The sequence below is a fragment of the Ruegeria sp. C8 genome (genome assembly GCF_056537565.1).
The window spans coordinates 169,879-227,549 of sequence record NZ_JBQFRV010000004.1; the positions used below are offsets into that span (position 1 = coordinate 169,879).

The 57,671-nt window shown below is 59.2% G+C and carries 54 protein-coding genes (2 of these 54 only partly in view); 18 read left to right on the forward strand and 36 right to left on the reverse strand.

What is annotated here, in order from left to right; genetic code table 11:
- The 10 genes from pal to ruvC all read right to left on the reverse strand — a co-directional run.
- Positions 1-231: the beginning of a peptidoglycan-associated lipoprotein Pal gene (gene pal, locus ACR0KL_RS07730; RefSeq protein WP_170462258.1), read on the reverse strand. Its footprint begins 276 nt before the window's first position; the window shows 231 of its 507 coding nt (coding positions 1-231); it begins with the start codon at positions 229-231; its stop codon lies off the left edge, out of view.
- A gap of 84 nt (positions 232-315) precedes the next feature.
- Positions 316-1,635: a Tol-Pal system beta propeller repeat protein TolB gene (tolB, locus tag ACR0KL_RS07735; protein WP_170677037.1), complete on the reverse strand. Its 1,320-nt coding sequence runs from the start codon at positions 1,633-1,635 to the stop codon at positions 316-318.
- On the reverse strand, positions 1,632-2,735 hold the full coding sequence (locus tag ACR0KL_RS07740; RefSeq protein ID WP_480776843.1) for an energy transducer TonB: 1,104 nt from the start codon (positions 2,733-2,735) through the stop codon (positions 1,632-1,634). Before ACR0KL_RS07740 ends, tolB begins: the two co-directional genes overlap by 4 nt.
- A gap of 15 nt (positions 2,736-2,750) precedes the next feature.
- Positions 2,751-3,221 carry a protein TolR gene (tolR, locus tag ACR0KL_RS07745; protein WP_170472004.1) on the reverse strand — a complete coding sequence of 157 codons (471 nt, stop codon included), beginning with the start codon at positions 3,219-3,221 and terminating at the stop codon, positions 2,751-2,753.
- 2 nt (positions 3,222-3,223) lie between these two features.
- Complete coding sequence (gene tolQ, locus ACR0KL_RS07750; RefSeq protein ID WP_170377803.1) at positions 3,224-3,919, reverse strand: protein TolQ; 696 nt, start codon at positions 3,917-3,919, stop codon at positions 3,224-3,226.
- Between the two features lie 107 nt (positions 3,920-4,026).
- Complete coding sequence (gene ybgC / locus ACR0KL_RS07755) at positions 4,027-4,410, reverse strand: tol-pal system-associated acyl-CoA thioesterase (RefSeq protein WP_170472006.1); 384 nt, start codon at positions 4,408-4,410, stop codon at positions 4,027-4,029.
- Positions 4,407-5,030 carry a hypothetical protein gene (locus ACR0KL_RS07760; RefSeq protein WP_170677033.1) on the reverse strand — a complete coding sequence of 208 codons (624 nt, stop codon included), beginning with the start codon at positions 5,028-5,030 and terminating at the stop codon, positions 4,407-4,409. The genes ybgC and ACR0KL_RS07760 overlap by 4 nt, the downstream gene beginning before the upstream one ends.
- A gap of 63 nt (positions 5,031-5,093) precedes the next feature.
- Complete coding sequence (gene ruvB, locus ACR0KL_RS07765) at positions 5,094-6,113, reverse strand: Holliday junction branch migration DNA helicase RuvB (RefSeq protein ID WP_170677031.1); 1,020 nt, start codon at positions 6,111-6,113, stop codon at positions 5,094-5,096.
- A 4-nt stretch (positions 6,114-6,117) separates the two neighbouring features.
- Entirely contained in the window at positions 6,118-6,795 is a 678-nt protein-coding gene (gene ruvA / locus ACR0KL_RS07770) for a Holliday junction branch migration protein RuvA (protein ID WP_170677029.1), read from the reverse strand.
- Positions 6,792-7,289: a crossover junction endodeoxyribonuclease RuvC gene (gene ruvC, locus ACR0KL_RS07775; RefSeq protein WP_170377793.1), complete on the reverse strand. Its 498-nt coding sequence runs from the start codon at positions 7,287-7,289 to the stop codon at positions 6,792-6,794. The genes ruvA and ruvC overlap by 4 nt, the downstream gene beginning before the upstream one ends.
- 332 nt (positions 7,290-7,621) lie before the next feature.
- Between ruvC and ACR0KL_RS07780 the strand changes: the two genes are divergently transcribed.
- Positions 7,622-7,837: a DUF1127 domain-containing protein gene (locus ACR0KL_RS07780; protein ID WP_170472013.1), complete on the forward strand. Its 216-nt coding sequence runs from the start codon at positions 7,622-7,624 to the stop codon at positions 7,835-7,837.
- Between the two features lie 96 nt (positions 7,838-7,933).
- Here ACR0KL_RS07780 and ACR0KL_RS07785 read toward each other — a convergent pair whose 3' ends face one another.
- The 4 genes from ACR0KL_RS07785 to ACR0KL_RS07800 all read right to left on the reverse strand — a co-directional run bounded on the left by ACR0KL_RS07785 (position 7,934) and on the right by ACR0KL_RS07800 (position 12,834).
- Positions 7,934-8,278 carry a hypothetical protein gene (locus ACR0KL_RS07785; RefSeq protein ID WP_170677023.1) on the reverse strand — a complete coding sequence of 115 codons (345 nt, stop codon included), beginning with the start codon at positions 8,276-8,278 and terminating at the stop codon, positions 7,934-7,936.
- A 108-nt stretch (positions 8,279-8,386) separates the two neighbouring features.
- Complete coding sequence (locus tag ACR0KL_RS07790) at positions 8,387-9,259, reverse strand: 50S ribosomal protein L11 methyltransferase (RefSeq protein WP_170665744.1); 873 nt, start codon at positions 9,257-9,259, stop codon at positions 8,387-8,389.
- A 66-nt stretch (positions 9,260-9,325) separates the two neighbouring features.
- The gene (locus ACR0KL_RS07795) at positions 9,326-10,558 is read right to left on the reverse strand and encodes an MFS transporter (RefSeq protein ID WP_170462282.1); all 1,233 of its coding nucleotides are present in this window, start codon (positions 10,556-10,558) and stop codon (positions 9,326-9,328) included.
- Positions 10,559-10,638: 80 nt separating this feature from the next.
- On the reverse strand, positions 10,639-12,834 hold the full coding sequence (locus ACR0KL_RS07800) for a primosomal protein N' (protein ID WP_480776844.1): 2,196 nt from the start codon (positions 12,832-12,834) through the stop codon (positions 10,639-10,641).
- Between the two features lie 88 nt (positions 12,835-12,922).
- Here ACR0KL_RS07800 and fsa point away from each other — a divergent pair, with 88 nt between their 5' ends.
- The 4 genes from fsa to ACR0KL_RS07820 all read left to right on the forward strand — a co-directional run bounded on the left by fsa (position 12,923) and on the right by ACR0KL_RS07820 (position 16,202).
- The gene (gene fsa / locus ACR0KL_RS07805) at positions 12,923-13,576 is read left to right on the forward strand and encodes a fructose-6-phosphate aldolase (protein ID WP_170677017.1); all 654 of its coding nucleotides are present in this window, start codon (positions 12,923-12,925) and stop codon (positions 13,574-13,576) included.
- A gap of 199 nt (positions 13,577-13,775) precedes the next feature.
- A complete protein-coding gene (locus ACR0KL_RS07810) occupies positions 13,776-14,483 on the forward strand; it encodes a DUF484 family protein (RefSeq protein WP_170677015.1) in 708 nt (235 codons plus the stop codon).
- Positions 14,480-15,400: a tyrosine recombinase XerC gene (locus tag ACR0KL_RS07815; protein WP_170677013.1), complete on the forward strand. Its 921-nt coding sequence runs from the start codon at positions 14,480-14,482 to the stop codon at positions 15,398-15,400. The genes ACR0KL_RS07810 and ACR0KL_RS07815 overlap by 4 nt, the downstream gene beginning before the upstream one ends.
- An 88-nt stretch (positions 15,401-15,488) precedes the next feature.
- Positions 15,489-16,202: a CDP-alcohol phosphatidyltransferase family protein gene (locus ACR0KL_RS07820; RefSeq protein ID WP_170639292.1), complete on the forward strand. Its 714-nt coding sequence runs from the start codon at positions 15,489-15,491 to the stop codon at positions 16,200-16,202.
- On the opposite strand, the gene ACR0KL_RS07825 is transcribed toward ACR0KL_RS07820, so the two are convergent.
- From ACR0KL_RS07825 to ACR0KL_RS07855, 7 genes are all read right to left on the reverse strand, one after another.
- Complete coding sequence (locus tag ACR0KL_RS07825) at positions 16,187-16,654, reverse strand: hypothetical protein (protein WP_170377775.1); 468 nt, start codon at positions 16,652-16,654, stop codon at positions 16,187-16,189. The genes ACR0KL_RS07820 and ACR0KL_RS07825 overlap by 16 nt on opposite strands.
- Positions 16,655-16,730: 76 nt before the next feature.
- A complete protein-coding gene (locus ACR0KL_RS07830) occupies positions 16,731-17,186 on the reverse strand; it encodes a methylated-DNA--[protein]-cysteine S-methyltransferase (RefSeq protein ID WP_170677011.1) in 456 nt (151 codons plus the stop codon).
- Between the two features lie 125 nt (positions 17,187-17,311).
- Positions 17,312-20,236 (reverse strand): isoleucine--tRNA ligase, encoded by a 2,925-nt coding sequence (ileS, locus tag ACR0KL_RS07835; protein ID WP_480776845.1) that lies wholly within the window; start codon positions 20,234-20,236, stop codon positions 17,312-17,314.
- Positions 20,237-20,452: 216 nt separating this feature from the next.
- Entirely contained in the window at positions 20,453-21,163 is a 711-nt protein-coding gene (locus ACR0KL_RS07840; protein WP_170677006.1) for a VIT1/CCC1 transporter family protein, read from the reverse strand.
- 59 nt (positions 21,164-21,222) lie between these two features.
- Positions 21,223-22,212: a YcjF family protein gene (locus ACR0KL_RS07845; protein WP_170677004.1), complete on the reverse strand. Its 990-nt coding sequence runs from the start codon at positions 22,210-22,212 to the stop codon at positions 21,223-21,225.
- Positions 22,205-22,660: a GNAT family N-acetyltransferase gene (locus tag ACR0KL_RS07850; protein WP_170677002.1), complete on the reverse strand. Its 456-nt coding sequence runs from the start codon at positions 22,658-22,660 to the stop codon at positions 22,205-22,207. Before ACR0KL_RS07850 ends, ACR0KL_RS07845 begins: the two co-directional genes overlap by 8 nt.
- On the reverse strand, positions 22,657-24,072 hold the full coding sequence (locus ACR0KL_RS07855; RefSeq protein ID WP_170677000.1) for a YcjX family GTP-binding protein: 1,416 nt from the start codon (positions 24,070-24,072) through the stop codon (positions 22,657-22,659). Before ACR0KL_RS07855 ends, ACR0KL_RS07850 begins: the two co-directional genes overlap by 4 nt.
- Positions 24,073-24,179: 107 nt before the next feature.
- On the opposite strand from ACR0KL_RS07855, the gene truA reads away from it, so the two are divergent.
- Positions 24,180-24,944, forward strand: a complete 765-nt coding sequence (truA, locus tag ACR0KL_RS07860; RefSeq protein WP_170676998.1) for a tRNA pseudouridine(38-40) synthase TruA — start codon at positions 24,180-24,182, stop codon at positions 24,942-24,944.
- A 6-nt stretch (positions 24,945-24,950) separates the two neighbouring features.
- Here the strand turns inward: truA and ACR0KL_RS07865 are convergent, their stop codons facing one another.
- The 4 genes from ACR0KL_RS07865 to ACR0KL_RS07880 form a co-directional block, all read right to left on the reverse strand.
- Complete coding sequence (locus tag ACR0KL_RS07865; RefSeq protein ID WP_170676996.1) at positions 24,951-25,910, reverse strand: HoxN/HupN/NixA family nickel/cobalt transporter; 960 nt, start codon at positions 25,908-25,910, stop codon at positions 24,951-24,953.
- Positions 25,895-26,542: a DUF1007 family protein gene (locus ACR0KL_RS07870; RefSeq protein ID WP_170677298.1), complete on the reverse strand. Its 648-nt coding sequence runs from the start codon at positions 26,540-26,542 to the stop codon at positions 25,895-25,897. The genes ACR0KL_RS07865 and ACR0KL_RS07870 overlap by 16 nt, the downstream gene beginning before the upstream one ends.
- 73 nt (positions 26,543-26,615) lie before the next feature.
- Positions 26,616-27,419 carry a thioesterase family protein gene (locus ACR0KL_RS07875; RefSeq protein ID WP_170676994.1) on the reverse strand — a complete coding sequence of 268 codons (804 nt, stop codon included), beginning with the start codon at positions 27,417-27,419 and terminating at the stop codon, positions 26,616-26,618.
- Positions 27,420-27,427: 8 nt separating this feature from the next.
- On the reverse strand, positions 27,428-28,663 hold the full coding sequence (locus ACR0KL_RS07880) for an acyl-CoA dehydrogenase family protein (protein WP_170676992.1): 1,236 nt from the start codon (positions 28,661-28,663) through the stop codon (positions 27,428-27,430).
- Between the two features lie 126 nt (positions 28,664-28,789).
- On the opposite strand from ACR0KL_RS07880, the gene ACR0KL_RS07885 reads away from it, so the two are divergent.
- Entirely contained in the window at positions 28,790-29,725 is a 936-nt protein-coding gene (locus ACR0KL_RS07885) for a 2-hydroxyacid dehydrogenase (RefSeq protein ID WP_170676990.1), read from the forward strand.
- A gap of 6 nt (positions 29,726-29,731) precedes the next feature.
- Here the strand turns inward: ACR0KL_RS07885 and ACR0KL_RS07890 are convergent, their stop codons facing one another.
- A complete protein-coding gene (locus tag ACR0KL_RS07890) occupies positions 29,732-30,082 on the reverse strand; it encodes a hypothetical protein (RefSeq protein WP_170676988.1) in 351 nt (116 codons plus the stop codon).
- Positions 30,083-30,292: 210 nt separating this feature from the next.
- On the opposite strand from ACR0KL_RS07890, the gene ACR0KL_RS07895 reads away from it, so the two are divergent.
- The 4 genes from ACR0KL_RS07895 to ACR0KL_RS07910 all read left to right on the forward strand — a co-directional run bounded on the left by ACR0KL_RS07895 (position 30,293) and on the right by ACR0KL_RS07910 (position 37,792).
- Positions 30,293-30,616, forward strand: coding sequence for a hypothetical protein (locus ACR0KL_RS07895; RefSeq protein WP_170472050.1), 324 nt, complete (start codon positions 30,293-30,295; stop codon positions 30,614-30,616).
- Between the two features lie 54 nt (positions 30,617-30,670).
- Complete coding sequence (locus tag ACR0KL_RS07900) at positions 30,671-31,657, forward strand: type I glyceraldehyde-3-phosphate dehydrogenase (protein ID WP_480776846.1); 987 nt, start codon at positions 30,671-30,673, stop codon at positions 31,655-31,657.
- Between the two features lie 253 nt (positions 31,658-31,910).
- Entirely contained in the window at positions 31,911-33,716 is a 1,806-nt protein-coding gene (locus tag ACR0KL_RS07905; RefSeq protein WP_170676983.1) for a BamA/TamA family outer membrane protein, read from the forward strand.
- Complete coding sequence (locus ACR0KL_RS07910; protein WP_480776847.1) at positions 33,713-37,792, forward strand: translocation/assembly module TamB domain-containing protein; 4,080 nt, start codon at positions 33,713-33,715, stop codon at positions 37,790-37,792. Before ACR0KL_RS07905 ends, ACR0KL_RS07910 begins: the two co-directional genes overlap by 4 nt.
- Positions 37,793-37,796: 4 nt before the next feature.
- Here the strand turns inward: ACR0KL_RS07910 and ACR0KL_RS07915 are convergent, their stop codons facing one another.
- From ACR0KL_RS07915 to ACR0KL_RS07955, 9 genes are all read right to left on the reverse strand, one after another.
- A complete protein-coding gene (locus ACR0KL_RS07915) occupies positions 37,797-38,318 on the reverse strand; it encodes a thioesterase family protein (RefSeq protein ID WP_480776848.1) in 522 nt (173 codons plus the stop codon).
- Between the two features lie 11 nt (positions 38,319-38,329).
- On the reverse strand, positions 38,330-39,115 hold the full coding sequence (locus ACR0KL_RS07920) for a cyclase family protein (protein WP_170676981.1): 786 nt from the start codon (positions 39,113-39,115) through the stop codon (positions 38,330-38,332).
- A 111-nt stretch (positions 39,116-39,226) separates the two neighbouring features.
- Entirely contained in the window at positions 39,227-42,013 is a 2,787-nt protein-coding gene (gene fdhF / locus ACR0KL_RS07925) for a formate dehydrogenase subunit alpha (RefSeq protein ID WP_170676979.1), read from the reverse strand.
- Positions 42,014-42,027: 14 nt separating this feature from the next.
- Entirely contained in the window at positions 42,028-43,731 is a 1,704-nt protein-coding gene (locus ACR0KL_RS07930) for an NAD(P)H-dependent oxidoreductase subunit E (protein WP_170676977.1), read from the reverse strand.
- An 85-nt stretch (positions 43,732-43,816) separates the two neighbouring features.
- The gene (locus tag ACR0KL_RS07935) at positions 43,817-44,698 is read right to left on the reverse strand and encodes a LysR family transcriptional regulator (protein WP_170676975.1); all 882 of its coding nucleotides are present in this window, start codon (positions 44,696-44,698) and stop codon (positions 43,817-43,819) included.
- 455 nt (positions 44,699-45,153) lie between these two features.
- On the reverse strand, positions 45,154-45,933 hold the full coding sequence (locus ACR0KL_RS07940) for an IclR family transcriptional regulator (RefSeq protein ID WP_170676972.1): 780 nt from the start codon (positions 45,931-45,933) through the stop codon (positions 45,154-45,156).
- Between the two features lie 11 nt (positions 45,934-45,944).
- Complete coding sequence (locus tag ACR0KL_RS07945) at positions 45,945-47,303, reverse strand: TRAP transporter large permease (protein WP_170380872.1); 1,359 nt, start codon at positions 47,301-47,303, stop codon at positions 45,945-45,947.
- Positions 47,303-47,968, reverse strand: coding sequence for a TRAP transporter small permease (locus tag ACR0KL_RS07950; RefSeq protein ID WP_170555588.1), 666 nt, complete (start codon positions 47,966-47,968; stop codon positions 47,303-47,305). The genes ACR0KL_RS07945 and ACR0KL_RS07950 overlap by 1 nt, the downstream gene beginning before the upstream one ends.
- A gap of 70 nt (positions 47,969-48,038) precedes the next feature.
- Entirely contained in the window at positions 48,039-49,277 is a 1,239-nt protein-coding gene (locus ACR0KL_RS07955; protein ID WP_170380876.1) for a TRAP transporter substrate-binding protein, read from the reverse strand.
- A 108-nt stretch (positions 49,278-49,385) separates the two neighbouring features.
- Between ACR0KL_RS07955 and ACR0KL_RS07960 the strand changes: the two genes are divergently transcribed.
- Together ACR0KL_RS07960 and ACR0KL_RS07965 are read left to right on the forward strand one after the other, a co-directional pair.
- Entirely contained in the window at positions 49,386-50,981 is a 1,596-nt protein-coding gene (locus ACR0KL_RS07960) for a GMC family oxidoreductase N-terminal domain-containing protein (RefSeq protein ID WP_170380878.1), read from the forward strand.
- 495 nt (positions 50,982-51,476) lie between these two features.
- Entirely contained in the window at positions 51,477-52,418 is a 942-nt protein-coding gene (locus ACR0KL_RS07965; RefSeq protein WP_480554716.1) for a hypothetical protein, read from the forward strand.
- Between the two features lie 188 nt (positions 52,419-52,606).
- Here the strand turns inward: ACR0KL_RS07965 and ychF are convergent, their stop codons facing one another.
- The gene (gene ychF, locus ACR0KL_RS07970; RefSeq protein ID WP_170676968.1) at positions 52,607-53,704 is read right to left on the reverse strand and encodes a redox-regulated ATPase YchF; all 1,098 of its coding nucleotides are present in this window, start codon (positions 53,702-53,704) and stop codon (positions 52,607-52,609) included.
- Between the two features lie 199 nt (positions 53,705-53,903).
- On the opposite strand from ychF, the gene ACR0KL_RS07975 reads away from it, so the two are divergent.
- The 5 genes from ACR0KL_RS07975 to pth form a co-directional block, all read left to right on the forward strand.
- Positions 53,904-54,392 (forward strand): acyloxyacyl hydrolase, encoded by a 489-nt coding sequence (locus tag ACR0KL_RS07975; RefSeq protein ID WP_170676967.1) that lies wholly within the window; start codon positions 53,904-53,906, stop codon positions 54,390-54,392.
- Positions 54,393-54,471: 79 nt separating this feature from the next.
- Positions 54,472-55,263 (forward strand): tryptophan synthase subunit alpha, encoded by a 792-nt coding sequence (trpA, locus tag ACR0KL_RS07980; RefSeq protein WP_480776849.1) that lies wholly within the window; start codon positions 54,472-54,474, stop codon positions 55,261-55,263.
- A 133-nt stretch (positions 55,264-55,396) separates the two neighbouring features.
- On the forward strand, positions 55,397-56,563 hold the full coding sequence (locus ACR0KL_RS07985; RefSeq protein WP_170676965.1) for an alpha-hydroxy acid oxidase: 1,167 nt from the start codon (positions 55,397-55,399) through the stop codon (positions 56,561-56,563).
- Between the two features lie 236 nt (positions 56,564-56,799).
- The gene (locus ACR0KL_RS07990; RefSeq protein ID WP_170472082.1) at positions 56,800-57,453 is read left to right on the forward strand and encodes a 50S ribosomal protein L25/general stress protein Ctc; all 654 of its coding nucleotides are present in this window, start codon (positions 56,800-56,802) and stop codon (positions 57,451-57,453) included.
- A gap of 137 nt (positions 57,454-57,590) precedes the next feature.
- Positions 57,591-57,671, forward strand: the 5' portion of a protein-coding gene (gene pth, locus ACR0KL_RS07995; RefSeq protein WP_170676963.1) for an aminoacyl-tRNA hydrolase. It continues 603 nt past the right edge of the window; 81 of the gene's 684 nt are visible here — the first part of the coding sequence; it begins with the start codon at positions 57,591-57,593; its stop codon lies beyond the right edge, outside the window.

A 57,671-nucleotide genomic window follows, 5' to 3' on the forward strand; every position in this document is an offset into this window, starting at 1 on the left:
CAGCACCGTCTGTGCCTGCGGCGATAGGGTGGATTGATCGACCGCGAACAGGACACGATCCCCGACCGTCTGCTGGAAATAGGCGGGTGAGCGCGGATCACTAGGAGAGCCCGCGACAATCGAGCCGCTACCACCAGCGCCGCTGCCACCCAAAGCCGAAGGATCATTGTTGGTACAGGCCGCGACCACGCTCAGCGCGCCCAAGGCCAGGATTTTGCCCAATACGTTCATCTCAAGTGCCTCGTTGTTTTGTTTGTTGCCGCCTGTCTATCACAGCGACTGTTTCTTGTGAACTTTGCCGCGCAGTGGCGGCGATCAATTCTGCAATGGCCCCCAGGACGGGTCGCTGCCGCCATCCGGCGTGCGCACGGGGCGCAGGTTTCGACCCGAGATATCCACGGAATAGAGCGTCGCCCGTCCACTTGCGCCCTGCGTCTCGCGCGTGAACATGATGACGCGGCCGTTTGGCGACCACGTCGGGCCTTCGTCGAGGAAGGACGATGTCAGCAGGCGCTCCTCGCTGCCATCGGTGCGCATCACGCCGATATGGAACCGACCTTTGTTCTGCTTGGTGAAGGCAATCAAATCACCGCGTGGCGACCAGACCGGCGTACCATACCGCCCCTGACCAAAGCTGATCCGCGTCGCTTCACCCCCATTTGCCGCCATCACGTAAAGCTGCGGCGTGCCCGAGCGGTCGCTTTCAAACACGATCTGGCTTCCATCCGGCGAATAGCTGGGCGCGGTTTCAATCGCAGGCGTGTTGGTCAGGCGGCTGCTTTGGCCTGAGGCCAGATCCATCCGCCAAAGATCGGTGTTGCCGCCCTGAATCAGCGAATACACAATCGACCGCCCGTCCGGCGAAAAACGCGGAGAAAAGCTCATGGTGCCGTCCTGCGTTTGCAGCTCGCGCCGCTGCACACGACCGACATCCAGAATGTAGATCCGCGGGCTGCCGCTTTCATAGCTGGTATAGAGCAGTTGCTCGCCAGTCGGCGAAAAGCGCGGGGCCAGAACGATGGCCGCGCTATCCGTCATATACTGAACATTGGCCCCATCATAATCCATGATAGCCAACCGTTTGAGGCGCTGGTTCTTCGGGCCGCTTTCTGACACAAACGCAACGCGACTATCGAAATAGGCGCCCTCACCGGTGATCCGGCTGTAAACCTGATCAGCGACTTTATGCGCCATGCGCCGCCAGCCATCTGTGGTGCCCGCCAACTGCAGGCCGTTTCCAAGCTCCTGTCCCGAGAACACATCCCAGACCCGGAACCGAACCGTCAGCCGCTTGCCCGAGACGTTCACCGCCCCTGTCACCAAAGCCTGCGCGTTGATCGCTTTCCAATCGGCAAACTGGACCGGAGCGTCAAAGCTGCTGACCCGGCTGATAAACGCGTCCGAGGAGATTTCGCGGAATAACCCCGTTCCGGTCAGATCCGCTGCGACGACACGCGAGATATCGTTGGCGTACTGCGTCGCTGCCGGGCCATCGGGCACGAAGTTGGGAACCGCAAAGGGCATCGGCTCGATGATGCCTTCGTCGATTTCCAACCGCAGGGGGCTGTTCTGAGCGTAAACCGGAGCCGACACGAGGGTCAGCCCAAGAAAGAGGCTGGTCAGAAATTTCATCATTTGATCCGCATCCTCTCGGGATTGAATGTAATCTCAATATCCTGCCAGTGATTGTATTTGTCAGCAGGCAGATCATATCCACGCGCGCCACAGCGCAAAATTGCGCGTCGGGCCGCCTGATAGGCTTGATTTTCGGCACCCGAAGCGCCGCCAGAGCTATTCAGCAAACGAATACTCTCGCTGATAATCGTGCCATCTCGATTGAGTGAGAACGCAACCGTTACCACCACGTTCAGCGCATCGGTCGACAGCGATCCAACATTCCAGCAACGCGAGACCGCAACGCGCATCGCGTCCTTTTCACCGCTGGTGAGCGGTGGGCCGGAGGGTTCAGTTCCACCCGCCAATGCTTCGGACAACGCGTCATTGATGGCGTCACTATTGTCCGGCGCAGGCGTTGGCGTGGGCGTTTCCGGGGCCGGTTCGGGGGTTTCTGCAACCTCAGGCGCGGGTTCAGGACGGTTGGGCCGCACACGCGGACGCGGCGAGGTCAGAGGCGCTGGCTCGTTGGTCTCTTCGGCCTCAGTCACGATCTCGGGCGCGGCTTCTTCCGGGGCCGTCTGATCTTGTTGCTCTTGCTGCGTCTCAGCGCCTTCATCCAGTGAGACCGGGGGCGTTTCCACCTCGGCCGGTTCAGCCTCGGGCGGAGGCGGCGCGATGGCCTCGGGGGCGACACGCTCAGCCGGGCTGGGTTGCGCTTCAGGTCCCGGCGGCACCGGCAAGGCGGCCGTTTCCGGTTCCGTCAATGTCGGAGGTTCTTCGGGTAGCTCAGGCTCGGGCGGAACCTCGACCGTTTCGGGGACAGTCTCAGGCTCCGGCTCTGCGGGCGTCACCGGTTCAGGACGTGGTTGTTCTTCCGGTGTCACCTCGGGGGTGCTGACCTCAGGTTCCGGCGCGTCGGGTTGTTCCAGAGTACCCGGCGACTCCGGCAACTCAGGCGCATCGCGCTGCGCCGTGAGCGCTGCGAATTGCTCAGCCGAAATCACGGAAACATCCTGCACTTGTGTCGGCAGCGGCTCGGATCGGAAGGTGCCGCCGAACAACGCCCAGCCGATCAGGCTGACATGCGCAATCGCTGAAATCTTGGTGCCGGTATCCACCGCGCGACCCCACCTTTACCCATCGTCCAGCGTCGGCCCGCCGGTATCCGTCACCAGACCCACATTCGAAAACCCGCCCGCATTCAACGCGCCCATCACCTGCATCACCTGCGCGTAGGGGATCGCCCCATCCGCCCGCAGGAAGACACGGTCACTGCTGCGCTCAGCCGCTATGGCGCGCAAACGTCCGATCAGCTCTTCGCGCGCGATATCCGTAGTCTGGATCTGAATACGGCCATCGGCGGTCAGCGTGACGGTCAGCGGTTCCTCACTATCGCCGGGCAAGGCGCTTGCGGCAGTCTTGGGCAGGTCAACCGGCACACCAACGGTCAGCAGAGGCGCTGCGACCATGAAGATGATCAACAGCACCAGCATGACGTCGACAAACGGCGTGACGTTGATCTCAGCCATCGGCTGGGCGCGACCACGCCGCCGTCCGCGCCTACGTCCGTTCCCGCCCGAGCTTTGCTGAACCGCGGCCCCCATGGTTAGCTGTCCAACTGGCGCGACAAGATGGTGGCGAATTCATCGGCAAAGGCCTCATAGCCTCCGACGATTCGGTCACTATCGGCGCTGAGCTTGTTGTAGAAAATCACAGCTGGGATCGCGGCCAGCAGGCCAAGACCAGTTGCCAGCAAAGCTTCGGCAATGCCGGGGGCCACAACGGCGAGGTTGGTATTCTGCTGCTCGGCAATCTCGATAAAGGCGTTCATGATGCCCCAGACCGTACCAAACAGACCAATGAACGGAGCGGTTGAGCCGACAGTCGCCAAGATCGGCAGACCTTTCTGCAGTGTCTCCGCTTCTTTCGCGATTGCCACATCCATGGACCGGTCGATCCGAGCCGTCGCCCCGGCGATCAAACCGCCATCCGTGCGATGCGACCTGCGCCATTCGATCATACCTGCCGCAAAGATCTTCTCAGAACTGCCATCGGGCTGCGAGCCGATCTGCTCAAACAACTCATCGAGCGGGTTGCCAGACCAGAAGCTCTCATCAAATTTCTGCGCCTCACGCCGAGCCGCACGGTAGTTGATGAGCTTCTGGATGATGATGCCCCAAGACCAGATCGACGCCGCGATCAGCATTAGCATCACCAATTTTACGATAAAGGTCGCGCGGGCATACAACCCCCACATGGAGAAATCGATCTCCTGCGCCAGCGCCAGCGTTTCAGCTTCCATGAACCTGCTCTTTTTTGCCTGATGGCCGTTTGTTTGGCCTTGTTTTGCCAAACGCTAACGCAGTTGGGGTTGAAAAGCCAACAGAACCACCCCCGGCTGCGAAAATGTTACATCAATGCGCGAATCTCTGCCGGAAGGCGGATTGGTTTGCCGTCTTTGTTGATGCAAACCGCCGTGACCGAAGCGCGGAAAATATCGGTCTCACCCCGTTTCACAAGCTGCGCCATGGTCAGGCGCACGCCGGAAATCTCGGTCACTTCAGTTTCGACGATCAATTCGTCGTCAAACTTGGCGGGTGACAGGTAGTCCGCCTCGACCCGCCGTACGACCCAGACGATCCCCTCATCCCGCATGGCGTTCTGGTCATTGCCCAAACGGCGCACCCAGTCCGAGCGCGCACGTTCGATGTAGCGCAGGTAGTTCGCGTGATAGACGACCCCGCCCATGTCGGTGTCCTCATAGTAAACGCGAACTGGAAAGATGTGCTTCATTGCGGCAGCTCCAACCGGGCAAACAGGCGAAGCGCGTACGAGGCATCCTGCGCCGACCCCGGCAAAATCGGATCGTAAGCGGCCCGGATCAGGCCCGCAATATCCGGGCGCAGGATCGTCGCCTCACCCGCCACAGCCAGAGGCGATTGCTTTCGAAACGCCGTATCCGACCAGAGCAGAATGGTCTGCACCACTTGACTGAGCGCCAGAGTCTCGGCCGGGACTTTGGACAGCTCTTTATCCACGCGCAGAAACACAAAGGCCGCGCGGATCGCGCCGTCTTCTTCGAACCGGAAGATGCGGTATTGATTGGCATCCGCTGCCACCAGACGCTCAACCAAAGGCGCAAGATCGGGGACAAGACGATCCAGATCCGGAACCTCCAGCAACTCCTGCCAGTCGCGGAAGAAAAAGACCATGCAATTGGCGCCCAGCTCTGGGTCCGTTTCGGCCATCTTGTGACCGGCCAGCGTCACCACGGCCTCGAACGCGCCTTTGACGGTTGCCAGCGTCTCATCCTCGACACCGAAAACGATCGGTACAATGGGACGACCCCACCGCGCAAACAGGAACTCTCCGCTTTCGCGCGTAAACAGCGCCTCGATCTCGTCCGGTGTCACGCCCAGCCTTTCATCATTTTAACAATGCTCTCACCGAAGACTTAAAATTTCTGGGTGATGCCTTCAACCAAACAGATCGCTCTGACCCTTTGGTGCAGCCATGCCCAAATGCGTCCACGCCTTCTGCGCCAACATCCGCCCGCGCGGCGTGCGTTGGATCAGTCCCTGCTGCAGCAAATATGGTTCGATCACTTCCTCAAGCGAGTCTCGGCTTTCCGACAAGGCCGCCGACATCGTCTCAATCCCAACCGGACCACCGCCATAGTTCTCGGCGACCAGTTTCAGATACCGGCGGTCTGCGCCATCCAACCCGAGATGATCGACGCCCAATCGGGTCAGCGCCCCATCGGCCAATTCACGCGTAATCCGCCCGTCGCCTTCGACGATCGCGAAATCCACCACACGCCGCAGCAGCCGCCCTGCGATCCGGGGCGTGCCGCGCGACCGCCGCGCTATCTCTCGCGCGCCGTCGTCGTCTGATGGCGCGCCCAGCTTGCGGGCGTTGCGGGTGACGATCTCGTGCAATTCATCGACCGTGTAGAACTGCAACCGGGTCGGGATACCAAAACGGTCGCGCAGCGGCGTGGTCAGCAGACCCATCCGCGTGGTGGCTCCAACCAGCGTAAACGGCTGCAACTCGATCCGAACGGTACGGGCAGCTGGACCTTCGCCTATTACCAGATCGAGTTCAAAATCCTCCATCGCGGGATAGAGAACTTCCTCGACCGCCGGGTTCAAGCGATGGATTTCATCGATAAACAACACATCCCGCGCTTCCAGATTGGTCAGGATCGCCGCTAGGTCGCCCGCCTTGGCCAGAACCGGACCAGAGGTCATACGGAAATTCACCCCCAACTCGCGCGCCATGATTTGCGCCAGCGTGGTTTTCCCCAAACCCGGAGGACCATGGAACAGGGTATGATCCATCGCCTCGCCGCGCTGCTTGGCGGATTGGATGAAGATGCGCAGGTTTGCACGCGCCTCGGCCTGACCAATGAACTCATCCAGCCCTTGCGGACGAAGGGCGCGGTCATTGTCCTCGGGCAGAGGGTCAGGCCGCAGCGTGGGATTGGCATCTACCATTCAATCACCCTTTCGGAGCCAGCAGCTTGAGCGCCGCGCGGATCAATTCAGCCTCACCCGCGTCGGGCAGATTGGCCGCCGCCTCCGCCACGGCTGAGGCCGCCTCGGATGGGCCATATCCCAAATTCGACAAAGCCGACAACGCCCCCGCAGAGGCCGCCGCCGATCCCGAGGCCGGTTTCGCGGTCCGCTTCGGCGCTGATTGCGGCTCGACGGTCTCAACAACCTCCAACGCTGGGCCGTCCATCGCCTCGGTCACGGTGCCGCCCATCGCCATTACTCCCGGCGCCTTGTCCTTAAGGTCCAGCACGATGCGCTGAGCGGTCTTCGGACCGACCCCCTTGGCAGCCTTCACCGCGCCCCAATCGCCCAGAGCAATCGCGCGGCTTACCCCATCCGACCCCAACGCGCTGAGAATAGCCAGCGAGACCTTGGCCCCGACGCCCTGAACCGAACACAGCAGTCGATGCCATTCCTTCTCGATCAGGGAGAGAAAACCATAAAGCTGCATCAGATCTTCACGCACGACCATGTCAGTATAGATCGAGACAGCCTCACCCACGCCTGGCAACGCAGCCATGGTCCTGTCCGAGCAATAGACGATATAACCCACGCCCCGCACGTCGATCAGGATGTGATCTGCGGCGCGATAATCTAGACGCCCTGTCAGTTTACCGATCATGCCCTCACCTCTTTCACACGCGGCTGCTGTGTCTTGCCGTAATACGCATGACAGATCGCGATCGCCAATGCATCCGCCGCGTCCGCACCCTTGGGCAAACACCCTGGCAGCTGCAGCTTGACCATGTGCAGGACCTGCTCTTTCTCGGCATGCCCAACGCCAACGACGGTTTTTTTGACCCGGTTCGGAGCATATTCCCCCACCGGCAGCCCGGCCTGCGCCAGCGTCAGCAATGCAACACCTCGCGCCTGACCCAGTTTGAGCGTCCCGGCACCATCCTTGTTCACGAAAGTCTGCTCGATCGCAGCTTGGTCGGGCCTGTATTCGGCGATGACCTCGACAATCTGATTGTGCAGAGACAGCAGCCGCTCGCCCAGATCATCCCCGTCAGATTTGCACAAACCGTTCGAAACGTGGCTCAACCGGCTGCCATTTGATTCGATGACGCCCCATCCCAGGGTCCTAAGCCCCGGATCAATGCCCAGAATTCGCATGCTTCGCCTCAGCCCGCTCGGGTTTTGTGATCTTTTTTCAACGGATAGCACGAAGCGTGAACATTTTCCAAGCGAATTGACCCTAAGTCTGAAAACGACACCGCCATCCCGTGCGCGACACAAAGGACGGTTTGCGACTTCGAAAAGTCTGAAATCGACACTTATATGAACCCAATTTAACCATGTTTTTAAGGTGCTTACAGATTTGGCAAGCGTTGCAAAAACTGCATAGGACACATGCAAAAAATGCTATTGCGCGGGCAAATCTTCGACACTAGATGCCGCTCAGATCGCAAGATCAAATGTTCACACAAACCAGAAGGAAACAGGATATGGCTGCACTGGACTCGACCCGCATCGCCACCACTGGCTCATTCGGCCTCGTTGGCCGTATCGGCGCATTTTTCACATCGGTTGCACATGCCGCCGTCGATTGGAATGACGCCCGCGTAACACGCAACGTGCTGACCGGTCTGAGCGACCGCGAACTGGATGATATCGGCCTGTGCCGCGGCGACATCGACGTCATCGCCGAAGGCCGCCGGTAAGACGACCCCCTCGCTATACGCCCTTTCTCCTCCCTGTGGGGCGCAAAGAAACACCGCGAGCCGAAAGGCCGCGGTGTTTTCTGTTTCAGCTTGTGCTTAATAGAGAACTTTGTTGAGCTGAACCGAGAGGAACTGTGAAACCGGGTCGATCTGCATGATCCAAGCGCCTGCCTGTTCGACTTGGGTGCCTTCTTTCAAGCTGTCGATGCGGTATTGATATCCTGAGGGACCGAGGCTGGACAAAAGAAACGCCTTGAAGCCGAAAACCGCAAGAATTGTAAACACCAATACTTTAGCCGGAACCGCTGAGCGGACCCTTTGCGGCTTCATCACCACCAGACCATCTTTGCGCATCGTTGCGCGATAGCCTTTGCTGAGTTTCGAGTGCTTCTTGTTCAGACGCTGAACGCGCTGATCAAATTCCAGTTGTTTTCCCGCCATGGCAGCCTCCACAAAACCGCCCCCCATCAAAATGATTAAAAAAGGGTAAGCATAGATTGCGACAAAAACGTGGCGCGACTCTAGAAAACTCCTGTAAATGGCCCCGATTTAGCCCTGTTTACTTAAGATTAGCGTCGTCCATTCACCAATCTCACCTCGATGATGCAGATTGAAGCCATTCTGGGAATAAACATTCACAACATCATCGGCCTGTTCGTTCAGGATTCCCGACAGGATCGCAAAGCCATCAGCCCGCAGATTCGCCGAGATTTCCGGCGACAGAGCGACCAGCGGACCCTTCAGGATGTTGGCGAAAATCAAGTCATAGGGCGCGTGCGCGTTCAGGTCCGGGTGATCGAAGCCAGCGGCCTCGACACAGTGAACCTGACCGGACATGCCATTGGCCTTCAGGTTCGCTTCGGCCACATCAACGGCAACTTGATCAATATCACTGGCGATGATGTCGCCTTCCCAGACACGCGCAGCCGCCATGGCCAGCACGGCAGTCCCACACCCGATATCGGCGACTTTGCTGGCCGAGAACCCTTCGTCCAGTAACTGATCCAGCGCCTTCAGACAGCCCAGAGTGGTTCCGTGGTGGCCGGTACCAAAGGCCATCGCGGCCTCGATCAACAGGGGGATGCGGTCTTCGGGCAGTTTGTCGGCATCGTGGCTGCCATAGACAAAGAACCGACCCGCTTCGACCGGGGCCAGTTCGCGGCGCACATGGGCGACCCAGTCGGTTTCGGGCAGTTCAGACACCACAAAGGGCTTGGCCTCAAACGCCGCAGCCAGCACGGCCAGCGCCGTCTCATCAGGGGCTTCGGTGAAATACCCGCCAACCTCCCACAGGCCTGAGCCATCTTCGACCTCAAAAACGCCAACGCCAGTGGGTTCGGGATCCAGACGCTCCATCGCTTCGCCAAGACCTTCGGCGGGTTTTTTGCCGGTCAGCGTGGTAAGAGCGGTGAATGTGGGCATGGGGGCCTCCTGTCTGGGTCACGACAGCGCCTAGGGCGTGGGCCCGCCAAGGTCAAGCTCTTGCGCCTATTCGGCGGGGGCCGGCGCGTACTTGGTCAGGATCGTCTCATTGCCCCGTTCAGGATGGCGCGGGATCAGCAGAGACAGGGCGAGCGAGATCATTGCCATCGCCGCCGCCAGTGCAAACACTGCACCCGGTGAGGCCACCCAAAGCAACCCAAGCAGCGCAGGCAGGAACACGGCCGCGATATGGTTGATGGTAAACGCCACGGCGGCCGTCGGTGCGATATCGGCGGGATCGGCGATTTTCTGGAAATAGGTCTTCAGGGCCAAAGCCAGCGCGAACAGTACATGGTCGATCACATAGAGTGTCGCGGCTAAAACCACGCCCCACCCAAACCAGTAGATGCCACCATAGGCTGCGAAAACGATGGCCAGCCCGGCATATTCGAAGATCAGCGTCCGACGTTCACCAAATTTGGAAACCGCTTTGCCCAGCATCGGAGCCGCGGCCATATTGATCACGAGGTTGATCAGATACAGGCTGGTGAGTTCGTGCACCTCGAACCCGAATTTCTCGACCATCATGAAGCCAGCAAACACCACAAAGATCTGACGGCGCGCGCCCGCCATGAATTGGAGCGCGTAATACAGCCAGTAGCGTTTGCGCAGGATCAGCTTTTTGGTCTGCGGCGTCGGCGCGTCGAATTGCGGATAGGCCAGCAGGCAAAACAGAGCCAAAAGCGCCGTCGCACCGCCCGCCATCATGAAGACGAAGTTGTAGGACAGGTCGAACCGATCCCATGTCAGGACGATCAGCCCATAGACCACTGCCGTCGCAGCCGAGCCCATCGCCACAAGCCATCCCAGAATCTGCGGCGCGCGGTCCTTTGGAAGCCATTGCAACTGCAGCGACTGGTTGACCGTCTCGTAGTAGTGAAAGCCGATCGAGCTAAAGAGCGTTACGAATAGCAGCCCACCAAGGCTTGGGAACCATGCAGTCACCGCCGTCGCCACGCCCAGCATCATCAGCGAGATCATGGCCAGCACCTGCTCCCGCACAAAGATGATCACAGCGATCACACCGACGGCCAGAAAACCCGGTATTTCCCGCACAGTGTGCAACAAGCCAATATCTGCGCCATCGAAATTCGCCACTTCGATGACAAAGTTGTTCAAAAGCGCGCTCCACCCATTGAACGCAATGGGCATAGTCAGCGCCATCATGAACAGCAGCGTGATCGGGCGCCGCCAAAACGGCAGGCTTTGCGCCTCGGAAAGTGGCATTGGTTTCAACATGCGACTCCCTCTACGCCGATTTTTGCGCTTTGGCGAGAGGAGAGATCCCGGCGCACATCCGCTCTGCGCCTATGCAGAGGTTAGTAGAAGTTCTGCGGGTCGATATCGACGGTCAGGCGGATATCCCCTTTCAGGCGCAGAGGCGCGATCCAGCGGGCGATGGCGTCCTGAATGGGCGCACCCTTGGGGGCCTTGACCAAAAGGCGTACTCGATGCCTGCCCCGGATGCGGGCAATCGGCGCAGGGGCCGGACCAAAGACCTGAGCGCCAATCTCGCGCAACGGCGCATCATTACGCGCCATCGCGTTGCCGATATCAAAGACCGGAGCGACCTCGGGGCCAGACAGCACGATCCCCGCCATGCGCCCGTAGGGCGGCACACCAGCGGCTTGGCGACCGGCTGCTTCGGCTTTCCAGAAGCCTTCCTCATCACCCGACAGAATGGCGCGGATGACCGGATGCTCGGGCTGAAACGTTTGCAACAGCGCCTGCCCCGGCTTGTCTGCGCGCCCCGCACGTCCGGCCACCTGCCGCATCAATTGAAACGTCCGCTCTGCCGCGCGCAAATCCGCTCCATGCAGGCTGAGATCGGCATCAATCACCCCCACCAGCGTCAGTTTGGGAAAATTATGCCCCTTGGCCACCAGTTGCGTGCCGATGACGATATCTGCATCCCCTTCGGCGATCTCTTCAATCTTGGCCTTCAGCGCACGGGCCGAGCCGAACAGGTCGGAGCTGAGCATCGCGATCTTGGCCTCGGGGAAGGTCGCCTCGGCCTCTTCCGCCAGCCGTTCGATCCCCGGCCCGACCGGGGCCAGTTTCCCTTCGACCCCGCAAGAGGGGCATGCCTCGGGCATCGGCTTGGTCTCGCCGCATTGATGGCACATCAGGCGCTTGAGGAACCGGTGCTCCACCATCCGCGCGTCGCAGTGATCGCAGGCGATCTGCTCCCCACAGGCTCGGCACAAAGTAACCGGTGCATAGCCCCGGCGGTTGATGAACAGTAGTGATTGTTCACCCTTTTCGATCCGTTGCTGCACCGCCTGCCGCAAGGACGGGGAAATCCACGTCCCTGGCTGCATCTGCTCGGCGCGCATGTCGATCGGTTTCATCTCGGGCAGCACCGCCGCCCCGAAGCGTGAGGTCAGATCCAGCCGCTCATACTTGCCCGCCTCGGCATTGGCCCAGCTTTCCAACGAGGGCGTCGCGCTAGCCAGAATCACTCGCCCGCCGCAAATGGCCGAGCGCAGAACCGCCATGTCTCGCGCGCTATAGTGCACGCCGTCTTCCTGTTTATATGAGGTGTCGTGTTCCTCATCGACCACAACCAAGCCCAAATCACGGAATGGCAGGAACAGGGCCGAGCGCGCGCCCACCACCAGTTGCGCATCACCCTGCCCGACCATCCGCCAAACCCGGCGACGCTCGGTCATCGTAGCCCCTGAGTGCCACTCGGCTGGGCGGGCACCAAACCGGGCCTCGACGCGGGTCAGGAATTCGGCCGTCAGCGCAATCTCGGGCAGCAGAACCAGCGCTTGGCGTCCCATGCGCAGCGCTTCGGCGACGGCCTCCAGGTAGACCTCGGTCTTGCCCGAACCGGTCACACCTTTCAGCAGCGTTGTGCCGTAGGTGCCGGTCCGCTGGCCAGCCTGCAGTCGCGCCACGGCTGCCGCCTGATCCTCGGTCAGGTATTTGCCGGGCAACTCGGGATCGAGATGAGGATAGGGTAGATCGCGTGGACTGTCCTCTTCCCGAACAGCGGCCAGTTTGACCAACCCTTTGACGACAGAGGTGGTTACCCCGGCCTGCTCGGCCAATTCCTTTAAGGTGAAGGCCAGCCCGCCATATTCTTTCAACACCTCGAGCACCCGGGTGCGGGCATCGGTCATCCGATCCGGTTCAGACGTACCCAACCGGTAGACTTTGCGCATCGAGGGCGGATCCCCCAAGCCCGGCGCGCGGGTCGCAAGACGAAGCATCGCAGGCATCGGTGTCAGCGTGTAGTCCGCCACCTTTCCCAGAAACACCCGCATCTCTTCGCGCATGGGCGCAACTTCAAGCACCCGGATCACGGACCGTGCTTTGGTCAAATCGAACCCGCCCTGCCCCGGCCCCCAGACCACGCCCAGCACCTTGCGCGGCCCCAATGGCACCTCGACAAACGCACCCAGAAAGCACCCGCCCTCGGGCGCTTTGTAGTCCAACGTCCGGTCCAGCGGCTGGGTTGTCAGCACTGCAACCAGCTCTCCTTCGTCGAAAAATCCGTTAGCGCTCACAGCATATCCTATGCAGGGGGTTCCAGCAGGGGTCTCTTTGAGGTAAAGCCATCCGCGACCAAGGCCAACCCATCAAAGGACTGCCCGCATGAAATTCTTCGTAGACACCGCCGAGATCGACGCCATTGCCGAACTGAACGACTTGGGCATGGTGGACGGCGTCACCACCAACCCTTCGCTGATCCTGAAATCAGGCCGCGACATTCTGGAAGTCACTAAAGAGATCTGTGATCTGGTCGACGGCCCCGTCTCCGCCGAAGTTGTCGCCACCGAGGCCGATGACATGATCGCCGAAGGCCGCAAGTTGGCCAAGATCGCGCCGAACATTGCGGTCAAAGTACCGCTGACATGGGCCGGCCTGAAAACCTGCAAAACCCTTAGCGACGAAGGCCAGATGGTCAATGTGACGCTGTGTTTCTCAACCAATCAGGCCCTTCTGGCCGCCAAGGCAGGCGCGACCTTCATCTCGCCCTTCATTGGCCGTTTGGACGACATCAACCTCGACGGCATGGATCTGATCGCCGATATCCGTCAGGTCTATGACAACTACGGGTTTGAGACCGAAATCCTCGCCGCCTCGATCCGTACCGTGAACCACGTGACCGACAGCGCGCGCATTGGTGCCGACGTGATCACCGCCCCTCCGGGCGTGATCAAGAAGCTGGCTGACCACCCGTTGACGGACAAAGGCCTAGAAACCTTCCTGGCCGACTGGGCCAAGACCGGTCAGAAAATCCTCTGATCCAATGCACGCCCGCGCGATGCCGTCAGGCGTCGCGCCCGGCCCAACTGTGCGGGGCTGATCTCTGATCGGCGCCAAACAGGCGGGAGCGCTTCGGACACAGCGCAAAATGAAATCCACTCATGCGTGCATTTTTTCCAAGGCAAGTCCGGTTGGGCGTGCTATAAACCGCCAAAACAAAAAAACGACCGGACGGGATATGAGCAGCAACCCAAAACTCGAGGACAACCTCCGAGCCGCAATTCTGGCCAAGCCTGATGCTTTGCTGGATGATAAAGATCTGATGCAGGCACTGGTAGACGCCAATGAACAGGCCCGAGGCGACAACGTCATCGACCTGCGCGGCATCGCCATGCAACGGCTCGAAGCCAGACTGGACCGTTTGGAAGACACGCACCGGTCCGTCATCGCCGCAGCCTACGAAAACCTGGCCGGGACCAACCAAGTCCACCGCGCCATTCTGCGTCTTCTAGAACCGGTTGAGTTCGAAAACTTCCTGCGCGTGCTTGGCGAGGATGTTGCCGAAATCCTGCGGGTCCAACGCATCACACTGGTTTTGGAAACCACCGCCCTTATGGACGATCCCGCCATCGACAAACTGGGCGGCACGCTGACCGTCGTCGAACCGGGTTTTGTCGACCAATACCTAACCTATGATCGCGGCGGTCCCGCGCGCGACGTAATCTTGCGCGAAATTCAGAAGCCCAACCAACGGGTATTTGGCACTCTTGCCGCTCAACTCAGGTCCGAAGCTTGCCTGAAGCTAGATCTCGGATCCGGTCGCCTGCCCGGTCTGATTGTCATGGGGGCCTCGGACCCGAGGCACTTCACGCCGCAACTTGGCACCGATCTGTTGTCGTTTTTTGCTGGCGTGTTCGAACGCTCAATGCGCCACTGGCTGTCGTGAGCCTGATCTCGCCAGCTTGCCGAGACGCCCTCCAACACTGGTTGGAGAGCCTGGGCGCACTGGCGGGACGGTCTCAGAACACCCAAACCGCATATCGCGGGGACGTCACCGATTTCCTCTCCTTCATGACCCTCTACCACGGAGACCGTCAGGGCATCGCCGCGCTCGAACGCATCACCGTCTCGGACATGCGCGCATGGATGGCCGATCAGCGCCAAAGCGGTGTGGGCGCGCGCTCTCTGGCGCGAAAACTGTCAGCCGTCAAAAGCTTCTACCGCTGGCTGGCCGAGCGTGAAGGCTTCGAACCCACTGCCGTCCTTTCGACCCGCGCGCCAAAATTCACCAAAAAACTCCCGCGCCCTCTGGCCGAGGACGCAGCCCGCGCCATGATCGAAACGGTCGAGTTGCAATCCAGCAATGACTGGATCTCAGCCCGTGATGTGGCTGTTGTCACGCTGCTGTACGGCTGCGGATTGCGCATTTCCGAGGCGCTGTCTCTGACCGGTGCAGATGCCCCCCTGCCGGCAACCCTGCGCATTACAGGCAAAGGCGACAAAGAAAGGATCGTCCCTGTCCTTCCTGCCGCCCGCGAAGCGGTGGACCACTATCTCCAACTCTGCCCGCACCTGAAATCAGACAACCTTGCCCTGTTTCGCGGTGTCCGGGGTGGAGCGCTCAATCCCCGCGCGATCCAAGAGGTCATGTCTAAGGCCCGCATGCAGCTCGGCCTGCCCGCGACCGCAACGCCCCATGCCATGCGGCATAGTTTTGCCACGCATCTGCTCTCAGCGGGTGGGGATCTGCGCGCTATTCAAGAGCTTCTGGGCCACGCCTCGCTATCCACTACCCAGACCTATACGGCCGTCGACACCGCCCGCCTGATGGAGGTCTATAACCGCGCCCATCCAAAGGCCTGAGGTCCAAAAGCACGGCATCCTCAATGTCCTTGCAACCAAACTGTCTTTTTGCTTTGCATCTGCCCCTCACATCCTTCATGACACGGGCATGACACTTAGATTCAAAGCGCTTGCCGTTCATCTTTTCACCGCAACCGGAGCCGTTTTCGCAATGCTCGCCATGCTGGCGGCCGTGGATGAAGAATGGAGCCTGATGTATCTGTGGCTTGTGGTGTCCTTCATCGTCGACGGCATCGACGGCCCCTTGGCCCGCCATTATCACGTCAAGAAAAATGCGCCCGAGTTTGATGGTGTCCTGTTGGATCTCATCATCGACTACCTGACCTATGTGTTCATACCGGCCTATGCACTGTTCAAATCCGGCTTGATGGATGGCTGGACAGGATGGTTTGCGATCATCGTCATCACATTCGCCAGCGCCATGTACTTTGCCGACACGCGGATGAAGACCAAAGACAACTCGTTCTCCGGCTTTCCCGGATGCTGGAACATGTTTGTCATCGTGATCTTCGCGCTCGAGCCAAACTTCTGGGTCAGCCTCGTTTTGGTAACCCTTCTGGCCGTCGCCATGTTCCTGCCTCTGAAATTCGTCCACCCCGTTCGCACCGAGCGCTGGCGCAGCGTGACCCTGCCCATGGCACTGGCCTGGACCTTCTTTGCCGGTTGGGCAGCCTGGGTAGATTTCCACCCGGAAAGCTGGGCGCATTGGGGGCTGGTTGTGACCAGCCTGTATCTGGTCTTCGCAGGCATTGCGCAGCAGATCATTCCGCAACGCAAAAGCGCCGATTACAAAACGTCCTGAACCTCAAACTCGGTCCCGTTATGGGTGAAGACGTCGCCCGCCTGCAAGCCAATCATGGCCAGATAAATCGGGCTCTGGGTTGAGATACCCATATAGGTCTTGCCGTCCACATCGAAGCGAGTGGTCGAGACGCAGACAACAAAACGGCGATTGTTGAACTTGATGACCGCGCCGGGCTGAACCGTATCAGTGATACCGAAATTGGTGTTCTCGATCACGTCTATCTTGGCGTGATGCGCGTGTACCGGTGCGTCGAACGCCGCAGCAAGGTCCGCATTCTCGCGCGAGGCTGCGATATCATCCTTGTCATGCCCTTCTCGGTCATCCAGTTGGGCATCTTTCAAAAAGGCGTCGTAATGCGCCTGGGCCGTGGCCAGTTCCTGCGCCTCCAGCGACATCAGTCGGTCAATGATGGCTTTCTTTTCTGCGGCGCGTTCTGCTTGGTCGGTCATTCAGTGGGATCCTTCGAAATCTCCTTTTGAAACAAGGTGAGGCTCGAAACGTTGGAATGCAACAGGTTTTCACCGATCAGATCAACAGACCCGCCGCCTTTTCGTGCAGCAACAGGGCCACTTTGGTCTCAACCCCGCCGTCGCCCGAGAACCCGCCCAACCCATTGGCCGCAAGAACACGATGGCACGGAATGATGACAGGGATCGGGTTCGCCCCACATGCCTGCCCCACCGGCTGAGGCGGCTGACCCAGTTCCCTGGCGATATCCCCATAAGTGCGGGTTTCACCAAGCGGGATCGCGTACATCAAATCACAGACCTGACGCTGAAACTCAGACCCTGAAATATGATAAGGCAGATCGAACCGCTCAAGCCGCCCCTCATCATAGGCCGTCAACTGAGCCGCCGCTTCACGCAACAATGGCGTCTCAGACCCGTCGCTCACGCCATCCCAGACAAGACGCGTGATCGCCCCGTCCTGTTCCTCAACCCCAAGACACCCAAACCGGGTCTGTATCGCAATCATCGGCATGACCGAAGGCTGCCAGCCTTTACAGGCAAAGCGCAACCCATAACGCGCCGCGCCCGCCTCTTCTTCTGTTCAAAAATACCTCGGAGCGCGAGGCAGAGCCTCGCAAAAGACCCCGCCCACCACACTCACGAGCTGCTTTGGCTCAGCGCTTCATCACAACGCCCACAAACGCCCGCATGACCATGCCGTCCCACGTCGGGCAGAATCTTCCAGCAGCGTTGGCATTTGTCGCCTTCCGCCTTCTCAAAAACTACACCCACGCCCTCAATCTCGGGCACACGGAAGGCTTCGGCCGGGGCCGGATCCTCGGAGACTGTCAGGCCCGAGGTGATGCAAAGATCATCCACATCAAAAGTCGCCAGCAGCGCAACTGTGTCCTGATCTTCGACATGCACGATCGGAGCAGCCTCGAGGCTAGACCCAATCACTTTGTCCTGACGCTGAACCTCCAGCGCAGCGGTCACGGCGCGGCGAACACGGCGGACCTTGGCAACAGCCTCTTCCAACCCGGCATCACGCCAATCAGCCGGTGTTTCCGGGAAATCCACCAGATGAACCGAACTGTCGTCGCCGGGGAACCGCTCCAACCAGACCTCTTCCATGGTGAACACCAGAACCGGCGCCAGCCATGTGGTCAGGCGGTGGAACAGGATATCCAACACGGTGCGCGCCGCGCGGCGACGCAGGCTGTCACCGTCGCAATACAGCGCGTCCTTGCGAACGTCGAAGTAGAAGGACGACAAATCAACCGTGGCAAAGGTGAAGACCGCGCTGAACACGCCCTGAAAGTCGAACTCTGCATAGCCCTTGCGGACTTGGTTATCTAGATCGGCCAGGCGGCTGAGGACCCAACGCTCCAGACGCGGCATATCCTCGGGCGACACGCGGTCGGCCTCGTTGAAGTCGGCCAATGATCCCAGCATGAAACGCATGGTGTTACGCAGACGGCGATAGCTGTCGGCGGTGCCCTTCAGGATTTCCGGCCCAATCCGCTGGTCGGCGGTATAGTCGGTTTGAGCCACCCAGAGGCGCAGGATATCGGCGCCGTATTGCTTGACGACCTCTTCCGGCACGATGGTGTTGCCCAGCGATTTGGACATCTTGTTGCCCTTGGCATCCAGCGTGAAGCCATGGGTTACCACGTTGCGGTAGGGCGCACGGCCTTTGGTCCCGCAGGCCTGCAGCATCGACGAATGGAACCAACCTCGGTGCTGGTCGGTGCCTTCCATGTAGACGTCCGCAATGCCGTCATCGGTGCCATCCTCACGGTCACGCAGAACGAAAGCATGGGTTGAGCCCGAGTCGAACCAAACGTCCAGCACGTCGAACACCTGATCGTAGTCCTCAGGGTTGGCGATGCCGTCCAGCACCTGCTCTTTGAAGCCTTCAGTGTACCAGATATCCGCGCCGTCCTTCTCAAACGCCGCCTTGATGCGCGCGTTGAGGTCTTCGTTGCGCAGCAGGTAATCCGCGTCGGTGGGCAGAGCGCCTTTCTTGGTAAAGCAGGTCAGCGGCACACCCCAGGCGCGCTGGCGCGACAGAACCCAGTCCGGGCGCGCTTCGATCATGGAATACAGGCGGTTACGACCGGTCTGCGGCGTCCATTTCACCAGTTCATCAATCGATCGCAGGGCGCGTTCGCGGATGGTGTCGCCCATCTCACCCATGCCATCGTCCAGCTTGCGGTCAACGGATGCAAACCACTGTGGCGTGTTCCGATAGATGATCGGAGCCTTCGAGCGCCACGAATGCGGATAGCTGTGCTTGATCTTGCCACGCGCCAGTAGCCCTCCGACTTCGACCAGCTTGTCGATGACAGCTTTGTTCGCGTCACCCTCGCCACCCTTGCGGGACAGGATGTATTTGCCACCAAAGAACGGCAGATCGGCGCGGAACGAGCCGTCGTCCATCACATTGTAAGTAATGACCTGCTCAAGCATGCCCAGATCGCGATAGAGTTCGAATTCCTCCATCCCGTGCGACGGCGCACAGTGGACAAAGCCGGTGCCTTCGGTATCGGTCACGAACTCAGCGGCGCGGAAGTCGCGGATGTCATCCCATTCGCCATTGCCGCCTTCGGCCCCGGCCAGCGGGTGTGTCAGTTGCACACCTGCCAGCTCATCACCGGTCACATCGCGGACACGCGTCCACTGGTCGTCATTCAGACGCGCACGGCCCAGCACGTCGGCGGCCAGATTGTCAGCCAGCAGGAATTTGTCACCCGCAGCGGCCCAGCATTCCTCGGGCGCGCCGATGACTTCGTAGAGGCCGTATGAGATGTCCTTGCCATAGACGACCGCCTTGTTAGACGGCATGGTCCAAGGGGTCGTGGTCCAGATTACAACAAATGCGTTATCCAAATCGCCCGCATTCACGACCTTGAACTTCACCCAGATGGTGAAGCTTTCCTTGTCGTGATACTCGACCTCGGCCTCGGCCAGCGCGGTCTTCTCGATGGGCGACCACATAACGGGTTTTGAGCCCTGATAGAGCGTACCGTTCATCAAGAACTTCATGAACTCATCCGCAATCACGGCCTCGGCATGGTAGTCCATGGTGATGTAGGGATCGGGCCAGTTGCCGGTGATGCCCAGGCGCTTGAACTCTTCGCGCTGGATGTCGATCCAGCCTTCGGCGAACTTGCGGCACTCCTGACGGAAGTCGACGATGTTCACCTCGTCCTTGTTCTTGCCCTTCTTGCGGTACTGTTCCTCGATCTTCCACTCGATGGGCAGACCGTGACAATCCCAACCGGGCACATAGCGCGCGTCGAAGCCCATCATCTGATGGGACCGCACGATCATATCCTTAATGGTCTTGTTCAGCGCGTGGCCGATATGCAGGTGGCCGTTCGCGTAGGGTGGGCCATCGTGCAGGGTAAAGGGCGTGCGGCCCTCTTTCTCGCGCAGGCGGTCATATACGCCAATCTTTTCCCAACGCTCCAGCCATGCAGGTTCGCGCTTGGGCAATCCGGCGCGCATAGGGAATTCGGTCTTGGGCAGGTTCAGCGTGTCTTTGTAGTCAGGTGTCTGGATCGTGTCGGCGCACATTGGGGGCGTCCTTTGGATGATCTGGTCGTACTAGGATCGAAGCGGTCGGTGCGAAGTCTCAAACACCTTTGCCCGGCGTCTCAGAGGGTCAGAGCGCCGGGGATATAATTCGAATAATGATGGCCATCCGGTTATACATGGGGGCGCTTATAAGCCGCCCATGCCCGATGGTCCAGAGGCTCCGCCCCATGCGACGAATAGCGCTACATCATTGGGCTAAGGGTGAAACAACGACCCCACGAAATAGGCAATCATGGCCGCCGCACCGCCGATGGCAAACGTCTCCAGACCCGAGCGCCACCACGGAGTCAGCGACCACCGGCTTTTCAGCGCTCCGATGGCAAAAAACACCCCCATCGTCATACAGACAGAGAGAGTGAAAGCGTTGTCCAGAGCCAGCAGAAACGGCAGCAGAGGAACCATCCCGGCTACCAGAAAGGCTAGAAACGTGGCCATCGCTGCCTTCACCGGATGCGGATCGACGCTGCCAAGCCCGTATTCGCCCTCGATCATCAGGTTGATCCAGTTTTCGCGGTCCGCGGTGATAGCCTCTGTCGCATCTTCCAACACCTGCCCAGACAAACCTTTCTGCGCAAGGATCTCGCGCACCTCATCGCGTTCGCCATCTGGGTAGAGCGCGATGTGACGCTGTTCGATTGCTCGAATGCGCTTGATATTGTCCAGTTCGGCCTTGGTGCCTGAATAGTTGCCAACGGCCATCGAAAACCCGTCAGCCAGTACATTTGCCAAGCCCAGAGCGACAATTACGAATGACGACAACCCGGCACCGGCAACACCAGCAACGATCGCAAATGTGGTGACCGACCCGTCTATGCCCCCATACACGATGTCACGCAAAACGCCCCGCCCGGGCGGGTCGCTAATTCTCTGTTCGATTTCCTGCTGGCTGTGACCGTGATCTGTCATGGCTCGCTTTCTGTCACATTCACTGTGACGAATGGCGTGCCATACCGCTTTGCGTCAGATCAAGTCTTACTGAACAGCCCCTGCAACGCCCTTTTGATCATTGTGCGGACCGACGGCTTGTGACGATCTGAGAAAGGCAAGGGTCGACACACTTCCATCGCGGCCACTCCGACGCGGGCGCTGAGGGCACCGTTCACCAAACCTTCACCAAAGCGGCGCGACAATTTGCTGAGGACCGATCCACCCAGAACAGGCTCCAGCAGATCGTCACCGACGGCCACCGCACCGGTCGCCACCAGATGCACGAAAACGGCGCGCGTCAGGCGCCAGCTGCCCAGAAACCCGGCCCGCCCGCCATAGATCTCGGCCACCCGTCGGATCATTCGCAGTGACGCCGCAAGGGCCGTGACCACATCCGCCAAGGCCAAAGGTACCAAGGCCGTGACCGTGGCGACCTGGCGGGCAGCTGCCTCAACTTCGCGACTGGCGGCGGCGTCCAAGGGGGCCAGCAGCTCATCCTCGGCCAAAGCCAAAAGACCAGCGGCGTCGAATTGTTCTGACATTCGCTCGGACAGCCGATCACGGCCCCATTTGGTCTCATCCCGGCCCTTGTAGAATGCAATCAAGTGGGTTGTGACCGCCCGCGCCTTGGTCAGATCAGCATCCGCCAAGGCCTCATCCGCTGCGCGGCGCAATCCGTCAACGCGGGACAGGCGGCCAATTGCAGCCAGTTCCCGGACGGCGATGATCAGCGCAACAAGGACCAAAGCTGCGATCAAACCGGTGACAACCCAGCCCAGAATGGGCGCGCGTGCGATCAGCGAGGTCGCGAAATCCCATGCGGCGACCGAAATCGCAGCCCCGACTACCGCCAGCGCCAACCCCCAGAACCAACGCGCCAAGGCTGAGGGTTTGCGGGCGGCAAATCGCGCCGCGCTTTGCATAGCCTGCCCTTGAGGTACCGCCAGATCGGGCACCGGAGGGGCCTTGGCCACGTCGGCGGCGGGCTCATCTGTTTCGAGGTCGATCAGGACCGGGCCTTTAGCCATTCTCTGCCCCTTCACTACGCCAGACATATTTGATGTCAGGCAGGTTTTCATCGTTGTCCGCCCCGTCGCTTCGGGCGACCTCGGCAAAGCCGTTGCGTTCATAGAACCTGCAAGCGCCGGTGTTGGCCTGAAATGCAAACAGCGTCAGCCGCGAGTGCTGCGCCTTCGCATGATCGAGCAACCGCTTGCCGATCCCCTGCCCGCGCGCAGCAGGCGTCAAGTACAGGGAATGCACATCCGTTCCGTTCAGGGCCAAAAATCCAACCACTGTGTCCGAGACCTCAGCGACTGTAACCCAGCTTTGATCAATCATACGGCCGCAAAATGCGATGGTCTCAGCGCAACTGTGGAGGTCGGGAATCCAGTCATTCTCACGCGAAAACCCGTGCAAGATTTCCCCGGTTGCACCGGCATCGGTGCTGCGGGCGGGGCGGAGGGTAACCGTCACAGCCGGTCTCCGATCAGGAACTGCGCGGCGCGGTCCAACCGGATATGCGGCGGGCCGTCGCCCGGGCGTAGCGTCAACTGGGCCGGGGCGAAAGCCATGAAACCATAATCATCGCCAAGCCACGCCTCGGCCCCGTTCCGGGCCGGGCCGAGCAGATGGGATGGATCATTCGGCAGCTCTCCGGGGTAGAAGGCAGCTTGTTTGCCACTGTTCAATAGTGTTCCCCGAACGCAGGGCAATTCCGTTCCGTTGTGGTTGCGCATTTCTTCGGTCGTGGCGCGCAGCGAGGCCAGCGACAGGGCTGCCGTTTCAGCACCAGCGAAGCTCGCCCGATCCCGTGCTTCACGGGTCAGGGCCTCCATGATCGCGGTCAGGCGCGGGTGTTGCGTGTGGTGCAGATGGTCGGCTTTGGTGGCTGCAAACAGAATGCGTTCAACCCGTTTGCCCAGCAACAACTGGCTGAGCCACGCGTTGCGCCCCGGACGGAAGGCCGAGAGGATATCGCCCATGGCGCGGCGCATATCCTCGACCGCTTGCGGGCCTTTGTGGATTGCGCCCAACGCATCGACCAGCACAACCTGACGGTCGATGCGTGAGAAATGATCGCGGAAGAAGGGCTTCACCACTTGAGATTTATAAGCCTCATAGCGCCGCTCCATCTCGCGCTGCAGGGTGCGACGGCGCGAGGGTTCGGACACAGGCAAAGGCGCAAAAGTCAGAACCGGAGAGCCTGCCAGATCGCCCGGCAACAAAAAACGACCCGGCGTGCAGTCGTAGAAACCAGCGTCCCGCGCGGTGTTCAGATAGGTCGTGAACGCAGCGGCCAGAGCCTGCGCGGTCGGCTCGTCATGCGTTGCCGTCAGATCGGTGCCACGAGCCTGCGCCAGAAACTCGGCCGCCTCGGGACGGTTTACGATGCGCGACAGCGTCTCCTGCGACCAGTCCGCGTAGGATTTGTCCAGCAGCGCGAGGTCCAGAAGCCACTCGCCGGGATAGTCCACGATGTCCAGATGAACGGTGCGCGGTCCCTGAAGCCCTGCCAGCAATCCGGCCGGTCGCGCCTTGAACGACAGGCGCAGCTCGGACACGGCGCGTGTGCTTTCGGGCCAGTGCGGTTGTGGGCCTGTGAGGTCGGAGAGGTGAGATTCGTAGTCGAACCGCGGGACCGTGTCGTCTGGCTGCGGTTGCAAGTAGGCCGCGTTGATGCGCCCCTCTTGCTGCGCAACCAGGCCGCTCATGCGGCCCCGGTCCAGCAGGTTTGCCACCAGCGACGTGATGAAAACCGTCTTGCCTGAGCGCGCCAGACCGGTGACGCCCAGACGGATGACAGGCTCGAAAAACGTCTCGGACACGCTGTCGCCGATGGATTCGACGCCGCGCACAAGACTGTCTGCCAGGGATGAGATGACCAAATTGTCGCCCCGCAATAATCGTTTCGCCCAAGATAGGTAGCCGCTGCCGGACATGCCAGCGCTTTCGCCCCCTTGCCCGTTTGCGCGTCGCGCGCTACCAGCGGCCCATGCCCAGATATGCTTTGAAAGTCGAATACCAAGGGGAGCCGTTTGCCGGATGGCAACGCCAGAAAGAGCTGCCCTCGGTGCAAGGGGCCATTGAGCACGCCCTATCCCGCATCCAGCCGGGCGATCACACCATTGCTGCCGCAGGGCGCACCGATGCGGGTGTGCATGCGCTGGGGCAAGTGGCGCATTGCGATCTGGTCAAGGAGTGGGATCCGTTCCGCCTGTCCGAGGCGTTGAACTATCACCTCAAGCCGCAGCCGGTGGCGATTGTACAGGCTGCTCGGGTCGATGATGACTGGCACGCGCGTTTTACGGCGGCTGAACGTCAATACCTGTTCCGCATTCTAATACGCCGCGCGCCTGCGACCCATGACAAAGGGCAGGTTTGGCAGATCAACCATCAGTTGGATGTCGAGGCTATGCAGGCGGGCGCGAATATGTTGATCGGGCGGCATGATTTCACCACTTTCCGATCCTCAATCTGTCAGGCGGCTAGTCCGGTGAAAACTCTGGATGAGTTGCGGGTGGAGCAGGTGCAGGGCTTCTCTGGCCCCGAGGTGCATTTTCACGTGCGCGCTCGGTCATTCCTGCACAATCAGGTGCGCAGCTTTGTGGGAACGCTTGAACGTGTTGGCGCGGGGACGTGGTCGCCCGAGGATGTGCGCGACGCGCTAGAGGCCGAAGATCGCGCCGCCTGCGGGCCGGTTTGCCCGCCGCAAGGGCTGTATCTGGCGCGGGTTGGCTATCCTGATCCGGTTTTCTAGATCGCTTTAAATCGCGCGCAACAACAGACCGCTTGCAATCACGACAATCACAAGCCCTGCCACCAGTTCGATGGTCGGGGCCAGTATCGACGCAAATCGGGTGGCCGAGGCCGAGGCAAGCAACCCACCCCGCAGGCCAAAGGACGTCCAGCCGACCAGCGTTGTGACAGTCGCGGTGCCCAGCGCCATCGCGAAAGCTCCGGCAATTCCGACCATGGCGATTCCCATCTGCCAGGTCAGGATCAGCACGAACAATGCCCCAGTACAGGGGCGCGCAGCGATGCCCGCGATCAGCACGAGCGCCTCACGCAGTGACCCGACATTGGCGACCTCTTCCGCGCTAGGGCCATGGCGATGGCCGCAATCCGAGCAAACGTCATCATGGTGATGATGGTGGTGCTCGTGTTCCTCATGGTGGTGGTTGTGGTGATGCCCATGCTCGTGAGAATTCCCCTGCGCGGCATCGCTGCGGGACCGTCGCGCGAAGCTGCGCATCCCGCGAAAAACCAGCCACAAACCAATGGCCGCGATGGCAGCATAACTAATCGGCGCCATAACCTGCTCGGTCGTGCCCACAAGCGTCTCACGTGACAACTGGAAAATCAGCACCCCAGCATAGACCAGAACAACTGCTGTTACGGCCTGCCCGAGGCTCGACAGCACGCTGATCGCCGACAAGCGCCAGAAGGCGACCTGACGGCCCAGACCGTAGCCTCCGATCAGGACCTTGCCGTGCCCCGGACCAATGGCATGAAAGAACCCGTAGGCGAAACAAACTGTCAGCAGAGTTGCCACGGCCTGAGGTTGTTCGGCTCGGGCCGCCCGAAGGGCACGCGCGATCTGATTCTGAAATTCTCGCTGTTCGCCAGCCGCCCAGGCAGCAAGGCTGTCAAACCCGCCGCTGCCCCAGAACCACAAAAGCAGGCCACAGGCGATGGCAACGGGAACAATCAGGTATTTGGACATGAAATCAAAATCTCGGTCGCAAAGCTTTCGCCGACAAGCGGGATATCGTTTTCCTCAAGATCGTATTCTGCATCGAGGGTCAGCAGAAAGGCCTGCATCTGCGCCAATTGGCCGTCGATATCCGGATCAATCCGTTCGAGCAGACAAGTTGCCGGGCCGGACACGATGACAGGGCGGGTGACGTCGTAGGCGGTGTAATAGGTTTCATCGAAGGCCTTTGCCGAAATCGCTTCGGCCGGGACAGAACCGCCCTCGACGGCGCGCAGATGAGTGGTGACGATGCGACCATCCTCGGTCGTGGCATGCGGCTCCAAGGGGCCGGACAAGGCAACCGGGGCACCGGCAGCGGTCACAACCAGATCGCCGTTGTAGCCTTCCATCCATTGCGCATCAAAACCGGTCAGGAACTGCTGCTCACTTTCGGTCAGCGCGCCGTCGCCATCCTGATCCAACCTCATGTCCTCCAACTGTAGCAGGGAGAACAGCTCATCATAGGCCCAGGTCACGCGGACATGGGTTAGTTGTCCGGCTTCGTCCACGATGAACTCCAACCCCGTGTCAATAAAGACATGTGGGTGGGCCAAGGCCGGGATCGGTAGGCAGCAGGTCAAGAATGGGAACAACCATCGCATAAGGGCAAGATAGGCGTCGAAGTACGCATCGGCAATGCGATTTACGGTCTCGATGCAGAAACTGGCCGACCGATCACTTGGGCGGGAAAAGAACGATCGTTTGCAGGGCTGTCCCAACGGGTCCCTGCCTATCATGCAGCACCGACTGAGACATCCCGATCCCCGAGGGCTGCCAATGCGAAATGGATTGAGAGGCCAACCAGTCCGAGGTGGGCTCCCGGTGGATGTTGATGGTCAGATCGGTGTTCATGAACCCCATCTCAGCCGTTGGGGCATTCCATGAGATTCCATTGCCGCAATCCCCCAAGGCACAGAGCGATTGGATGGGGGATTGCACCTCGCCCTCCAACAGGTTCGGGGTCCGCATCCACACGGTTTTCGGCCCTACTCCGTGCCTGTCCCCCGCCCCGTATCTGATATCGCTAAAATGTGCGAAACCGGGCAGGTCATGGCGCACCTCTCCGATCGGGAAAGGGCCTTCGACCGCATCTTCGAACCGCAATGGCCGCGTTTCGACATTGGGCACATCGCCCAAGTCCCGGCGCACCACATGCATCGTGGTTGCGGTTGCGCACAGGGTGTCGTCCAGATCATGCACCGTCACTCGTGTGGTCCCGAGCGTTCTGGTATGGCGCGTGGTCTCAGCCGCCACGCGCAGCCCGGCAAGGGGCAAAGGGCGCAGCAGATCAACGGTCAAGCGAGTCAGCATCTTCTCGGGCCCGATCTCGGTTTCAGCCGCGCGTACGATCAGGCCGCTCACCGGCCCTGCGTGACAATGCTCCGCCGACCAGGGACCGCGCGCCGGATCATTGCCGACAAAAGCCCCGTCCTCTCGCTGATGAAAATAGGAGAGATCTTCGAAATCATAGGTAGCCATCCTGGGCGTCAGACCTTCTCCTGAGTGTATTTCCTAAGCTCCGCACGCGCGACCTGACGGCGATGAACCGCGTCCGGCCCATCGGCGAGGCGCAATGTGCGGACATGGGTCCAGGCATTGGCCAGCGGGGTATCCTGACTGATCCCCTGCGCCCCGAACATCTGCACCGCTTCGTCAATCACTTTCAGCGCGACTTGAGGCGCGATCACCTTGATCTGGCTGATCCATGGCGCCGCCGCCCGCGCGTCACCCTGATCCATGTACCACGCTGCTTTCAGGCACAGCAGGCGGGCCATTTCAATCTCCATCCGGCATTCGGCGATGATGTCGTAATTGGCCCCAAGCTGCGCCAGCTTCTTGCCGAACGCCTCACGCTGCAGCGACCGTTTGCACATCTGCTCAAGCGCGCTTTCGGCCTGCCCGATCGCGCGCATGCAGTGGTGAATGCGACCCGGTCCCAACCGACCTTGCGCGATTTCGAACCCGCGCCCTTCACCAAGCAGGATGTTTTCGGCGGGGATGCGGACGTTGGTGAACCGGATGTGCATATGCCCATGGGGTGCATCGTCGTGGCCATAGACTTCCATCGGCCGCAGGACCTCGATCCCTGGTGCATCAGCTGGCACCACAACCATGGACTGGCGCTGATGCTTCGCCTGATCCGCGCCCCCTGTTTTGACCATCACGATGTAAACCTTACAGCGTGGATCGCCCGCACCCGAGGACCACCATTTCTCACCATTGAGAACATAGTCATCCCCGTCTCGCACACAGGACATTGACACATTTGTCGCGTCAGAAGAGGCCACGTCCGGCTCGGTCATCAAATAGGCCGAGCGAATCTGGCCTTCGAGCAGAGGCTTCAGCCACTGCTCTTTCATCTTCTCGGTGCCGTAACGCTCGAACACCTCCATGTTTCCGGTGTCGGGGGCCGAGCAGTTGAATACCTCGGCCCCAAGGGGCGTCTTGCCCATCTCTTCGGCAAAATAAGCGTATTCGACCGTTGTGAGACCAAAACCTTTTTCGCTGTCGGTCAGCCAAAAGTTCCACAGCCCGTCCGCTTTGGCCTTGGCTTTCAACCCCTCAAGAATTTCCGCCTGACGGTCGGTGTACTGCCAACGGTCTCCCTTGCCGATTTCGACCTGATATTCCTCTTCCAGCGGCATGATCTCATCGCGAATCATATCTGCGACGCGCTGCAAAAGGGCGCGGTTTTCCTCGCGCAAGCCGAATGACATGTTCATGAACGCTCCTCCGTTGCCCATCGGTTCGGGCTTTACCTTCGCCTGAAGAATGGCTTAGCTGCCCGGACCCTGTCCAGTTCCGTGACGGAACGTCACCTCCATCTATTTCCAATACATGAGGCACCCATGGCACTTTTGATCGAAACCGGCCTGTCCAACTGGATCAGCGATGCGGATTTGGCCAAAGAGGTCCTGCACCAGTCGCCCGACGCTGATGTCCGCACCCCGGACACGATCGGAGATCCGACCGAAATCACCATGGTGGCGGTCAGCACGCTACAGGATGCGCATCTTGAGCGCCTGCCCAACCTCAAACTGGTGCAGAAACTGGGCGCTGGCGTGGAAACCATCGTAGGCAACCCAAAATTGTCCGATCATATCCGCGTCGCACGCCTGAGGCCGGACGCCCCGGCACAAGAAATCGCCGAGTGGTTTCTGGCCCATATCCTCCGCGCCCAGCGCCATTTGGGAGACTACGAAGCCGCCCAGCGCCAGTCTGAATGGTCGCCAAAAGCGCCGCGCATCACGTCAGACACAAAGGTCGGTGTACTGGGTCTTGGCACTATCGGTACGCGCACGGCCCTCATGCTGAACGGCCTTGGCTTTCAGGTCATGGGATGGAGCCGGTCACCCAAGCAAATTGACGGCGTGACCTGCCTACACGGTCAAGATGCCCTGCCCGAACTGCTTGGTCAGTGTGACTACGTCTGCGCCATTCTACCCTCGACCCCGCAAACCGTTGGACTGTTTGGTGCCGACATATTAGCGGCGATGAAGCCCGGCAGCTATCTGCTGAACGCAGGGCGCGGCGATCTGATTGACGAGACCGCATTGATCGTTGCATTGGACGCAGGCACACCCGGCCATGCCGTTCTGGATGTCACTTCTCAGGAGCCTTTACCGCAGGACAGTCCTCTTTGGCAGCATCCTTGCGTGACGATCACGCCCCATGTCTCGGGCTGGCATCTGGGGGATGCGCTTGCAGATGTGGCCAGGAATTTCGAACGGCTATCCTCGGGCCAGCCGCTGCTGCATGAGATCGACCGAGGCAGGGGCTATTGAAGCGAATCAGGGCGTCAGCAACCAGTTCCCACTGGCGTCCTTGCACCTGCGCGTTCGAATCTGCCGGTTCTGCTCATCTCCGCCCGGTTCAACGGAATGCTGTAACGAAACACAATTCCCCTGTACCGCAGCGATACGCACGGTGCCTTTCGAACCGGTCGCGTCATTGGTCCATGCTCGCTCTTGCCCAACGGCCGGAGCGCCGCTGGTCAACAACGCGGTCGAGGCCGCGCTGAGCACTTCGAAATCCTGCGGGCTGAGGCCCATTTCCGCAATAATCCGTGACAAAGGCTTGGCCTGAACCGCCCCAACCGTCAGAATTACAGCTGCCAAAACCAAAGAAATCCGGGCTTTCATCTGTGCCTCACATGACTGAAATCAATTTGTCCTCAAGGATATACCCCAGCGCGGGCCGGGCCAAGCCCCGAGCGGTTGCACCTTCAGAAAATCAAAATTGAGCGCCTGAAACGCGCAAAGGTTCTGCGAATTTGACCCGAAAGGGTTCACAGCAGCGACTAAATCTGGTGAAATCAGGGAAATTCTCATTTGAATGTAGGAGTTTGCATTATGACCCTGCGCCTGCCCCTTTTGGCCCTGGCCGCGGTTGCCACTTTGACCGTCGCGCCAAGCGCCCCTGCCATCGCCAAGGAAGAGACCAAGTCCGTCGTGGTTCTCAGCCGCACATGGGCGGTGACCCAAGTCGCCGAAGAGCCGGTGATCTACCGCGCCACGCGGGACAACAACAACCTCAACCCGTTTGGCCCACCACCGCGCCTGCGGACCCTGCAGGCCATTGCTGCAATTCAGCAGGCCACCGGCTGCAGGCCCATCGTGGCCAGCATGTATCAGAACATCTCGGGCCAGTTTTTCTCGCAGGTTAGCTGCAACTGAAATTGGTACAATACTTTCATTGAGGTCGCCTAAGACGCCTGCCATAGCTTGCGCATGAAACTCGCGATCAATGGATTCGGCCGTATTGGCCGCACGATCCTGCGGCAGGTTCTGGCCTTGCCGCAAGGATCGGATATTGAGTTGGTGCTGATCAACGACATCGCACCGCTGGCAACCTGTGCTTACCTGTTCAAATACGACAGCACCTTCGGCCCCTATGTCGGAGAGGTCTCTGAGGGAAACAGCGCACTGGTCGTGGATGGGCAGGCCATCCCCATGACCCACAGCTCGGATCTTGCAAATATCGACCTGTCTGGCGTGGATGTCCTGCTGGACTGCACCGGCATCGCGCGGACATCCGACGTGGCACGACGCGGATTGGCCGCCGGGGCGGGCAAAGTGCTGATCTCCGGCCCCTCTCCCGCCGCCGAGGTGACCGTGGTCCTTGGCGCCAATGAGGATCAATTGGGCGGCGCTCATGTCGTCTCGAACGCGTCCTGCACCACCAACGGGCTGGCGCCTCTGGTCCGGGTTCTGGATGACATCGGCGGGATCACCACGGGCCACATGACGACGATCCACTGCTATACTAACGGCCAACCGATGGTGGATGCCCCGCGCGGTGACCTTGCCCGCTCGCGCGCAGGTGCGCTGTCGATGGTCCCAACCACGTCAAGCGCGATTCACTTGATCGATGTCGTACTACCGCATTTGGCCGGGCGCATCTCAGGCGCGGCGGTACGGGTGCCAACGGCCAGTGTTTCGGCCATCGATCTAATCGTCACACTGGACCACAGCTTTGACGCAGAGACCTTCGACAAGGCCCTGCGCGATCGCATCAACGCGTCGCCGGTTCTGGGGTGGACCGATATGCCGCTGGTCTCCTCCGATCTGCGCGCCCGCCCCGAGTCGCTGGTCATCGCCGGGCCAGAGACCCGCATGGTCGGCGCGAACCAGGTCCGCGTCTTTGGCTGGTACGACAATGAATGGGGCTTCTCCGCGCGTATGCTGGACGTCGCCCGTTTGATGACCGCCGCCTGACCCGTCGCAACCGCAGCGCGCCCCGCGCGCTGCCTGGCCCAACCGGGTTGGGTGCATCTATGATGCGACCAAACCGGGCGGGAACCGCCCCAAGCCGTCGACCCTGACGCAACACAACTGCGGACCTTATTCACTAGCCACACATCAAAAGCCTTTTCCTGAACGGCCTCAAATGCTCTAACATGAATTTAATCGACCGCGATCCGACAGCGCGGTCGAATAGTATTCGAGTTGAGGCAGTTGGAGCCATTTGATGCAGGGCAGCAGACCGCAACGCCGTCTGACGGGTTGGCTTTTGGCCGCTATGACAGCTTTGGCCCCAACCGGCCTTATGGCCCTTGAAACCAGTCTTGTCGCACCAGGGGCCTCAAAAGAGTTAAGAGAACGCATTGAGGAGACTTCGTCCGTCACGACCGCCGACTCCCGTGGTCTGGACACACCTCTGGAAATCCTCTCAGCTGCCCTGTCCGACTACCGCACCATTGTTCAGATTCTGTACGACGAGGGCTATTTCAGCCCCGTGGTCAGTATCAAACTGGACGGCAAAGAAGCGGCAGACCTCAGTACCCTGAGCGTTCCCGCACAAATTAACCGCGCCGTGATCACCGTCGAAACTGGCCCAAGCTTTCGGTTCGGAAAGGCAATCGTACAGCCCGTCGCCCCGGACACCGTCCTGCCGGAAGAGTTCGCGCCGGGCAAACTGGCCACTACAGGGGCAATCCAACAGGCAACCTCGGCCGGGGTGCAGGGGTGGAGAGACGCTGGTCACGCAAAGGCAGAACTTGCGAACCAAACCATCATCGCCCGCCATGCGCAGGCCCAACTGGACGCACAGATTGATCTGGACCCGGGGCGTCGCCTGACTTTCGGCAGAATGTTCATCAAGGGCAACACTGACGTCAAACACCGTTCCATCGAAGATATCGCAGGCTTCCCAAGCGGTGAGGTCTACTCTCCCGCCAAAATCCAGAAAGTCGGGACGCGCCTGCGCCGGACCGGTACCTTCAGCGTTGTCTCGATTACAGAGCGCGAAACCCCCAACCCCGACGGCACACTGGATTTCGATGCCACCTTCGAAGACCTGCCCAAACGCCGCCTGACCTTCGGGGTCGAACTGGCCTCTCGCGATGGGTTGGATGTGACGGCCACATGGACTCACCGTAACGTTTTTCGCCGGGCCGAGCGGCTACGATTTGAAGCCGCCCTGCGCAACATTGGCGGGGCCGAGGATTTGGACGGGCGGATCGGTTTAAGACTGGACCAACCCGACCGACTAGGACCCGACGACAATACGTTCTGGAACGCTCTGCTAGAGCGACGCAACACGGAAAACTACAACGTCACCGTCGCCTCACTGGCCTATGGTGCGCGGCGCACGTTTTCAGACAGGCTCTATGCCGAAGCGTCTGTCGGTTTTCAGTGGTCCGATGCCGATGACGCCTACGGAGATGGGCGAAAATTCCGATACTTCATAATCCCCTTTCGGTCAGAATGGGACGAGCGCGATAGCAAGATCAGTGCGACACGCGGGTTTTATCTGGACGCGCAGGCCACCCCCTTCGCCGGGCTCTCCGGAACCGAAAGTGGCATTCGCCTCTTCGGAGACGGACGGGCCTACACCAGTCTGGGTACTGGCGGAAAACTGGTCTTGGCCGGGCGCGTTCAAATCGGGTCTGTCATTGGCCCATCAGCGGATGGGGTAACGCCGGACTTCCTGTTCTTCTCGGGCGGCGCGGGAACCGTACGCGGGCAGCCGTTTGAAAGCCTCGGTATTCCGGTGGGAACCGGCATCGCAGGCGGCAAATCGTTTCTGGGCTTTTCCGGCGAGGTACGCGGCAAAATCACCGAAAGCCTGTCGCTGGTCGGGTTCTACGACTACGGTACCGTGGATACATCTTCGTTCATTGGCAGCGATGCAGAGAATCACGCCGGTGCCGGTCTGGGTGTGCGTTATGATCTGGGGGGATTCGGACCACTACGCTTCGATCTGGCCTACCCGGTTCAGGGCGATACCGGCAACGGGCTGCAATTCTATATCGGGATTGGACAGGCATTTTGAAACGCTACCTCGCATATCCGCTGCTGATCGGCACGCTGATCTGTGTGCCCCCAGCCCTGCACGCCCAAGAGGACGAAGGCGGCAGCATGATCGAGCGGTTCCTGCAGGATACGCTGTCGGGGGATGACCAGAACGTCACCGTCAAAGGTCTGCAAGGCGCGCTGAGCTCCCGCGCCACCATTGCCGAGATCACGGTGGCCGATGATGAAGGCGTCTGGCTGACCATCAGGGATGCGGAACTAGACTGGAATCGTCTGGCGCTGATCCGGGGGCGGTTCTCGGTCAACGCGTTGACCGCACAGGAAATCGACATCGCCCGTGCCCCTGGCACCACGACCAAGGAGGCCCCGCCCCCTTCGGCCGAGACCACACCGTTCCAGCTGCCCGAACTGCCCGTTGCCATCGAAATCGGAGAGCTTCGGATTGATGAGCTGGCCTTGGGCGAGCCCTTGATCGGCGTCGCCGCTGACCTGAACGTCACCGGCAACCTGTCGCTGGCTGATGGAACATTGGATACCAGCCTTGATATCACCCGCCTGGACCGTGCCGGAGACGAAATCACCCTCAAAGCCAGTTTCCAGAATTCCAGTAGCCAAATTGACCTGGATTTGAGCGTTGTCGAGGCCTCGGGCGGCCTCATCTCAACCGCGTTGAAAATCCCCGACAGCCCACCTATTGGTTTGACGGCCAAAGGCTCTGGCCCGGTGACGGACTTCACCGCAGATATCAGCCTGAGCAGTGGCAACCAGCCGCGTGTGTCGGGTCAGGTGCGTCTGCGTGCCGCCGAAAGCGGTGCAGCGGATGGGATCGCGTTCACCGCCGATCTGGGCGGTGACCTGACGCCCTTTGTCGCCAGCGATATGGATGTATTCTTTGGCACCGAAACGCGACTTTTTGTCGATGGCCAGACCCAGCCGGAAGGCGCGCTGAACATCAGTGATCTGGAATTCACGTCTCAGGCGCTGAAACTGGAAGGTCAGTTAGAGCTAGCCTCGGGCGGCACCTTGCAACTGGCCGCTCTGCAGGGTCGCATTACCCCACCTGAGGGCGACAAGGTGGTCCTGCCCGTCTCGGGCGGCGGGACGTCGATTGAGGCCGCGCAAATCTCGGCCCTGTTCGACCAGCAGAACGGCAATCTGTGGGACCTGAGCCTGACAGCCAATGGGCTGACCACAGACCAGATCAGCCTGCGGCGCGCACAAATTGCGGCTCAAGGGAGTTTGGAACAGGGGGATGCCCTAAGCGTGGATGGTGATCTGCAAGCCGCGCTTGACGGTCTGGATCTGTCCGACCCCGCCCTGAACACCGCGATTGGCGACCGGATCACGCTGGACGGCGTGTTTGAATATGGCAGCGACGAGACGCTGAACCTATCCGGGTTTGAGTTGATCGGGGCGGACTACACACTTGATCTCGACGCGCTGATCAGCGGGCTGACCAGCGGCCTGAACATCGACGGTTCGGCGAAGCTTGACGCCTCCGACCTTTCGCGGTTCTCGGATCTGGCCAAGCTTGACCTCGGCGGAGAGGTCTCGGCCACCGTGGCAGGCAGCGGCTCTCCGCTGGAGCGCAGTTTTGACGGGAAAGTCACCGTCAAAGGCAGCGATCTGTCCACGGGTCGAGACGACATCGATCCGGTGATTGCGGGCGAGACCACGATCACACTGGACGCAAAACGCGGCTCGGACGGCGTGACAATCCGGGACTTCACATTGATCGCAGATGCCGCCCGGGCACAGGCGGCAGGCACCGTGACGACACCCGATGGGAACCTGTCCATTGACGGGCAAGCAACGGTCAGCGCGCGCGATTTGTCCGTTTTCTCGGGTCTCGCCAAGCGAGATCTGGGTGGGTCGGTACAGGCCAGTCTGAACGGCAAAGGCACAGTCCAGACGCTGGAGTTTGACGGCACGGCCAGCGTGACGGCGCGGGATATCAAGACAGGGATGGATGATTTGGATCCGCTTCTGGCTGGTCAGACCTCAATCGAGTTCGATGGTGCACTGTCGCAAGAGCAGATCGAGATTCGTCAGGCCACGATCAACGGGCGCGCTCTGACGGCCGAAGCCGCTGCGACGATCACAGATCCCACCGGCGATTTGGCCGTCGACGGACAAGCCAAGGCGAGCGTGCCGGACCTATCGCTGTTCTCTGGCCTTGCCGGGCGCGACCTGGCGGGGTCTGTGATGGCGGATCTGCAAGGCAAAGGCGCGATGGGCAGCAAGCTGTTCGATGTGCAGGGCACGGCCGAGGCCAATGACATCCGCACTGGGATCGACCAATTGGATGCACTGATCTCGGGTCGCACGACTCTGAATGTGGATGCTGCAAACACCGACGCAGGCATGAACATCCGCACGTTCCGGCTGAACGGGACCGCACTCACAGCCAATGCCTCGGGCCAGCTTGATCGTGAATCAGGCGGGCTGAACTTTTCGGCGATGTTGGATGACCTCAGCCGCCTATCCACTACGTTGTCTGGTCCTTTGAAATTGGATGGCAACGTCGCGCCTACTCAGTCGGGGCTCGAAGGCACTACACGTTTGCAAGGACCTGACAGCTCATATCTGAACGTTGCCGGAACGGTTGAGACGGATGGCTCGGCAGATCTGGACTACGACGCCAAGTTCAACCGGATCGAACGCTTTGTACCGGACTTCCCCGGCACAGTGACGGCCGAAGGCACTGCGAAACGCGACAATGGAGTCTGGACGATCTCCTCAAACGCGACAGGCCCCGCGGATCTCAGCACCGAGCTGTCCGGAACGTTCGATGAGGGTACGGGTCTGGCAGATGTAACTGCCCAAGGTGGGATCAATCTGGGTATCGCCAATGCATTCATCACGCCTAACAAGATTGAAGGCTCAGCCCGATACAACCTGGCGCTCAAGGGTCAACCCGGGCTGGAGGCTCTGTCGGGGACGATCACAACCTCGGGCACGTCCTTTGCGATACCGACTGCAGGGCAAACGATCACTGGGATTGGCGGGTCGGTCGATCTGGCCCAAGGCCGCGCCACGATATCGATGAACGGGGCTATGCGCGCGGGTGGGGGGTTCACCGTCAGCGGACCCGTCGACCTGACCCCGCCGTTTAACGCGCAGATCACAACGACGTTGAACAACCTCGTGCTGACCGACCAGCTGCTCTACGAGACCACGCTGAACGGTCAGATCGTGCTGGCGGGCGCTCTGACAGGCAATAGCAACCTGGCGGGGCAGATCACATTTGGTGAAACTAACATCAACCTCGCCGCCGCATCGGGCGCCGTCGGCGCAGCTCCGATCCCCGAAATACAGCATATCAACGAAAGCCGCCTGGGCTATGTCACCCGCGAACGGGCGCAACTGATCCCCAAGGAAGAGCAAAGCAAAAGCAACTCGCGCATTGCGCTGGATATCAGTCTGCTGGCCCCAAAAGCCGTCTTTGTAAGAGGGCGCGGCGTGAACGCGGAACTGGGTGGGAACATCTCAATCGGTGGCACCACAACATCGGTTGTCCCTTCGGGCCAGATCGAACTGCTGCGCGGTAATCTGGACATTCTGGGGCGCAGGCTAACCCTGACCAAAGGGATCGTCACGCTGCAAGGGGACCTGACGCCCTATATCGAGTTCGAATCTTCGAGCAGCACTTCTGACGGAACCGCCACGATCGAGATCGCCGGGCCTCTGGATTCGCCCGAAGTCAATGTTTTCTCAGATCCCGAACGCCCGACCGAAGAGGCGCTGGCCATGCTGTTGTTTGGCAACAGGTTCTCGGAACTCTCACCTTTTGTCATCGCACAGATGGCGGCCTCTCTGGCACAACTTAGCGGGGCCGGCGGCGATGCGACCAAGGGCCTGCGGGACTCGACCGGTGTTGACACGGTGGATATCGGTGCGACCGAAGGCGGCGCGGGTCGCTTTGGAGCAGGAGCATATCTTGGGGACAATCTTTACACGGACTTCACCGTCAACACAGACGGCGATACCGAGGTGAACCTGAACCTGGACGTCACGGACAGCTTCACTGTCCGGGGCACTGTTGATGGGCGCGGAGAAACCGGGATCGGGCTGTTTTTCGAGCGCGACTACTAAAAGGCTACTTTCGGCGAATACCAATCGGTTGGCCGATTTCCGGTGCCAGAGGAAGCGCCTTGTGATCGGAGACCATCCGCGCCAGCCGCCTGACCGCCCAATCCGGATAAGGCGCAGACCGCCCCGTCTCGTGGCTGACATTCATGAACAGCACCTCTTGCGTGGCACACACCTTTTCATCCGGCATTGAGACCATCTGCCCGAAATAGTGCCCTCGTTTCTGATCTGCATCCAACAGCCGAAACCGAAAGTGGATCGTCATGTCCGGAGTGACCTCACGCAGGAACTGCATATGCGACTGCAGCACATAAGGCCCCTGCCCCATCGCGGCGACCTGTGGCTCACCCAGACCCAGATGATCGACCAGCAAACGTTCAAAGGCCATGTCGAACGCCACGCCATAATAGCCGACGTTCATATGCCCGTTGTAGTCGATCCAGTCCGGCTGCAAGGCAAAGCCGTGGATTTCGATCGGTGCATCATACGGACCATCATGGCCGCCAAGGGGTTGTGTATCTTGCGACATCTTTGTGATTTTCACTCCTCGGGGTCCTCAAAGATCGCGACGGCGCGGATGAACCCGGCCGACGCGCCTTTGATCTTGAAGGGAAAACAAGAAATCTCAAACCCCGTCGCGGGCAAAGTTTCGAGATTGGCTAGCTTCTCCATGTGGCAATAGCCGATCTCCATCGAGGCGCGGTGCCCCTCCCAGATGATCGAGGCATCTTTGGTTTCAGCATATTCCTGTGCGGTCAACGGGAAGGGCGCGTCCCAACTCCAGGCATCCGTGCCTGTGACGCGTACGCCGCGTTCGGTCAGATAAAGGGTTGCTTCGCGCCCCATACCGCAGCCCTTCATCAGATAGTCGGGCTGGCCATATTGCGTCCCGGCAGAGGTGTTGACGACCACGATATCCAACGGTTTCAGCGTATGGCCGATCCGTTTCAGCTCGGCTTCGACATCCGCTGCTGTGACCACGTAACCATCCTCGAAATCGCGAAAATCTAGTTTAACGCCGGGATTCATGCACCACTCCAGCGGCACCTCATCGATGGTGATCGCCCGCTCACCTTTGTCCATTGTGGAATGATGATGATAGGGCGCGTCTAGATGGGTCCCGTTATGGGTCGCGATTTGCAATCGCTCGATAGCCCAACCCTCTCCGCCAGGTAGGTCATCCTTTTGCAGGCCGGGAAAGAACGACATGACCTGCTCTGCAGTCTGGTCATGGGTCATGTACTCGATCTCAGGCAGCATGATCGGCGGGTCCGACACGATCCCGGTTTCCAGCGGAACGGACAAATCGACGAAACGGCGGGGCATCGGCAACTCCATCATGAATGACGGTGACAGGGTTGGCCGCGTGTAAGCCGCTGTCAAGACGCGAAAAAGGCGACCCAATGGGCCGCCTTTTCCGAGCGTCTGGAACGGAGTTTACTCTGCCGCGATGGCGTCTTCGATCTTTTCGACCCGGATTGCCGAGAACTTGAACTCGGGGATTTTGCCATAGGGGTCGATGGCCGAGTTGGTCAGGATATTCGCCGCAGCCTCGACATAGGCAAACGGGATGAACACCATATCTTCGGCAATCGCACGGTCGGCGCGCACCATGATCTCGATGGAGCCACGACGCGTGGTCAAGCGGATCATCTCGCCCGGTTCAATCCCCATCAGTTTCAGCGTCCGCGGATTCATCGAGCAGTTCGCCTCAGGCTCAACCGCGTCCAATACCTTGGCGCGACGTGTCATCGACCCAGTGTGCCAATGCTCCAGCTGACGGCCGGTGGTGGCGATCATCGGATACTCGTCATCCGGGGCCTCATCCGGCGGTATGACGCTGGCCGGAGTGAAACGGGCCTTGCCGTCCGCACGTGGGAAGCCATCGCCGAAAACGATCGCCTGACCCGGGTCTGTCTCGGACAGGGACGGATAGGTGATGGTCTCGGTTTCCAGACGCTCCCACGTGATGTTGTTGAGCGAGTTCATCGTCAACTTCATCTCGTTGAACACCTGCGACACGTCGGTGTAGTCCCAGTTCAGCCCAATGCGCTGCCCAAGCTCAACGGTGATCTTCCAATCCTCCCGCGCCTCACCCGGAGGGGTCACGGCCGGACGCACACGCTGGACCTGACGGTTGGTGTTCGACACGGTGCCGTTCTTCTCATAGAGCGCCGAGGCAGGCAGGATGATATCGGCATAGTTCGCCGTTTCCGTGAGGAAGATATCCTGCACAATCATCAGCTCCAACTTGGCCAGAGCGTCGCGGGCGTGGCCAACATCGGGGTCGGACATGGCCGGGTTTTCGCCCTGGATATACATCCCCTTGATGTTGCCCGCATAGGCTTGGTCAATGATCTCGGTGACGGTCAGGCCCTTCTCGTTCGAGAAGTCACGGTCGTCATTCCACACATTGTTGAACTTGGCGCGGATGTCATCGTCCATGACCGACTGGTAGTCCGGCAGGAACATCGGGATCAGACCCGCGTCTGAGGCCCCCTGCACGTTATTCTGACCCCGCAGCGGGTGCAGACCAGCACCGGGTTTACCCACATTGCCGGTCATCAGCGCAAGACTGATCAGGCAACGAGAGTTGTCAGTGCCGTGGATGTGCTGGCTAACGCCCATACCCCAGAAGATCAAACCCGCCTTGGCCTGCGCAAAGGTGCGCGCGACGCGGCGCAGCTGCTCAGGCTCGATACCACATATGGGCGACATTGCTTCGGGCGTGAACTGGCGCAGATGCTCTTTCTCAGCTTCCCAGTTCTCGGTCCAGCGGTGGATATACTGGCTGTCATAGAGCTCTTCCTCGACGATCACGTTCATGATCGCGTTGAGCATCGAGACATCGGCGCCTGGACGGAACTGCAGCATTTCGTCGGCGAACTTGCGCATGCCGACGCCGCGCGGGTCCATCACGATCAGCTTGCCGCCGCGTTTGGCGAACTGCTTGAAATAAGTCGCCGCAACGGGGTGGTTCTCGATCGGGTTCGAGCCGATGATGATCGCCACATCCGCGTTTTCGATCTCGTTGAAGGTCGCGGTCACCGCGCCCGAGCCCACGTTTTCGATCAGGGCCGCAACCGACGAGGCGTGGCACAGACGGGTGCAGTGATCGACGTTATTGTGGCGGAAGCCCTGACGGATGAACTTCTGGAACAGGTAGGCTTCTTCGTTGGTGCATTTGGCCGAGCCAAAGCCTGCAACGCTGCGCGGGTCTTCTTCGCGCAGTGCCATCAGCTTGGTGGCGGCCAGATCCATCGCCTCTTCCCAGGTCGCTTCGCGGAAATGGGTCGACAGGTTGCCCGGATCGACGTTCAGACCCTTTTCGGGCGCGTCCTCACGACGGATCAACGGCGTGGTCAGGCGGTGCGGGTGGTGGATATAGTCGAAACCAAAACGGCCTTTGACACACAAACGGCCTTCGTTGGCGGGACCGTTGATGCCCTCGACATATTTGACCCTGCCGTCCTTGACCTTTAGCGAGACTTTGCAGCCCACACCGCAGAACGGGCAGACGCTTTCGGTCTCAGAGTCGTAGTCCTTGCTGTCGCCCTTCTGCTGGTCGTCCAGCACGGTGGCGGGCATCAGCGCGCCGGTGGGGCAAGCCTGAACGCACTCACCACAGGCCACACAGGTTGAATCGCCCATCGGGTCGTTCTGGTCGAACACCACCTGCGCTGTATGACCACGACCGGCCATGCCGATCACGTCATTCACCTGCACTTCGCGGCAGGCGCGGACGCAGAGGTTACAGTTGATGCAGGCGTCCAGATTGACGCGCATCGCGACGTGGCTGTCATCCAGCAAAGGGATCTTCTCGGCCTCTTTCGCCGGGAAACGGCTGTCGCTGACATCGTTCAGCTTGGCCATGTCCCAGAAATGGCTGGAGGTGTCGTGCGCCTCTTCCGGCTGATCGGCGACCAGCAGTTCCATAACCATGGCACGCGATTTCTCAGCCCGGTCGCTGTCGGTCTTCACCACCATACCGTCTGCGGCGGGGCGAATACACGAGGCGACCAGCGTGCGCTCGCCTTCCACCTCGACCATACAGGCGCGGCAGTTGCCGTCCGGGCGATAACCCGGCTGCGGTTTGTGGCACAGATGCGGGATGGTGAACCCCTGGCCCTTGGCGGCTTCCCAGATGGTCCAGCCTTCGGGCACTGTGACATCTTCGCCGTTCAGGTTGAAGGTGACGGTCTTGGTTGGGCTTGCGTCTAGCATGGCTCTGTCTCCCTTCAGATTTCGTCAGCGAAATGTTTCATGACAAGGCGGATCGGGTTCGGGGCCGCCTGCCCCAGACCGCAGATCGAAGCATCACCCATGACCTGACACAGATCTTCCAGCAGATCGGTGTCCCACTTGTCGGCTTGCATCAGCTTGACCGCCTTTTCGCAGCCGGCACGACAGGGCGTACATTGACCGCAGCTCTCGTCTTCGAAGAACCGCAGCATGTTCAGCGCCGCGTCGCGAGCGGTGTCCTGATCGGAAAGAACCACCACGGCGGCCGAGCCGATAAAGGTGCCATGCGGTTGCAGCGTGTCGAAATCCAGCGGGATATCATCCATCGACGCAGGCAGCAGGCCCGAGGACGGACCACCCGGCTGATACGCCTTAAAGGTCTGACCTTCGGCCATGCCACCGGCAGCCTGAATCACGTCCAAAATGGTCGAGCCAGCGGGCAGCAGGTAAACACCCGGCTTCGCAACGCGACCCGAGATCGAGTAGCTGCGCAGGCCCTTGCGGCCATTCTTTTCGACCGAACTCAGGATTTGCGGCCCTTCGCGGCAGATTTTCGAGACCCAATACAGCGTCTCGACATTGTGCACCAAAGTTGGACGATTGAAGACCCCAACCTGCGCCACGAACGGAGGGCGGTGGCGTGGCAGGCCCTTCTTGCCTTCGATTGACTCGATCATCGCGGATTCTTCACCGCAGATGTAGGCACCAGCTCCCCGGCGCAGGTCGATGTAACCTTCTTCGACAATTCCGGCCTGCTCCAGCGCGGCGATTTCACGGCGCAGGATTTCAAGAACGGCCGGGTATTCGTCGCGCATGTAGATAAAGCAGGTCTCGGCCTCACCCGCCCATGCTGCGATGAGCATGCCTTCCAGGAACACATGCGGCGTGCGCTCAAGATAGTAGCGGTCTTTGAATGTGCCGGGCTCGCCCTCATCGCCGTTGACAGCCAGATAGCGCGGACCTTCATTCATGCGAACAAAGCCCCATTTCTTGCCCGACGGGAAGCCAGCACCGCCCAGACCGCGCAGGCCCGAGGACAGAACGTCTTCCTGCACCTTCTCCCAATCGCCGCCGTCGCGCAGCTCTTTCAGCTTGGCGTAGCCACCTTCGGCCTCATAGGTAGCGAAGGTTTCATAGTCAGGCAGATGCGCATGGGTGTCACCCGCTGCAATTGCGGCCTGCACCTTTTCGGGGGTCGCGTGGTCGATGTGGTTGTGGCCAATCTCAAGCACCGGAGCGGTGTCACAGCGGCCCATGCAAGGGGCGCGGACAACACGAACCTCGGCGGGGTCCAGCCCATCTTCTAGCGCTTTTTGCAATTGCTGCGCACCGGCCATCTCACAAGACAGAGAATCGCAGACACGGATCGTCAACACCGGAGGAGGCGTCTCGCCTTCTTTCACCACATCGAAATGGGCATAGAAGGTCGCAGTTTCATAGATCTCTGCCTGACCGATGCGCATTTCAACCGCCAAGGCGGCGATGTGGTCGGCGCTGATATGGCCGTGCGCATCCTGAATCAAATGCAGAAATTCGATCAGCAGATCGCGGCGGCGCGGGCGATCCCCCAACAGGCGCGCAATCTCCGCCTGTGCCTCATCTGTAAACTGACGGCCTTTGGGCGTGTGCCGCCCTTTGCCTTTACCTGACTTCCAAACGCCCTTGGGTGCGCCTGATGGCTTGGTATCTAATGGTGCCATGATGCCCTCCGATTGAGGCTCCGTGTCTCATCAGAGGAGGATATCGTCAAATCGTCTTACACAATCGCACGATAACGACACCTTATCACCGCAAAGACGTCACAACCGCCCTCAGGGCCTCGACCGTTGGCAATTCCGGATCTCGGATCAGGGTCGCCAGGCAAATCGGTTTGCTGACCACGGGGTCAATCAAGGGCAGCACTTTGGCCCCCTTCAGATCGCCCAGAGATCGCAGCAGAACACGCGGAACCACAGTGGCCGCCAACCCCTCACGTGCCATCACCATCGAGGCGGTAAAGCCGCTGGTTTCGGCCACCACATCCGGGTGCAGCCCCTGATCCAGAAAGATCCGATCCAGAATACGCCGGTTCTGCATCTGCGGAACCAGCAGGCTGAGGGGGAAATCAGCGACCTTGGCCCAAGGGATCGGGCCGGTGTCCTCGACCATATGCGCAGGGGCCAGTAGGACATAGGTTTCCTCGTAAAGAGGCTGCACCTGCCGCAAATCGGTGCCGATACTGTCGCCGTAGGTCACGCCCGCATCCAGGCTGCCTTCGTCCAGCCGATGCTGAATGGCCGAGGCCGACATGGTCTCGATCCGGGTTACGATCCGCGGATGCGCTTTACGCAAATGTTTCGTCAGTCGTCCGGTAAAGGCGATGGCGGTCGGGATCACACCCAGCATCAACGTTCCGGTGATCTCACCCTTTGCGGCCTGCACCTGCTGCTCCAGCGCCTTGGCATCATCTAGAATGCGCCGCGCGCGCAGGACGATCATCTCACCCTCTTCGGTCAGACCCTGAAACCGGTTGGCACGCCGGACAATCGAGACACCCAGCCGGTCTTCAAGATTGCGGATGCGCATCGAGAAGGCAGGCTGGGAAATCCCGCATTCCTCAGCCGCTTTGGCAAAATGCCGATGCCGCGCGAGGGCACTGAGGAGTTGGAGGTCTCGGATTTCGATCATGGAAGGGTTTCTCGGACGGCAGGCTACAAACAATACTAGCGGGGTTTTCAATGCGCAGAAACGCGTAATACGACGGGAATCTCAGCGTAGCGCGACTATGCAAGGCAAAATACTAGCAGGCAAACTCCCCGAGATGGTACCTGAATGTCAGAGAAACGGACTTTGCCGACCTTCCCACTTTGTACTTGAACGACCGTTTTCGGATTTCGAGACCAACTCTTCGTCCTAGCCGTGCCAAGCAAATGGGAACGTGACACTGGCTATGACGGCTTGCCATCTGATTCGCGAGCGAGCATTCCCCGATGCACAGACATTCGCTTCCGATTCAACCAACCCTTCGCCGAGATCGCACGATCCCTTGGGAGAGCGTCAAACACGCTCGCAATTTCAGCCAGCTCAAAACGATCATTTTTTTCTGATTGGGCGAAAGCTCTGATCATGGTCACGAGCAGAATTCAGTTAGCTAGCATTTCCGAAAGCTCGCCTGCTCCTTTTTGCAGGATGTTCAGAAAGGACAGCAGGCTGTTGACGTCGTGGCGTTGGGTTGGGGCATGTACCGAAAGTGTGCCTACCAATCTACCTTGACCATCACGAATAGGCACAGCGATGGCCGTCATTCCAGCCATGAATTCCTCATCATCTGTCGCGTAACCGTTTTCAGCGATTCTGCAGATTTCCTCGCGTAGTGCATTAGGGTTCGTCAGGGATTGTTCGGTCTGAGGTTGTAAATTTCCTGCGGAGAGAAACCCATCCAAGGTCTTCTGACGAAGGGTAGACAGGTACATTTTGCCGCTAGCTGTGCAGTGGAAGGGCACCTGAGTACCGATTGGCAATTGGATGCGCAGCGGCCATTTCGTTTCAACCCGGTCGAGGTAGATCATCCCTTCCCGGTCTGGAATGGCTAAGTTGCAGGTCTCACCCACGTTTTCGGCAACGCTGCGCAAGATTGCCAAACGCGCAGTGCGCAAGTGTTCGGCAGACATGGTATTGACCGAAAGCGACCGTAGCCGGCGCCCAGGACCAAACGAGCGGCCATCCAGATCTCGTTGCAGAAAACCCTCGGCCTCTGCGGTTTGCAGCAGACGGTGGATTGTGGGCTTCGCCAGTCCCAATGTCTCGATTAGGTCCGATGGTTTGACGGCGACCCCGCGCCGCGCCACCTCTTCAAGGATGAGAAGTAGGCGCAGGTTGGTCGGGATCTGAGTTTCTTTGTCTTGTGTTTCCGTCTCGGCCATCCCGCAACATTCTAGTTATTTGGCAGCAGGATCAAGGCCAGATCTGGCACAAGCGACACCAAGATCCATACCGACAGCAAAGCCACCAGATAGGGCACCGTGTATCGCAAAAGCCGGAAATAGGGTACGCCGGTCACTCCCGATGCCACATAGAGGTTCAAACCGTAGGGCGGAGTGATAAAGCCGATAGACGCGCCCACCAGGAAGATTACCGAGAAATGGATCGGATCTATCCCAACCGAGGCCGCAATTGGCGCGAGTATCGGCGCAAGGATGATCGTCACGGGCAGGCTTTCCAGCACCATCCCCGAGAAGAAGACGATCACCATCGAGGTAAACAGAACCGCGTGGTAGCCCCCCATTGAGGTTACAAAATTCCCGATGGTTTCTTGTGCGCCCAGCAGCGACAGGATTTGCTGCATCACCACTGAAATTGCGATTAGCGGTGCGAGGATGCCTGTGATCTGGGCTGACCGGATGACAATTGAGGGGATCTCGGGGATCGTAAAACCTTCGACCACGAACATCTCGGCATAGCTTTTTTCCGTCGGCGGAATATCGTTTCGTGCGCCCATGATCCGGTTGATCGGATAGCTGACCAACCCGGCGATCACACAGAAACCAACGGTCACGCCAGCCGCTTCGGTCGGGGAGAATTTTCCCGTATAGATACCCCACAGAACAAGCCCGATGGCGAAGAAACCCAGCCATGCGCCGAACGCGGTTTTCAGCACCCGATTCAGCTGTAGTGGGATCAGATGCCCCCAGCCGTTCATTCGACAGATGATCCAGCAGGCAAACTGCATACCAAAAACCATCAACGCACCGGGCAGGATACCCGCGACGAACAGCTCCGAAATCGGCAGGTTCATCAGGAACCCATAGACGATGAAAATAATCGACGGCGGAATGATGATCCCCACCGTGCCCCCCGCCGCCGCAGTGGCCGCGCTGAACCGCTCATCGTAACCGCCCTTGACCATCTCCGGGTGCAGCATGGACCCAATGGTGGCCGTCGTGGCCGAGTTCGAGCCCGAGATAGCGGCGAACAAGCCACACGCCCCCAAAGAGGCCATTGCCAATCCGCCGCGTATCCAGCCCAGACAGGCATAGGCGAAGTCGCTGAGCCGCCTCGCGATGCCGGATTTGTTGATCAAGTCTCCTGTCAGGATGAACAGCGGCATCGCCAGCAAGGCGAAACCTTTGTTGAATACATTCAGCAACTCGGCGCCCATATTGTCGAGCGTCAAGCCAAGGACAAACGAACAACCGATGACCCAGTAGCCGATGACCAGCAGAACCGGTACGCCCAGCATGAATAGAAAAGTGACCCCAAGCGAGATCAGTGTGACCATGGTTCCATCTGTCATTAGTCTGCTCCGATCACGGCCTGCTTGATGAGCGGCTCGCCTGTTTTCCAATTGTGCAGATCATCCGCGAGGTTTTGAAACACGCGTCCAACCATCAAGAAGAAAGACAGCGGTGCAGCCAAAAGAAACCACCACTGCATGACGTTGTCGGTACCCAGTACGATCTGGAAATTTGACGCAGACAGGGCGACCAGTCGGGTTGTGGTGACAATCACGATCACCGCGAAAATAAACCACAGAACCGCATCAAGGATGAGGCAAGTGAGTTGCCCTGCCCTCGGCATCGCGGTGCGGAATTCACTGAAACTCAGATGCGTGCGAAGGCGTACGTTGTAAGACGCCCCGAACCACGCCATGACCATAAATAGCAGGGGTGGAATGGTCGTTGACCATGGCTCTTGGTCGTTAAACACGAAGCGGTCGATCACACCCCAGAAGATGATTAGTGCAATAGCAAGATAGGAATAAACCATCACCGATCGTTCAAGATGGCGTTCTATGAAGGGCACCTTTCGATAGATCAGCATGACCAGAAGCCCGCCAAGTGCGGAGGCAACTGCACCCAGAACCCAAGCAGCGTCAGATTCCAGAGCGGATTGAATCTCGAACGAATCCTGGCTGAGAAAGGCGCTGAAGATCGCGCCTATGTCTGCCCATAACGACATGTACCCCGTCCTCCCAGTCGGTGTGTTTTTTTGGAACCGGCCCGTTTGAGGGCCGGTTCACATCAGCTTATCAGGCTTGGCCCATCCACCAACGGCGCGGCTCGACATTTTCCGGCAGGGTATCGGCCGGAATTTCACGCGCGATGTCGTAGATTTCCTGATACGTATCGATGCCGCCAGCCCATTTATTCAGGCGTTCACGCCACTGCGCCCAAGGCTCAGGATTATAGTTCGGAGCGCACATCTCTTCGGCCAGCTTGATCTGATCGTCCGGCAAGAAGGCCGGGCGGACACCGTTTTCGGCAAAGATCGTGTTGGGAAGCTGCGGCTCTGAGAAGCCAACTGTGTTCAACAACGCAGCCTCATTCGCACCTTGGATCAACGCCTGAGTGAAGTAGGAAGACTCCATCACTGCGTCTTGCAACTCGCCTCCGAGGCTATCGAAGACCTTGGCCGACATTGAGGTGTGCTCGGTGCCGCAGAAGAACTTCAGGTTCACCGATTGCGAGACCACCGGCGCCATATTGGCGTAAGCCACCGCAGAGGCCCAAGTTTCAGCCCCGTCAATCAGGCCTGTTTTCAGAGCGTCCAGTGTCTCTTCCCAAGCCACCGGAACCGGGTTCAGGTTCAAGAGCTGCATCGCAATCCGGCCCAACTGCGTGCCGGTCACGCGGTTCTTGGTGCCGAACAGCTCTTCCAGTTTGGTTACTGTGGGCTTGTCCGCAAAGGTCGAGCCCATTTGCAGGCCGCGCAGTTCGCAATGGGTAAACAGGAACTTCAGCCCATGCCGTTTCTCCAGGGGGTCGCGGAGAATGCGCTGGCTCGCGGGGCTATAGAAGAAATGGTACTGCGCCGCGCGGCTCGGGAACATATAGGCGTAGTCCAACACGTTCAGATAAGGCGCGCCACCAGCCGAGTTTTGGGTCGAGGCGGCGTAGATATCGACGATTCCCTGCTGGGTTTTTTCAACACAGCTAAGTTGTCCGCAGATCTGATTGTCGCCGATGAACTCGATCCGAATCTCACCATCTGTGCGTTCTTCCAGATCACGCGCGAACTCGATGGCCCCGGCACGTTCGATCAGAAGGTTGCGAGTGTTGAAGCCTGAAGCGCCAAACTTCAGCGTGTGCTTGGGTTCTTTTGAGAACCGCTTTTCGTATGTGGATTCAGCGGCTTGCGCCAGGTTGGCTAAGCTCATCGCTCCACCAAACCCGCCGGCTGCCAGCAGAGTCGAACTCATACCGTAACGGCCCGCCACGCGGAAGAAATCCCGCCGCGAAATACCACTTAGTTTCTTACCGATCTCCATTGCTTACCTCCCTGATCGCAATTATTGAGACGTTTTGTATCAAAAAAGGCTAGTATATTTCTTACATCTTGCATAGAGTTTTTTCGACGGCGTGAGGAGGAGGCAGTCATGGAAGTGGATTATGCGGTTGTGGGCGCCGGGTCTTCGGGCTGCGTCATTGCCAACCGGCTGAGCGCTAATCCTAACACGACCGTTGCGCTACTTGAGGCAGGTGGCCGCGATACAAACCCATGGATTCACATCCCCGTTGGCTACTTCAAAACCATGCACAACCCATCGGTCGATTGGTGTTATCGCACCGAACCTGATCCTGGTCTGAATGGTCGATCCATCGACTGGCCACGCGGCAAGGTACTGGGCGGGTCATCCTCATTGAACGGTTTGCTCTACGTTCGCGGGCAGAAAGAGGACTATGATCGCTGGCGGCAAATGGGCAATGAGGGCTGGGGCTGGGACGATGTCCTGCCCCTTTTCAAGCGCTGCGAAGACCAAGAGCGAGGTGAAGACGAGTTCCATGGCGTTGGTGGGCCCTTGTCCGTATCCAACATGCGTATTCAACGCCCGATCTGTGACGCGTGGGTGGCCGCAGCGCAGGCGGCGGGCTATCCGTTCAACCCCGATTACAACGGCGCGGAACAAGAGGGGGTGGGGTATTTTCAACTAACCACCCGCAATGGCCGCCGGTGCAGTGCAGCCGTTGCCTATCTGAAACCCATTCGGGATCGACAAAACCTAAACATCATTACAAATGCGCTCGTAACGCGCGTGGTTCTGGAGGGAAAGAAAGCAACCGGCCTGGTGTACCGGGATCGCTCTGGAACAGAGAAAACTCTGACCGTCCGGCGCGAAATCATTCTGTCCGGCGGAGCGATAAACTCGCCGCAAATCCTGATGCTTTCAGGGATCGGAGACCCAGACCACCTGAAGGAAAACGGTATCGAACCCCTGCACGCCTTGCCTGGTGTTGGCAAAGGACTGCAGGACCACTTGCAGGCTCGATTAGTGTTCAAATGCAATGAACCGACACTGAATGATGAAGTCCGCAGCCTGTTCAATCAGGCGCGTATCGCCCTGAAATACGCACTGTTCCGTGCTGGTCCTATGACCATGGCCGCCAGTCTTGCCACCGGGTTCATGAAAACCCGCGAGGATGTAGAGACGCCCGACATTCAATTCCACGTTCAGCCTTGGTCCGCCGACAGCCCTGGCGAGGGTGTTCATCCGTTCTCAGCCTTCACCATGTCGGTCTGCCAACTGCGCCCTGAAAGCCGGGGGGAGCTACGCTTGAACGGCCCGGATCCATCTAAATATGTCAAAATTATACCGAACTATCTGTCCACTGAAACGGATTGCCGAACCATTGTTGACGGGGTGAACATCGCGCGCAGAATAGCCAAGCATAATCCTTTGGCCTCGAAGATTTCAGAGGAATTTCGACCTACGGCTCAGCTGAGTTGCGACGACTATGAAGGCACGCTGGACTGGGTAAGATCAAACACCGCATCCATTTATCATCCAACCGGCACTTGCGCGATGGGAAGCACCGAAGCATCGGTCGTAGATGCAAAACTAAAAGTACATGGTATAGCAGACCTGCGTGTGGCCGACTGCTCAATCATGCCGGAAATCGTCAGTGGTAACACCAATGCGCCCGCCATCATGATCGGAGAGAAGGCTAGTGATTTGATACAGGCAGATGCGTGAGACAAGAATGGAGGGAAAGGTGTTTGATCCCTCGGTTTGGCTGTTTGCTCTTCTCTCTGGAAATAGAAAACCAACATTGGGTCTCCAGTTATTTACCCTTGCGGCATCCGCTTTTAATGGGATTGAACTGGTCAACATGATCCGAAAAGGCAAATTCACGCCCGGAGTCTCGGTGTTCCAGTAGTTCGCCAACTTGGCAGGATAATTGATACACTTGGCAACTCCGTTCGGTGGCACGAACCTGCCCTGCGCCGGGCTTGTATTGAAAATCAATAGCGCGGACGAAGCTGCCATTTTCAGGCCGTTCAGTTGTGTAGATACGGTCGACGCTATTGACGATGGTTCTGCCCAGCTGAAGCTTAGACGAGTAAATTCTCGCTACCCATTGAGCTTGCTTCGCTACGCTTGTGGTTTCTTACCAGACTCTTCTTCTTTGGACATGAAGCTTACGGTAAGAATTGAATCCTCGACCCACAACTTGCAGAGGTAACTTGTGTGATCAAGGGCATTTCGAAGCGGACCATCATCGCCGGCTTGCTAGGTGTAACGGTGGCAATCAGCGCCGGAGTTGTTTGGTTCACTATGTATGGACCGGGGTCGTGGACTGACAACATATCCAATCGCGACCTCATTGATACGACGCCAGATGCTGGCCTGCCTAGAGAAGCGAACGGACAATCCGCCAAACTCCTCTCGGCCTTCCACGGGCTTGACGCACTTCCACGCGTCTCAAATGTGATTTGCAGGGGGTCTGAGGGCAACACCGGAATGCCAGTGATCTTTTCTACTGAGATAGACATCGCGACTATGCAGGCCGGGGATTTTAAAGTCACAACTCGGTCAGGCGCGTCGGGGAAGATGCACTGCGCGTCCGTTCTCCCAGCTACAGACCCAGGTGAGTTGCGCACGGTTCTTTTGATAGGGCAATTGGGACCCGCCGAAATCGACCCACCGGCTAGGGTTGACGTTATCGGGCATTTGCATTCGATCGACGGCATGCTTGATTTTCAGGGAGCTAATGCATCGGTGATACCCTTAGAAGACGGACCATCGATTGTTTTGGCCGAAGTCGTGGAGGATTGGACATTAGTCGGCACTTTGGGCCCGCGTCGCGTAAGGGGTAGCCTCTGCCCGACCGAAGGCGTCGTTCAGGCGATCCGTGTAACGTGGGAAGGGGGTGTGACGCTGAAGGATGGCAGCGAACCAGGTGAGGCAGAACGCGATCTATACACTATCACCGTCGAGGCACCCGATGGGACCCGTCGTGAAGTGAAGCCGCTCGCGCTGGCCAACCTGGGTGACGGGGACAACAATCACATGCTTTGCATGGACACGACAGATCGGCCCATGTCAGTGTCCTTTCCAGAAGGCGTCTTTACTGACCCGAACGATGATTTGAACCCAGCGACAAAGATTGACGTAACTCCGTATCGGTAAACATCCTGGCATGACCACTCCGCAGTCTTAGAGTATTTGGATACATCGCCTCATGCTGGTGCGTTGTAAGGTACAATAGGTTTGAGCGATGGAAGCCGAACAGAAGGACCGTTTAGGGCTAAAAGCGGTAGTGGCTCAGATGCTCGTTCAATGGCACTCAAGCATTCGAGTAGTGAAGGTGCTGATGCTCAAGTATTGAACAAGAAATGCATCACATCGCCGTCCTTGACGATGTAGCCCTTACCCTCAGCCCGCATCTTGCCTGCCTCTTTCGCACCCTGTTCGCCGTTGGCGGCGATGTAGTCGTCATAGGCGATGGTCTCGGCGCGGATGAAGCCTTTCTCGAAGTCACCGTGTATGACGCCTGCTGCCTGCGGCGCTGCGGTGCCGGTGCGGATAGTCCAAGCGCGGGCCTCTTTCGGGCCGACGGTGAAATAGGTTTCCAACTTGAGCAGATCGTAACCGGCGCGGATCAGACGATCGAGGCCGGGTTCTTCCAGACCCATTTCGCTTAGGAACATCTCTGCTTCGTCCTCTTCCAGCAGGCTGATCTCTTCTTCGATCTTGGCGCTGATGATGACGTGCGCGTTCCCCTGCGCGGCGGCCATTTCGGCGACTTTGGCCGAGTATTCGTTACCCTCGGCGGCTTCTTCCTCGGACACATTGCAGACGTAGAGAACCGGTTTTGTCGTCAGAAGTTGCAGCATCTTCCACGCCTTGGCGTCTTCGTCCGAGACCTCAACAAGACGCGCGGGCTTGCCGTTTTCCAGCATCTCCTGCGCCTCTGACAGCAGACGGTCCTGCTGCTGCGCCTCTTTGTCATTGCCTTTCAGCTTGCGCACCAGATTGGCGCGGCGCTTTTCGATGCTTTCCAGATCAGCCAGCATCAGCTCGGTCTCGATCGTGTCAGCATCGGCAACCGGATCGACCCGGCCGTCCACATGGGTCACATCACCGTCTTCGAAACAGCGCAGAACATGGGCGATGGCGTCAGTCTCGCGGATATTGGCCAGAAACTGGTTGCCCAGCCCTTCCCCTTTCGAGGCCCCCTTCACCAGACCGGCGATATCCACAAAGGTCATCCGCGTCGGGATGATCTGCTTCGAGGCCGCAATCGCCGCAAGTTTGTCCAACCGGTCATCAGGCACAGCCACGTCGCCCACATTGGGCTCGATGGTGCAGAACGGGAAATTCGCGGCCTGAGCGGCTGCGGTTTTGGTCAGCGCGTTGAAGAGGGTTGACTTGCCCACATTCGGCAAACCCACGATTCCCATTTTAAAGCCCATGACGGTCTCCTGATGCTTTTCGCGGCTGCTTCTAGGCGGGTCAGGGTGAATGCGCAAGCCAATGTGGCCGGAGAGCGCCCTTCACCCTCACGCTGGATTCACGGATTTGTTCCTCTGTTGTGTTCGCGGGCGCATTGAAAAGAGACCATTGGAATAAGCACGTGAAAAGGAACATCGAAGACCAAACGGAAATGTTCCTATGAAGAAACTCCTCGCTTTTTCGGCTGTTCTGGCCATAAGCGCCGGCATGGCGCATGCCCAGTCCATTATTCTAGGGGCTGGTTTCGCAGATTTCTCGGACAGCGACTCGGATGATCATGCGCTTATCGCTCTGGAATACCAGCACCGTCCGCTTCATCAGGCCACCCGGTTCAGCGTTGGGTGGGGCGCAGCCCTTTCGATCGACGAAGCGGGCGATACCCATATCGGCGCGGGTCTGGTTGGCCTCTATTCTCTGAACGACCGCTGGTTTCTGGAAGGCAGCGTTATGCCAGGCTACTTTTCCGAAGCCGACGAGCTGAACGATCTGGGTGGCAGCTTTCAGATCCGCAGTCTTCTTGGGGTGGGTTACACACTGGACAACGGCAACAAGGTGTCGCTGGCGATCACCCACAAATCCAACGCCAGCACGCAACAGGATAATCCGGGCGTCAACGCCCTGCTTTTCCGCTATCACTTCGCGTTCTGACGCTTTGCAGCTCAGGCGGGATTGATTTTCGGCAAAACTTTCTGCACATCAGGTCCGAACCTGACTGCAAGGACATGCCATGACCCGTATCGACGCCAAGTTTGCCGCTCTGAAAGCCGAGGGGAAAAAGGCCTTTGTCGCCTATGTGATGGCAGGCGACCCGGACTATGAGACCTCGCTTGAGGTTGTCAAAGGATTGCCGGGTGCGGGCGTGGATGTGATCGAGCTTGGCCTGCCCTTCACCGACCCGATGGCGGATGGGCCGACGATCCAGCTTGCAGGTCAGCGCGCGTTGGATGGCGGTATGAACCTGCAGCGCACGCTGGATCTGGCGCGCACATTCCGGGAAACAGATAACACAACCCCGATTGTTTTGATGGGCTACTACAATCCGATCTACAGTCGCGGCGTTGACGCGTTTCTGGAAGATGCCAAAGCTGCGGGCATCGACGGGCTGATCGTCGTCGACTTGCCGCCCGAAGAAGACGAGGAGCTTTGCCTGCCCGCACAAGCCGCAGGTCTGAACTTCATCCGCCTCGCGACACCAACCACCGACGACAAACGCCTGCCGCGCGTGCTGCAGAACACCTCGGGCTTTGTTTATTACGTCTCGATCACCGGAATCACCGGAGCGGCGGAGGCGCAGGCCACCAATGTCGGCCCGGAGGTCGCCCGGATCAAATCCGCCACCGACCTGCCTGTCATCGTTGGCTTTGGCATCAACACGCCCGAGAAATCGCAAGCCATCGCCTCGGTCGCGGATGGGGCGGTTGTTGGCTCGGCTATCGTCAGCCAGATCGGCGCGGGCAAGCCAGTGGCCGAGGTGCTGGATTTCGTGAAGTCCCTCGCGGATGGTGCCCATTCTGCGTAAACCCCGACGATCAGGTTGCTTTTAAGACGCGGCTGACCTGGAACAGCCGCGTTTTTTGATTGCGCGATAGCGTTGCGAACCTGCCCTCTGGCCGGTTACACAGTTCGGGACAATTCAAGGAAGGTTCCCGAACATGCCCGTGATTACGACGATTGAAGACCTGCGCCGGATCTACGAACGCCGAGTGCCGCGCATGTTCTACGACTACGCCGAAAGCGGCAGCTGGACCGAGCAGACCTTTCGCGAAAACAGCTCGGATTTCGAGAAAATCCGCCTGCGCCAAAGAGTGGCCGTGGATATGGCGGGCCGGTCGACCGCGTCGCAGATGATTGGAGAGGACGTGGCGCTTCCGGTTGCGCTTGCCCCTGTCGGCTTGACCGGCATGCAACACGCCGACGGGGAAATGAAGGCAGCCAAAGCAGCCAAGGAATTCGGCGTTCCTTTCACTCTTTCCACAATGTCGATCAACTCAATCGAAGATGTGGCGGAATACACAAACAAACCGTTTTGGTTTCAGCTCTACACGATGAAGGACGAAGACTACGTCAGCCGCCTGATCCAGCGGGCCAAGGATGCAAAATGCTCTGCACTCGTGATTACGCTGGATCTGCAGATTCTGGGTCAACGCCACAAAGACCTGAAGAACGGCCTTTCTGCCCCGCCGAAACTCACACCCAAAACCATCGCCAACCTGATGACGAAATGGTCGTGGGGAATCGAAATGCTGCAAGCCAAGCGGCGTGAGTTTGGCAACATCGTTGGCCATGTCGAAGGTATCTCTGACGCCTCATCGCTGGGCGCGTGGACGGCTGAGCAATTCGACCCCAGCCTCGACTGGACAAAGGTCGAAAAGCTGATGGAGCAATGGGGCGGCAAAGTGATTCTGAAAGGCATACTCGACGCCGAAGATGCCAAGATGGCCGCCAAACTCGGCGCGGACGCTATTATTGTGTCGAATCACGGCGGCCGCCAACTGGATGGAGCGCTGAGTTCAATTCGCATGCTGCCCGAGATCATGGACGCGGTCGGCGGCGATGTCGAAGTGCATCTGGACAGCGGCATCCGCTCGGGTCAGGACGTCCTAAAGGCTTTGGCACTGGGGGCAAAGGGCACCTATATCGGGCGTGCTTTCGTCTACGGGCTAGGCGCGATGGGTCAATCCGGCGTGACGACCGCCTTGGACGTCATTCAGAAGGAGCTTGATACCACGATGGCCCTGTGCGGCGAGCGCAACGTTGCAGATCTGGGTCGCCATAACCTACTTGTACCCGAAGATTTCGGCGGGCGCTGGCAAAGCTGAACCGGCCTAGGGGGCGCTGCCCCCGCCGCCCCTGAAGGGGCGACCCCCCCGGGGTATTTTTTGAGCAGACGAAGCAACGGACGCTTCGCATCTTCTTCTGTTTGAAAGTACCTCGGAGCGCGAGGCAGCACCTCGCAAAATACCGCTTTCCAAACCGCAAGAAACAAGATAAGGACGCGGCTTCACGCGGGCATACAGCCTTGGAGGATGCCCGCCCTAACATTGGAGAATATATCATGGCTGGAGAGATTCCTGATCTCGTAGCTCTGGAACGGACGGGGACAGGCAAGGGCGCCGCTCGTCAGACCCGCCGCGAAGGCATGGTTCCGGGCGTTGTTTTTGGTGGCGACAAAGATCCGCTGGCAATCAAGATCCCGTTCAATGAACTGTTCAAGCGCCTGAAAGCAGGCCGGTTCAAGTCGACCCTGTGGAACCTGAAGGTTGAAGGCCACGAAGACGTACGCGTCATCTGCCGCGACGTGCAGCGTGACGTCGTCAAAGACCTGCCGACCCACCTGGACCTGATGCGCCTGCGTCGGACCACCAAGATCGCGCTGTTCATCCCGGTTGAGTTCGTCAACGAAGAAGCGGCCCCCGGCATCAAGAAGGGCGGCGTTCTGACCGTTGTCCGTCCGGAAGTCGAACTGATGTGCACCGCTGGCGACATTCCTGAGAAGATCACCGTTGATCTGACAGGCATGGAGATCAACGACGTTGTCACTATCTCGTCGGTAGACCTGCCCGCAGGCACCAAGCCGACCATCGACCGTGACTTCGTGATCGCCAACGTTTCGGCACCGACCGGTCTGTCGACCAGTGACGACGAAGAAGGCGAAGAAGTGGCCGCGGACGAAGTAGAAGTCGTCGGCCAGGAAGAAGCTGAAGAATAAATCCGAATTCGAATTGTCGGATTGTGAAACGGGGCCCAACATCGGGCCCCGTTTTCTTTTGACACCGGGCTGGAAAACGGATGCCATTTCATGCCATCACCCCTCTGCGCTGAAGGCATGCGAAAGAGGATTTAGTCATGAAGCTATTTGTCGGATTGGGGAACCCGGGATCGAAATATACCCGCAACCGGCACAATATCGGCTTCATGGCGCTGGAC

Excerpts from the sequence above, each read along its gene's own strand:
- ACR0KL_RS07990 (WP_170472082.1), top strand. The coding sequence starts at position 56,800 with ATGGCTGGAGAGATTCCTGATCTCGTAGCTCTGGAACGGACGGGGACA.
- ACR0KL_RS07795 (WP_170462282.1), bottom strand. The coding sequence starts at position 10,558 with ATGTTGAAACCAATGCCACTTTCCGAGGCGCAAAGCCTGCCGTTTTGG.
- ACR0KL_RS07810 (WP_170677015.1), top strand. The coding sequence starts at position 13,776 with ATGAGCAGCAACCCAAAACTCGAGGACAACCTCCGAGCCGCAATTCTG.
- ACR0KL_RS07900 (WP_480776846.1), top strand. The coding sequence starts at position 30,671 with ATGAAACTCGCGATCAATGGATTCGGCCGTATTGGCCGCACGATCCTG.
- ACR0KL_RS07820 (WP_170639292.1), top strand. The coding sequence starts at position 15,489 with ATGACACTTAGATTCAAAGCGCTTGCCGTTCATCTTTTCACCGCAACC.
- ACR0KL_RS07870 (WP_170677298.1), bottom strand. The coding sequence starts at position 26,542 with ATGCGATGGTTGTTCCCATTCTTGACCTGCTGCCTACCGATCCCGGCC.
- ACR0KL_RS07905 (WP_170676983.1), top strand. The coding sequence starts at position 31,911 with ATGCAGGGCAGCAGACCGCAACGCCGTCTGACGGGTTGGCTTTTGGCC.
- ruvC (WP_170377793.1), bottom strand. The coding sequence starts at position 7,289 with ATGCGAATTCTGGGCATTGATCCGGGGCTTAGGACCCTGGGATGGGGC.
- fsa (WP_170677017.1), top strand. The coding sequence starts at position 12,923 with ATGAAATTCTTCGTAGACACCGCCGAGATCGACGCCATTGCCGAACTG.
- ACR0KL_RS07830 (WP_170677011.1), bottom strand. The coding sequence starts at position 17,186 with ATGCCGATGATTGCGATACAGACCCGGTTTGGGTGTCTTGGGGTTGAG.
- ACR0KL_RS07935 (WP_170676975.1), bottom strand. The coding sequence starts at position 44,698 with ATGATCGAAATCCGAGACCTCCAACTCCTCAGTGCCCTCGCGCGGCAT.
- ACR0KL_RS07785 (WP_170677023.1), bottom strand. The coding sequence starts at position 8,278 with ATGGCGGGAAAACAACTGGAATTTGATCAGCGCGTTCAGCGTCTGAAC.
- ACR0KL_RS07920 (WP_170676981.1), bottom strand. The coding sequence starts at position 39,115 with ATGCCCCGCCGTTTCGTCGATTTGTCCGTTCCGCTGGAAACCGGGATC.
- ACR0KL_RS07790 (WP_170665744.1), bottom strand. The coding sequence starts at position 9,259 with ATGCCCACATTCACCGCTCTTACCACGCTGACCGGCAAAAAACCCGCC.
- ruvB (WP_170677031.1), bottom strand. The coding sequence starts at position 6,113 with ATGGTAGATGCCAATCCCACGCTGCGGCCTGACCCTCTGCCCGAGGAC.
- ileS (WP_480776845.1), bottom strand. The coding sequence starts at position 20,236 with ATGTGCGCCGACACGATCCAGACACCTGACTACAAAGACACGCTGAAC.
- ACR0KL_RS07915 (WP_480776848.1), bottom strand. The coding sequence starts at position 38,318 with ATGTCGCAAGATACACAACCCCTTGGCGGCCATGATGGTCCGTATGAT.
- fdhF (WP_170676979.1), bottom strand. The coding sequence starts at position 42,013 with ATGCTAGACGCAAGCCCAACCAAGACCGTCACCTTCAACCTGAACGGC.
- ACR0KL_RS07780 (WP_170472013.1), top strand. The coding sequence starts at position 7,622 with ATGGCTGCACTGGACTCGACCCGCATCGCCACCACTGGCTCATTCGGC.
- ACR0KL_RS07895 (WP_170472050.1), top strand. The coding sequence starts at position 30,293 with ATGACCCTGCGCCTGCCCCTTTTGGCCCTGGCCGCGGTTGCCACTTTG.
- ACR0KL_RS07955 (WP_170380876.1), bottom strand. The coding sequence starts at position 49,277 with ATGGAGATCGGTAAGAAACTAAGTGGTATTTCGCGGCGGGATTTCTTC.
- truA (WP_170676998.1), top strand. The coding sequence starts at position 24,180 with ATGCCCAGATATGCTTTGAAAGTCGAATACCAAGGGGAGCCGTTTGCC.
- ybgC (WP_170472006.1), bottom strand. The coding sequence starts at position 4,410 with ATGAAGCACATCTTTCCAGTTCGCGTTTACTATGAGGACACCGACATG.
- ruvA (WP_170677029.1), bottom strand. The coding sequence starts at position 6,795 with ATGATCGGTAAACTGACAGGGCGTCTAGATTATCGCGCCGCAGATCAC.
- ACR0KL_RS07985 (WP_170676965.1), top strand. The coding sequence starts at position 55,397 with ATGCCCGTGATTACGACGATTGAAGACCTGCGCCGGATCTACGAACGC.
- ACR0KL_RS07940 (WP_170676972.1), bottom strand. The coding sequence starts at position 45,933 with ATGGCCGAGACGGAAACACAAGACAAAGAAACTCAGATCCCGACCAAC.
- ACR0KL_RS07975 (WP_170676967.1), top strand. The coding sequence starts at position 53,904 with ATGAAGAAACTCCTCGCTTTTTCGGCTGTTCTGGCCATAAGCGCCGGC.
- tolB (WP_170677037.1), bottom strand. The coding sequence starts at position 1,635 with ATGATGAAATTTCTGACCAGCCTCTTTCTTGGGCTGACCCTCGTGTCG.
- ACR0KL_RS07950 (WP_170555588.1), bottom strand. The coding sequence starts at position 47,968 with ATGTCGTTATGGGCAGACATAGGCGCGATCTTCAGCGCCTTTCTCAGC.
- ACR0KL_RS07930 (WP_170676977.1), bottom strand. The coding sequence starts at position 43,731 with ATGGCACCATTAGATACCAAGCCATCAGGCGCACCCAAGGGCGTTTGG.
- ACR0KL_RS07880 (WP_170676992.1), bottom strand. The coding sequence starts at position 28,663 with ATGAACATGTCATTCGGCTTGCGCGAGGAAAACCGCGCCCTTTTGCAG.
- tolR (WP_170472004.1), bottom strand. The coding sequence starts at position 3,221 with ATGGGGGCCGCGGTTCAGCAAAGCTCGGGCGGGAACGGACGTAGGCGC.
- ychF (WP_170676968.1), bottom strand. The coding sequence starts at position 53,704 with ATGGGCTTTAAAATGGGAATCGTGGGTTTGCCGAATGTGGGCAAGTCA.
- tolQ (WP_170377803.1), bottom strand. The coding sequence starts at position 3,919 with ATGGAAGCTGAAACGCTGGCGCTGGCGCAGGAGATCGATTTCTCCATG.
- ACR0KL_RS07885 (WP_170676990.1), top strand. The coding sequence starts at position 28,790 with ATGGCACTTTTGATCGAAACCGGCCTGTCCAACTGGATCAGCGATGCG.
- ACR0KL_RS07840 (WP_170677006.1), bottom strand. The coding sequence starts at position 21,163 with ATGACAGATCACGGTCACAGCCAGCAGGAAATCGAACAGAGAATTAGC.
- ACR0KL_RS07945 (WP_170380872.1), bottom strand. The coding sequence starts at position 47,303 with ATGACAGATGGAACCATGGTCACACTGATCTCGCTTGGGGTCACTTTT.
- ACR0KL_RS07960 (WP_170380878.1), top strand. The coding sequence starts at position 49,386 with ATGGAAGTGGATTATGCGGTTGTGGGCGCCGGGTCTTCGGGCTGCGTC.
- ACR0KL_RS07890 (WP_170676988.1), bottom strand. The coding sequence starts at position 30,082 with ATGAAAGCCCGGATTTCTTTGGTTTTGGCAGCTGTAATTCTGACGGTT.
- trpA (WP_480776849.1), top strand. The coding sequence starts at position 54,472 with ATGACCCGTATCGACGCCAAGTTTGCCGCTCTGAAAGCCGAGGGGAAA.
- ACR0KL_RS07825 (WP_170377775.1), bottom strand. The coding sequence starts at position 16,654 with ATGACCGACCAAGCAGAACGCGCCGCAGAAAAGAAAGCCATCATTGAC.
- ACR0KL_RS07865 (WP_170676996.1), bottom strand. The coding sequence starts at position 25,910 with ATGTCCAAATACCTGATTGTTCCCGTTGCCATCGCCTGTGGCCTGCTT.
- ACR0KL_RS07875 (WP_170676994.1), bottom strand. The coding sequence starts at position 27,419 with ATGGCTACCTATGATTTCGAAGATCTCTCCTATTTTCATCAGCGAGAG.
- ACR0KL_RS07845 (WP_170677004.1), bottom strand. The coding sequence starts at position 22,212 with ATGGCTAAAGGCCCGGTCCTGATCGACCTCGAAACAGATGAGCCCGCC.